The organism is Streptomyces sp. NPDC030838 (assembly GCF_055572035.1).
Map to the genome: position 1 here is coordinate 1 of NZ_JBVIED010000022.1, position 57,499 is coordinate 57,499.

Here is a 57,499-nt window from a genome sequence, read left to right on the forward strand (position 1 = left end):
CGGTTACATTCCGAACCCGGAAGCTAAGCCTCACAGCGCCGATGGTACTGCAGGGGGGACCCTGTGGGAGAGTAGGACGCCGCCGAACAATTCTTCAAAGGGTTGGATCCTGAACTTCGGTTCCGGGTCCAACCCTTTTTTGTTGTGCGTCACTTGACGTTCACATTGCGCACAGACCATCCGAAGTATGGGTACTGCTGCAATGCTCAGGGCCGCCGGCGTCGGAGTCGGTGACGAGGTCGTCGTGCCGGCCTTCGGGAACGTCGAAGTCGCCGAAGCGGTGACCCTGGCCGGTGCGCTCCCGGTGTTCGCCGACATAGATCCGGCGACGTACTGTCTCGATCCGACCGCGGTCGAGGCCGCCGTAACTGCCCGGACCGCGGCGGTCGTTGTCGTCCATCGCTTCGGGCGGCCGGCCGATGTCGTGCGGATGCGCGCGCTCGGGCAGCGGCACGGACTGCTGGTGCTGGAGCAGGGGGAGTCCGAGGCGCCGTATGACGAGATCGCTCAGCGGCGGCAGCGGGCCGGCTATCTCGACGCGCGGTTGAAGGGTGTGCGGACGCCTGAGGGTGGGGTCGGGCACACCTATCAGCAGTATGTCGTGCGGGTGCCGGGGAACGGGCGGCCGGACCGGGATGCCTTCGCACGGGCCGTACGGGCCAAGGGAGTTGACTGCCGCGTGCCGGTGAAGACGCCCGTGCACCGGCTGCCCGCGTTCCGGCAGTACGTGTCGCTGCCGGAGACCGAGCGGGCCGCCGACGAGACGCTGGCGCTGCCGGTCGACGCCTCGCTGACGAAGCGGGAGATGCAGCGGATCGTGTCCGCCTGCAATGCGCTCGGGGGACTGCTGCAGCCCGCCTTCTGATCGGTTTTGGAGCACGGGTCTGTTCGGGGTATGATCTATTCCGTTGCCGCGAGGGAAACCTCGGAAAAGCGACAGGCCCCTATAGCTCAGTCGGCAGAGCGTCTCCATGGTAAGGAGAAGGTCAACGGTTCGATTCCGTTTGGGGGCTCAAGAGAAAAGGCCTCCGCCCTTGTGGGCGGGGGCCTTTCCGCTTGTGTAGGGCGGGCCCGGCGGTCAGCCGTTGTGCAGGCCCGGGACGCGCATCGCCAGAATGGCCATGTCGTCGGAGGGGGCGTCCGAGGCGAAGCGTTCCACGGCGCGCATGATGCGGGCCGCCACCGCGCCCGCCGTGAGGCCGGTGCAGGTGGTGAGGACGTCGGCGAGGCCGTCGTCGCCCAGCATGCGGCTGCCCTCGCGGCGTTCGGTGACGCCGTCCGTGACACAGAGCAGGACGTCGCCGGGATCGAGGGTGACCGTCTGCTCGTAGAGCTCGAGGTCCTCCAGGACGCCGAGCAGCGGCTGGGGTTCCGCTGCCGCCTCGACCGTGCCGTCCTGGCGCAGACGCAGGGGGAGCGGATGGCCGGCGCAGACCACCTTCAGTTCCGCGCTGCCGTCCTCCTGGGGGCGCATCTCGCCGTACAGGAGGGTCAGGAAGCGGCTGCGGGCGCCCTCGTCGAGGATGGCCGAGTTCAGGCGCTGGAGGACGGCGGGGCCGCTGAGGCCTTCGCGGGCGAGCAGCCTGAGCGCGTGCCGGGCGAGGCCGGTGACGGCCGCCGCGTTCGGGCCCGTACCGCAGACGTCGCCGATGGCGAAGCCGTAGGCGCCGTCGCGGATGGGGAACAGGTCGTAGAAGTCGCCGCCGACCTCGTTGCCCTCGCCGGCCGCGCGGTAGATGACCTCGACCTCGACGCCGTCGATCGTGGGGAGTTCCGGCGGGAGCAGGCTGCGCTGGAGGGACTGGCTGATGGCCGTGCGCTCGGAGTAGAGGCGGGCGTTGTCCAGGGCCAGGGCGGCGCGGCGGGACAGGTCCTCGGCGAGTTCCAGGATCTCCTGGCGGAAGTGTTCGTCGGTCGGCTTGCCGAGGGTCAGCATGCCGATGACACGGTTGCGGGCGACGAGGGGCAGGACGACGGTCTCGCCGCCGACCGCGGAGGCGGTGGCGAGGGTGGGGCCGATGCCCGAGCTGACCGTCGCCGGTTCGCCGAGGCCCAGGCTGCGCATGGAACTGCGCAGGGCCGCCTGGTGGGCGGCTTCCGCGGGGGCGGACCAGACGCGGGCGCCGGGGGTGGGGACCGGGTCCGGCGGGGAGATCTTGGAGAGCAACGACTTGATGCCGTCGATGAGTTCCTCGTCCTCGTGCAGGACGTACGACAGATACGGTTCCGAGGCCTGGTCGGCGATCGTGTAGACGGCGCACCAGGTGGCCAGGGTGGGAACCGTCATCTGGGCCATCAGGGCCAGCGTCTGGTCGCGGTCGAGGGTGCCGGCGAGGAGGTCGGAGGCCTCGACGAGGAAGCTGAGCGAGCCTCGGCGCAGGCGTTCGAGTTCGCCGAGGCGGGCGGATTCGACGGCCAGGGCGATGCGGTCGGCCGCGAACTGGAGGCGGAGGGCTTCCTCGTTGCTGTACCGGCCGGGGGCCTCCGCGGCGACGCCGAGGGAGCCGGTGAGGCGGCCCTCGACCTTGAGCGGGACCGTGACGACCGAGCGCATGCCCGTGCCGTTCAGCAGCGGGACGGCGCCGGGGACGGCCGCGAGGTCGTCGTGGACGGCCGGCATCCGGGCCGAGCCGTAGCGGCCGGGGCCCGCCTCGACGGGGACGCGGGCGAAGCGCTGGCGGGCGGAGGGCAGGCCGGTGGAGGCGCGGACCTCCAGTTCCGTCTCGTCGTCGGTGGCGAGCAGGAGGAAGGCGGAGTCGCCGTCGAGCATGTCGCGGGCGCGTTCCACCGTGCGCTGGAGGAGGCCGTCGAGGTCGTCGGGGGCCGGGGAGCCGATGAAGACCTCGAAGGGGTCGGTGCTCTGGCCCTCGGCGGCGGGGGGTGCGTCGGGGGCGACGTGGCGCAGCGGCGTCTGGAGGACGGCGCGTTCGTGGTCCCGTACGAGAAGGCACACGGTCGAGGGTTCGCCGGCGGTGTCGCGGACGCGGAGGTGGGAGGCGTACACGGGGACGACCCGGCCCGAGGCGTCGCGGATGCCGTAGCTGCCCTCCCAGCGGGAGAGCTGGAGGGCCTCGGCGATGCCGGTGCTGGTGCCCGGGGTGTGCGGCCAGGCGGCGAGGTCGGTGAGGGGTTTGCCGGTGACCAGGTCGGCCTGGTAGCCGAACAGCTCCTCGGCGTCGTCGTTCCACGCGGTGATGGCGCCGGTGCGGTCGATCTGGATGACGGCGACGCGGACGCGGCCGTCGGTGAGCGGCAGCAGGTCGGCGGGGAGGGAGGGACCGGCGGTCCGGGTGCCGACCGGGCGTTCGGGCAGGGCCAGTTGGAACCAGACGTTCTTGTGCGTGGGGGTGTACTCGACGCCCCAGCGGGCCGCGAGGGCCGCGCACAGCTGGAGACCGCGTCCGCCCTCGCGGTCGGGGCTGCTCATGGAGACGGCCGCGCTCTGGAGCGGGACCTCGCGTTCCGGATAGCGGTCGGAGACCTCGATGCGGACGCCGTCCTCGGTGCGCAGGCACAGCACGTCCGCGGAGGTGCCCGCGTGAACGACGGCGTTGGTGACCAGCTCGCTGGTGAGGACCACCGCGTCGTCCACGATGTCGGCGTAGCCCCAGCCCTGGAGGGTGTCGCGGACGAAGGAGCGGGCGGACGCGACCGAACGCCCCACGGGCTCGAAGCTGGCGGCCGCGCGCGCGGTGATCACGGAACTCCTCGACCTGCTTTCCTCGTGCCGGGCCCCGTCGCCGTCCGAGTCGGGCTCGTGCCGGTTCTGGGGCGGCAGGCCGCCGTTCGGCCGGGGGTCCGGGGGCTGTCCCCCGGGGATCAGTCCGGTGGTCATGTGTGCGGCCGCCCCTCCGATGCCCGCTCGTTCTCGTGCCACCGCCCAGGCCGGACGGACCGGCATGGCTGGACAGCCGGATGCAAGGTTACTTACCTTCGCCGTCCATGCGGGTGCCGGTCTGCAGTGTTTCCGTCCGGAGGGTGTGCGGACGGTGTGCGAAGCTGCCGAACTGTTATGGCCTGGTTCGGCCGGGGTGAAACACTGGGCAGGCTTCCGGTGGAGGTTCGGGCAGGCTGAGTGGGTTCCGTGTACGCGGGCAGCAGCCCCTGGTACGGCCCGGTGCGGTCTGGCAGGACTACGCACGAGTAACCGGTACGCCGAGCAGTGACAGCAGCAGTACCCGAGCACAGCAGTAACGGTCGACCCCTGCGGGAGGGACACAGTGGAGTCTGGCGCAGCGACGCGGGGCACGAAGACGCGCGCGAAAGGCGGACCGTCCCTGGGCAAGCGGCGTACGGCGCCGAGCGGGAGCACCACCGAGGTGGACACGGCTGCCCTGAACCGGCTGCTGGCGGCCCTGGTGGCCATGCGCGACGGGAACTTCCGCAAGCGGCTCACGGTGTCCGGGGACGGCGTGATGGCCGAGATCGCGGCGGTCTTCAACGAGGTGGCCGACCGCAATCTGCATCTCACGGGTGAGCTGTCGCGGGTGCGGCGGGTGGTCGGGCGTGAGGGAAAGCTCACGGAGCGGCTGGAGACCGGGGCGTGCGAGGGCTCGTGGGCGGCCGCGATCGACGCCTCGAACGCCCTGGTCGACGATCTCGTATGGCCGGTGTCGGAAGTCGGCCGGGTGCTGTCGGCGGTGGCCGACGGTGATCTGTCGCCGCGGATGGATCTGCGGACGCAGGCGCCCGACGGGACGGGGCATCCGCTGCGTGGGGAGTTCCTGAAGGTCGGGCGGACCGTGAACAACCTGGTCGACCAGCTGTCGACGTTCACCGACGAGGTCACGCGCGTGGCCATCGAGGTGGGCACCGAGGGCAAGCTGGGCGGGCAGGCGCGGGTGCGCGGGATGTCGGGTTCGTGGAAGGGCCTGACGGAGTCCGTCAACACCATGGCGCACCGGCTGACGGCCCAGGTGCGGGATATCGCGCTGGTGACGACGGCGGTGGCGAAGGGCGATCTGTCCCGGAAGGTCACGGTCGACGTGGCCGGCGAGATGCTGGAGCTGAAGGAAACCGTCAACACGATGGTCGACCAGCTCTCGGCGTTCTCCTCCGAGGTGACGCGGGTCGCGCGCGAGGTGGGCACGGAGGGCGAGCTGGGCGGTCAGGCCCAGGTGCCCGGGGTGGCCGGGGTGTGGAAGGAACTCACCGATTCGGTGAACACCATGGCCGGGAATCTCACCGCCCAGGTGCGGGGCATCGCGGAGGTGACGACCGCGGTCGCCAACGGTGACCTGTCCCGGAAGGTGACCGTGCAGGCGCGCGGCGAGGTGGCGCAGCTCGCCGAGACGATCAACCAGATGACCGAGACGCTGCGGATCTTCGCGGACGAGGTCACGCGGGTGGCCAACGAGGTCGGCGCGGAGGGCCGGCTCGGCGGGCAGGCGAACGTGCCGGGCGCGGCGGGGACGTGGAAGGACCTGACGGACTCCGTCAACACCGTGTTCCGGAACCTGACCACACAGGTGCGGGACATCGCGGCCGTGACGACGGCGGTGGCCAACGGTGATCTGTCGCAGAAGGTCACGGTGGACGTGGCCGGCGAGATGCTGGAGCTGAAGAACACCGTCAACGGCATGGTGGACCAGCTGTCCGCCTTCGGTTCCGAGGTCACGCGGGTCGCGCGGGAGATCGGTGACGAGGGTGAGCTGGGCGGTCAGGCGCAGGTGCCGGGCGCGGCCGGGACGTGGAAGGACCTGACGGACTCCGTCAACACGGCGTTCCGGAATCTCACCGGACAGGTGAGGAACATCGCGCAGGTCACGACGGCGGTGGCCAACGGTGATCTGTCGCAGAAGGTCACGGTCGACGTCTCCGGCGAGATGCTCCAGCTGAAGAACACCGTGAACACGATGGTGGATCAGCTGTCGTCCTTCGCCGACCAGGTCACGCGGATGGCCCGGGAGGTCGGTACGGAGGGCCGGCTCGGTGGCCAGGCGCAGGTGCCGGGCGTGTCGGGTACGTGGAAGGAGCTGACCGACTCCGTCAACGGCATGGCCGGGAATCTGACCGCACAGGTGCGGCAGATCGCACAGGTGACGACGGCCGTGGCGCGCGGTGATCTGTCGCAGAAGATCACGGTCGACGCGCGCGGCGAGATCCTCGAGCTGAAGAACACCATCAACACGATGGTCGACCAGCTCTCCGCCTTCGCCGACCAGGTGACCCGGGTGGCACGCGAGGTGGGTACGGAGGGCCGGCTGGGCGGTCAGGCGCAGGTGCCCGGCGTCGCCGGTGTGTGGCGGGATCTGACCGACTCCGTGAATGGCATGGCCGGCAACCTGACGGCGCAGGTGCGGCAGATCGCGCAGGTCGCCACCGCGGTGGCGCGCGGTGATCTGTCGCAGAAGATCACCGTGGACGCGCGCGGCGAGATCCTGGAGCTGAAGAACACCCTGAACACGATGGTGGACCAGCTGTCGTCGTTCGCCGAGGAGGTCACCCGCGTCGCCCGTGAGGTGGGCACCGAGGGCAAGCTGGGCGGTCAGGCGGAGGTGCAGGGCGTCGCCGGCACCTGGAAGGACCTGACCCAGTCGGTGAACTTCATGGCGAACAACCTCACCGTGCAGGTGCGCTCCATCGCCGACGTCACCACCGCTGTCGCGAAGGGCGACCTGTCGAAGAAGATCACCGTCGACGCCAAGGGCGAGATCCTGGAGCTGGTGACCACCGTCAACACGATGGTGGACCAGCTGTCGTCGTTCGCCGAGCAGGTGACCCGGGTGGCACGCGAGGTGGGCACCGAGGGCATCCTGGGCGGCCAGGCGCATGTGCCGGGCGTCACGGGCATCTGGGAGGACCTCAGCGACAACGTCAACCTGATGGCCAAGAACCTGACCATGCAGGTGCGGAACATCTCCCAGGTCGCCGCGGCGGTGGCCAACGGTGACCTCACGCGGACGGTGACGATCGAGGCGCGCGGTGAGGTGGCGCAGCTCGCCGACACCTTCAACACCATGGTGAAGACGCTGAGTTCGTTCGCCGAGCAGGTCACCAAGGTGGCCCGTGAGGTGGGTACGGACGGCATCCTCGGCGGGCAGGCGCACGTACCGGGCGTGGCGGGTACGTGGAAGGACCTCACCGAGTCGGTGAACCAGATGGCGTCCAACCTGACCGGTCAGGTGCGCAACATCGCCATGGTGACCACCGCCATCGCCAAGGGCGACCTCACCAAGAAGATCGACATCGACGCGCGCGGCGAGATCCTGGAGCTGAAGACGACCATCAACACGATGGTCGACCAGCTGTCGTCCTTCGCCGAGGAGGTCACCCGCGTGGCCCGCGAGGTGGGTACCGAGGGCCAGCTGGGCGGACAGGCGCGGGTGCGGGACGTGGACGGCACCTGGCGGGACCTGACCGAGTCCGTGAACGAGATGGCCGGGAACCTGACCCGGCAGGTGCGGGCCATCGCGCGCGTGGCGACCGCGGTGACCCGCGGCGACCTGAACCTGAAGATCGACGTGGACGCCTCGGGCGAGATCCAGGAGCTTCAGGACTACATCAACAAGATGATCGCCAACCTGCGCGACACCACGATCGCCAACAAGGAGCAGGACTGGCTCAAGGGCAACCTGGCCCGGATCTCCGCGCTGATGCAGGGCCGCCGTGACCTCGACGACGTGGCCTCGCTGATCATGAGCGAGCTGACGCCGGTGGTGTCCGCGCAGCACGGGGCGTTCTTCCTGGCGATGCCGCTCGCCGACGACAAGGACCTGGGCGGCGACAACGACGACCAGTACGAGCTGCGGATGCTCGGTTCGTACGGCTACTCGATGGGCTCCATGCCGACGTCGTTCCGGCCGGGCGAGGCGCTGGTCGGCACCGCCGCCAAGGAGAAGCGGACGATCCTGGTCGAGAACGCGCCGAGCGGCTATCTGAAGATCTCCTCCGGGCTCGGTGAGGCGCCGCCCGCGCAGGTGATCGTGCTGCCGGTGCTGTTCGAGGGCACGGTGCTGGGCGTCATCGAGCTGGCGTCGTTCACGCCGTTCACACAGATCCAGAAGGACTTCCTCAACCAGATCGCCGAGATGATCGCGACCAGCGTCAACACCATCTCCGTCAACACCAAGACGGAGGTGCTGCTGAAGCAGTCGCAGGAGCTGACCGAGCAACTGCGCGAGCGATCCGCCGAGTTGGAGAACCGGCAGAAGGCCCTCCAGGCGTCCAACGCCGAACTGGAGGAGAAGGCCGAGCTGCTGGCCCAGCAGAACCGGGACATCGAGGTCAAGAACACCGAGATCGAGGAGGCCCGGCAGGTCCTGGAGGAGCGCGCCGAGCAGCTCGCCGTCTCGATGCGCTACAAGAGCGAGTTCCTGGCCAACATGTCGCACGAGCTGCGTACGCCGCTCAACTCGCTGCTGATTCTGGCCAAGTTGCTCGCCGACAACGCGGACGGCAACCTCACGCCGAAGCAGGTCGAGTTCGCCGAGACCATCCACGGGGCGGGGTCCGACCTGCTCCAGCTGATCAACGACATCCTGGACCTGTCGAAGGTCGAGGCGGGCAAGATGGACGTCTCGCCGACGCGGATCGCGCTCGTCCAGCTCGTCGACTACGTGGAGGCCACGTTCCGGCCGCTGACCGCGGAGAAGGGCCTGGATCTGTCCGTGCGGGTCTCGCCGGAGCTGCCGGCCACCCTGCACACCGACGAGCAGCGGCTGCTCCAGGTGCTGCGGAACCTGCTGTCGAACGCGGTGAAGTTCACCGACTCCGGCTCGGTGGAGCTGGTGATCCGGCCCGCGCGGGACGACGTTCCGCAGGCGATCCGCGAGCAGCTGCTGGAGGCGGGTTCGCTGACCGACCCGGACGCGGACCTGATCGCGTTCTCGGTGACCGACACCGGGATCGGGATCGCGGCCAGCAAGATGCGGGTGATCTTCGAGGCGTTCAAACAGGCGGACGGCACCACCAGCCGCAAGTACGGCGGTACGGGCCTCGGGCTGTCGATCTCGCGGGAGATCGCGCAGCTGCTCGGCGGGGAGATCCACGCGCAGAGCGAGCCGGGGCGCGGCTCGACGTTCACGCTGTACCTGCCGCTGCACCCGGGCGAACTGCCGCCGCACGGCTATCCGCAGGCGGTGCCCTCGGTGTCCGGCGGCGAGCCGCTCGCCCTGGAACCGGCGCCGTCCGACGTGACGATCGAGACGCCGGCCGAGGTGAGGTCGTACCACGAGACGCAGAACGGCGCGGCCGCGCTCTTCCGGCGCCGGCGCCGGCGCCGGGCGTCCGTCGCCGAGCAGCGGACGGCGTCGCCGGAGCACTGGCCGGTCGCCGAGCAGGAGGGGGCGCCGCAGACGCATCACGGGGTCCGGTTCGGCGGCGAGAAGGTGCTGATCGTCGACGACGACATCCGCAATGTGTTCGCGCTGACCAGCGTCCTGGAGCAGCACGGCCTGTCGGTGCTGTACGCCGAGAACGGCCGGGAGGGCATCGAGGTCCTGGAGCAGCACGACGACGTGGCGGTCGTCCTGATGGACATCATGATGCCCGAGATGGACGGATACGCCACGACTACGGCGATCCGCCGGATGCCGCAGTTCGCCGGGCTGCCGATCATCGCGCTCACCGCGAAGGCGATGAAGGGCGACCGGGAGAAGGCGATCGAGTCGGGTGCGTCCGACTATGTCACCAAGCCGGTCGATCCTGATCATCTGCTGTCGGTGATGGAGCAGTGGATGCGCGGGGAGTGACGGTCGCGCAGGTCGTGCGCCGGGCGTGTGTGCGGACGTGGCGGGACGTGTGAGAGTTCACGCGGAGTTGCTGACTCAGGGTGGCGGAGGGCGTGGGGAAGTACGCGATTCTGGGAACCTTCTGGTCTCCCGCCACGTTTCTGCTACGTGCACAGTGACATCGCGGTGACAGGGTGTGGCGACAGGCGGGGTGCGGCTACGATGACCGGCACGAGGACGGGCGGCGTAACGGAGTCGTCCCCTGGGGCGGCGCCCGGTGCACTGCCGGGGCGAGGAGGGCGGGCCATGGTGCAGAAGGCCAAGATCCTCCTGGTCGATGACCGGCCGGAGAATCTGCTGGCGCTGGAGGCGATCCTCTCTGCGCTCGATCAGACGCTGGTGCGGGCATCGTCCGGGGAGGAAGCGCTCAAAGCACTGCTCACGGACGATTTCGCGGTCATTCTGCTGGATGTCCAGATGCCGGGCATGGACGGGTTCGAGACAGCCGCGCACATCAAGCGGCGGGAGCGGACCCGGGACATCCCGATCATCTTCCTCACCGCGATCAACCACGGTCCGCACCACACCTTCCGCGGCTATGCGGCGGGCGCGGTGGACTACATCTCCAAGCCGTTCGACCCGTGGGTGCTGCGCGCGAAGGTCTCCGTCTTCGTCGAGCTGTACATGAAGAACTGCCAGCTGAGGGAGCAGGCGGCGCTGCTGCGGCTCCAGTTGGAGGGCGGCGGCAAGGGCGCGGTCGGCGGCGGCAAGGAGGCGGCCGGACTGCTCGCGGAGCTGTCCGCGCGGCTCGCGGCGGTCGAGGAGCAGGCCGAGGCGCTGTCCAAGCAGCTGGACGACGAGTCGGCGGACGCGGCCGCGGTCGCCACGGCGGCGCATCTGGAGCGCAAGCTGACCGGGCTGCGGCGGGCGTTGGACGCGCTGGAGCCGGGGGCCGGCGGGACATCGTCGGTGCCCCCGCAGAACTGACCTTCGGGCGGGGCCTGTTACTCGGCACGCCGCCGGTGAGCGCGCGTCAGTTTCCGTCCCGCGCAAGGGCGACACGAACGGGTGAAGCAGGAGGCACACGTGTCCCGTGTCGGCTCCCCCGGTAATCTCACACCCATGGCCTCACGTCCCTCCGCAGCCAAGAAGCAGCCCGCGAAGAAGACGGCCGCTCCCGCGAAGGCTCCGGCGAAGAAGGCCGCTGCGAAGAAAGCCCCCGCGAAGAAGGCACCGGCGAAGAAGGCGCCCGCCAAGAAGGCCGCGGCGAAGAAGGCCGCGCCGCCGAAGCCGGCGCCCAGCCCGACCGGGGGTGTCTACCGGCTCGTCCGCGCGGTCTGGCTCGGCCTCGCGCACGCCGTCGGCGCGGTCTTCCGCGGCATAGGGCAGGGCGCGAGGAACCTCGACCCGGCGCACCGCAAGGACGGCGTCGCCCTGCTCCTGCTCGCCCTCGCGCTGATCGTCGCCGCGGGCACCTGGTCGAACCTGCGCGGACCCGTCGGCGATCTCGTCGAGATCATCGTGACGGGCGCCTTCGGGCGGCTGGACCTGCTGGTGCCGATCCTGCTGGCGGTCATCGCCGTACGGTTCATCCGGCACCCCGAGAAGCCCGAGGCCAACGGCCGGATCGTGATCGGTCTGTCCGCGCTCGTCATCGGCGTGCTCGGCCAGGTCCACATCGCCTGCGGCTCGCCCGCGCGCGGCGACGGCATGCAGGCCATACGGGACTCCGGCGGCCTCATCGGCTGGGGCGCGGCGACCCCGCTGACGTACACCATGACCGAGGTGCTGGCCGTACCGCTGCTGGTCCTGCTCACCCTCTTCGGGCTGCTGGTGGTCACCGCGACGCCGGTCAACGCGATCCCGCAGCGGCTGCGGCTGCTCGGCGTGAAGCTGGGCCTGGTCCGCGACCCCGAGCCGGAGGAGTTCGGCGAGGACGACGAGCGCTACGAGGACCAGTGGCGTGACGCGCTGCCCGCGCGCCCGCGCCGACGGGGGCCCGCCCCCGAGACGTACGACCCCGACGGCGCCGAGCAGGAGGCCCTCTCGCGGCGTCGCGGCCGTCCCCGGCGCTCCGCGGTGCCGCAGCCCGAGATGGACCGGCAGATGGACGCTGTCGACGTCGCCGCGGCCGCCGCTGCCGCGCTCGACGGTGCCGTGCTGCACGGGATGCCGCCGTCGCCGGTCGTCGCCGACCTCACCCAGGGTGTGCGCGTCGAGGACCGCGAGCCGACCACCCCGACGCCGGTGCCGGCCGCGCGCCCCCAGCAGGAGCAGCTGAAGGCCGAGGTCCCCGACCTCACCAAGACGCCGCCGCACGAGCCCCGGGACCTGCCCGCGCGCGCGGAGCAGCTCCAGCTGTCCGGAGACATCACCTACGCCCTGCCGTCGCTGGACCTGCTCACGCGCGGGGGCCCGGGCAAGGCGCGCAGCGCCGCCAACGACGCGATCGTCGACGCGCTGACCAACGTCTTCACCGAGTTCAAGGTCGACGCGCGGGTCACCGGCTTCACGCGCGGGCCGACGGTCACGCGCTACGAGGTCGAGCTGGGGCCCGCCGTGAAGGTGGAGCGGATCACCGCGCTGACCAAGAACATCGCGTACGCCGTCGCCAGCCCGGACGTACGGATCATCAGCCCGATCCCCGGCAAGTCGGCGGTCGGCATCGAGATCCCGAACACCGACCGGGAGATGGTCAACCTCGGTGACGTGCTGCGGCTCGCGGAGTCCGCCGAGGACGACGACCCGATGCTGGTCGCGTTCGGCAAGGACGTCGAGGGCGGCTACGTCATGCACTCGCTGGCGAAGATGCCGCACATGCTGGTCGCCGGCGCCACCGGCTCCGGCAAGTCGTCCTGCATCAACTGCCTGATCACCTCGGTCATGATGCGGGCGACCCCCGAGGACGTCCGGATGATCCTGGTCGACCCCAAGCGTGTCGAGCTGACCGCCTACGAGGGCATCCCGCACCTGATCACGCCGATCATCACCAACCCGAAGCGGGCCGCCGAGGCGCTCCAGTGGGTCGTACGCGAGATGGACCTCAGGTACGACGACCTGGCGGCGTACGGCTACCGGCACATCGACGACTTCAACCGCGCGGTGCGCGAGGGGAAGGTCAGGCCGCCGGAGGGCAGCGAGCGCGAGCTCCAGCCGTATCCGTATCTGCTGGTGATCGTGGACGAGCTGGCGGACCTGATGATGGTGGCGCCGCGGGACGTCGAGGACGCGATCGTGCGCATCACGCAGCTCGCGCGCGCGGCGGGCATCCACCTGGTGCTCGCCACGCAGCGGCCGTCGGTCGACGTCGTCACCGGGCTGATCAAGGCGAACGTGCCGTCGCGGCTCGCCTTCGCCACCTCCTCGCTGGCGGACTCGCGGGTCATCCTCGACCAGCCGGGCGCCGAGAAGCTGATCGGCAAGGGCGACGGGCTGTTCCTGCCGATGGGCGCGAACAAGCCGACGCGTATGCAGGGCGCGTTCGTCACCGAGGCCGAGGTCGCGGCCGTCGTCCAGCACTGCAAGGACCAGATGGCGCCCGTCTTCCGGGACGACGTCGTCGTCGGGACCAAGCAGAAGAAGGAGATCGACGAGGACATCGGCGACGACCTCGACCTGCTGTGCCAGGCGGCCGAGCTGGTCGTCTCCACGCAGTTCGGGTCGACATCCATGCTCCAGCGCAAGCTGCGGGTCGGCTTCGCCAAGGCCGGGCGGCTGATGGATCTGATGGAGTCCCGGAACATCGTCGGACCGAGCGAGGGCTCCAAGGCACGGGACGTGTTGGTGAAGCCGGACGAACTGGATGGCGTGCTGGCGATGATTCGCGGGGAGTCTGAAACGTAGGGAGGCGGGCGCGTGAAGGTCCCACGGGTGGGAGCGCGATACTCCGGTTGCATGATCGTGACTCACCCGTAAGGGATGGTGAGCAACCGTTTCCCTTCGGCGTACGTCAAGTTGAGGAAAGCGAAAACCGTGTACCCCACCGTCGGGATGACCGGCCATTCCGATGGCGTACAAAGTCCTACCGCCCGGTTGCCTCACCCTTTCGCACCCCCCCTAGACTGAACCTCCAGCAGGTGGCTACACGCTCGAAAGGCGCCCCCGTGTCCATCGGCAACTCCCCTGAAAACGAGCGTCCGTTCGAAGACGTATCCGACGTTTCCGAGGAAGCCCGCCCCTCCATCGGCCGCGCACTGCAGCAGGCGCGCATCGCGGCCGGGCTGACCGTCGACGACGTCAGTGCCGCCACCCGCGTCCGGATCGCCATCGTGCACGCGATCGAATCGGACAACTTCGAGCCCTGCGGCGGAGACGTCTACGCCCGCGGCCACATCAGGACCCTGGCCAAGGCCGTCCACCTGGACCCGGCTCCGCTGCTCGCGCAGTACGGCGCCGAGCACGGCGGCGGGCCGGCGCCCACCCCGGCCGCGCCGCTGTTCGAGGCGGAACGCATCCGCCCGGAGCGGCGGGGGCCGAACTGGACCGCGGCCATGGTCGCCGCGATCGTCGCCGTGATCGGCTTCGTCGGGTTCACCGTGTTCCAGGGCGACTCCTCCGACAGCGGCTCCGAGGCGAAGGTGGCCGAGGGCGCCACCCCCACGAAGAACTCGTCGTCACCGAGCGCCGGCAGCGGCAAGACGGGCGACCCGAAGCCCGACGCGACCGAGAGCGCGATCGCGGCCGCGCCGCAGGACAAGGTCACGGTGCAGGTCAGCGCGGTCGACGGGCGCAGCTGGATCTCGGCCAAGGACCACAACGGCCGGCTGCTCTTCGACGGGCTGCTCAAGCAGGGCGACTCCAAGACCTTCCAGGACAGCTCCAAGATCAACCTGGTCCTCGGCGACGCCGGGGCGATCCAGCTGTATGTGAACGGCAAGAAGATCGAGGACGACTTCCAGCCGGGCGCCGTGGAGCGGCTGACGTACACGAAGGGTGATCCGCAGGTCGGATGAGGGGCCTCACTTAAGGGACCTCACCAGGGGAAGCCGTACGGGGTTGGTCAAGATCGGCCAACCCCGTCGACGTGGGGTGTCGGCGGGACGAAGTAGTCTTGAGCCCATGCCTGAACGCCGTACCGTCGCACTGGTCACCCTTGGCTGCGCCCGTAACGAGGTGGACTCGGAGGAGCTCGCAGGCCGTTTGGAGGCGGACGGCTGGCAGCTCGTCGAGGACGCCGCGGACGCCGATGTCGCCGTGGTCAACACCTGCGGCTTCGTCGACGCCGCCAAGAAGGACTCCGTCGACGCCCTGCTGGAGGCGAACGACCTCAAGAACCACGGCAAGACCCAGGCCGTGGTCGCGGTCGGCTGCATGGCCGAGCGGTACGGCAAGGAGCTGGCCGAGGCGCTGCCGGAGGCCGATGGCGTGCTCGGCTTCGACGACTACGCCGACATCTCCGACCGGCTCCAGACCATCCTGAGCGGCGGTGTCCACGCCGCCCACACCCCGCGCGACCGGCGCAAGCTGCTGCCGATCAGCCCGGCCGAGCGCCAGGAGTCCGCGGCCGAGGTCGCCCTTCCGGGGCACGCGCCCGCCGATCTCCCGGAGGGCCTGGCGCCCGCCTCCGGCCCGCGCGCGCCGCTGCGCCGGCGGCTGGACGGCTCCCCGGTGGCCTCGGTGAAGCTCGCCTCCGGCTGCGACCGGCGCTGCACCTTCTGCGCCATCCCGTCCTTCCGCGGCTCCTTCATCTCGCGCCGCCCGAGCGATGTGCTGAACGAGACGCGGTGGCTGGCCGAGCAGGGCGTCAAGGAGATCATGCTGGTCTCCGAGAACAACACCTCGTACGGCAAGGACCTGGGCGACATCCGCCTGCTGGAGTCCCTGCTGCCCGAGCTGGCCGAGGTGGACGGCATCGAGCGGGTCCGCGTGAGCTACCTGCAGCCGGCCGAGATGCGCCCCGGTCTCATCGACGTGCTGACCTCCACCCCCAAGGTCGCCCCCTACTTCGACCTCTCCTTCCAGCACTCCGCCCCCGCCGTGCTCCGCGCGATGCGCCGCTTCGGCGACACCGACCGCTTCCTGGAACTGCTGGACACCATCCGGAGCAAGGCCCCCGAGGCGGGTGTGCGCTCCAACTTCATCGTCGGCTTCCCCGGCGAGACCGAGGACGACCTGGCCGAGCTGGAGCGCTTCCTGAACGGCGCGCGGCTGGATGCCATCGGCGTCTTCGGTTACTCCGACGAGGAGGGCACGGAAGCCGCGACGTACGACAACAAGCTCGACGAGGACGAGGTCGCCGAGCGGCTGGCCCGGGTCTCCCGGCTGGCCGAGGAGCTGGTCTCGCAGCGCGCCGAGGAGCGCGTCGGCTCGACCGTGCGCGTCCTGGTCGAGTCGGTGGACGACGAGGAGGGCGTCTACGGCCGTGCGGCCCACCAGGCGCCGGAGACGGACGGCCAGGTGCTGCTCACGAGCGGCGCGGGCCTGAGCGTCGGTCGTATGGTCGAGGCGAAGGTGGTCGGTACGGAGGGTGTCGACCTGGTGGCCGAACCGCTGCCGGGCCATCCCGGAGGCAGTGAGGAGGCGGGCAGATGACCGGAGTGCCGGCGGCCGCGGGCGGCTCCGCCCGGGCGAACGGCGCGGCTGCGGCTTCCGCCCAGGGCAAGGGGGCGGCCGGTGCCGCCGCCCAGGGCAAGGGTGCCGCCCGGGCCCGGGGTGCCGGTGTCGCCGCCTCGGTGCCGGGTGCTTCCGGGGGTGCCTCTGGGGGTGCGTCCGGGGACGCTGCCGGGGGTGCGTCAGGGGCGGCATCAGGGGCCGGCCCTGGGGGTGCGCGGCCCGCGCGGGGCGGCAAGATCGCGGCTGCGGCGGTGAACCAGGCCAGCGTCTGGAACATCGCCAACCTGCTCACCATGCTCCGGCTGGTCCTGGTCCCGGCCTTCGTCGCGCTGATGCTGGCCGACGGCGGATACGACCCGGCGTGGCGCTCGCTCGCCTGGGCGGCCTTCGCCATCGCCATGATCACCGACCTCTTCGACGGCCATCTGGCGCGCGCCTACAACCTCGTCACCGACTTCGGGAAGATCGCCGACCCCATCGCCGACAAGGCGATCATGGGGGCGGCGCTGATCTGTCTCTCGGCGCTGGGCGACCTGCCGTGGTGGGTGACCGCGGTCATCCTCGGGCGGGAACTCGGCGTCACCCTGCTGCGTTTTCTGGTCATTCGCTACGGGGTCATCCCGGCGAGCCGGGGCGGCAAGCTCAAGACCCTCACCCAGGGTGTCGCCGTGGGCATGTACGTGCTGGCGCTGACGGGCTGGCTGGCCACGCTGCGGTTCTGGGTGATGGCGGCGGCGGTCGTTTTGACCGTGGTGACCGGTCTCGACTATGTGAGACAGGCCATTGTGCTGCGCAGGCAGGGAATCGCCGAGCGCAAGGCCGCGTTGGAGGAGACGGAAGGGTGAGTTCCACGGCCGCCGACGTGGTGCGGCTACTCACGGTGAGGGGCGAGACCGTCGCCGTCGCCGAGTCGCTGACCGGTGGACTGGTCGCCGCGGAGCTCACGGCGGTTCCGGGAGCGTCCAAGGCGTTCCGGGGTTCGGTGACGGCGTACGCCACCGAGCTGAAGCATCGGCTGCTGGGCGTCGACGCCACCCTGCTGGCGCAGCGCGGAGCGGTGAATCCGCAGGTCGCAGCCCAGATGGCGGCCGGAGTTCGGAAGGCGCTGGGCGCCGACTGGGGCATCGCCACCACCGGTGTGGCCGGCCCCGATCCCCAGGACGGAGAGCCCGTGGGGACGGTCTTCGTGGCGCTCGACGGGCCGGTCGGCCCCGGTTCCGGTTCCGCCGGTGGCGGAAAAGTGGAGGCGCTGCGGTTGAACGGCGGCCGCGAGGAAATTCGTATGGAGAGTGTACGGAGCGTACTCGCACTGCTCCTGAAGGAGCTTGCGGGCGAACAGACCGGGAATGAGCGGGCACAGGATACGGAACAGAACGGGGGGTTTTGATGTTTGCAGCCCTGAGTGAACACGACATCGCTCCCCGCACGGCCGCGGCGCGAGGCGGTACGGTGGGGCGTGAAGGATGCGGCTACGCGGTCCGAGGAGGGAGCCACCGATGATTCTGCTCCGTCGCCTGCTGGGTGACGTGCTGCGTCGGCAGCGCCAGCGCCAGGGCCGTACTCTGCGCGAAGTCTCCTCGTCCGCCCGAGTCTCGCTCGGCTATCTCTCCGAGGTGGAGCGGGGGCAGAAGGAGGCTTCCTCCGAACTGCTCGCCGCCATCTGCGACGCGCTGGACGTACGGATGTCCGAGCTGATGCGGGAAGTGAGCGACGAGCTCGCCCTCGCCGAGCTGGCCCAGTCCGCTGCGGCCACCCCCAGTGAGCCTGTGCCCACGCCGGTTCGTCCGATGCTGGGCTCCGTTTCGGTGACCGGTGTGCCACCGGAACGGGTGACCATCAAGGCGCCCGCCGAAGCGGTGGACGTGGTCGCCGCCTGAGTGTGGCGCGGCGCTGAACGAGCGTGACGTGTGAGCCCCGGCCGGGGCTTCTCCGGGAGATCCCGGGGGAGCGGTCGGGGTTTTCGCGTATCCCGGTGGTTGTCGTCCGTTGTGCGAGGTTTGCTCCGTTTGCCGGGGTTCTGGGATCCAGTCATCGTGGAGGGGCCACGATCGGGTGAGCCAACGGAGGTGCGGATGAACGTCGTGAAGAGCCCGCTGTCCGACTCGGGCCTGAAGACCGTCGCCGACGCCTTGCAGGGCGCCCTCGTCGATCTGGTGGATCTGGCACTGGTGGCGAAGCAGGTGCACTGGAACGTCGTGGGGCCGCGCTTCCGGTCGGTGCATCTCCAACTGGACGAGGTGGTGGACACCGCGCGGACGCACTCCGACACCGTGGCCGAACGGGCCTCCGCGCTGGGCGTCTCCCCGGACGGGCGGGCCGCGACGGTGGCCTCCGGCAGCGGGATCGGCGAGGTGCCCGGCGGATGGGTCAAGGATGAGGACGCGGTACGGGTGCTCGTGGCAGCCCTGGGCGCGGTGATCACTCGGATGCGGGAGCGGGTGACGGTGACCGCGGATCCCGACCCGGTCTCGCAGGACATCTTCATCCAGATCACCGCGGACCTCGAGAAGCATCACTGGATGTTCCAGGCCGAGAACGTGTGACGCGCGGTGACGCGAGTGGTGCGCCTGTGTGCCGGCGGTGCGCCCTCCCTGCGCTGAGAGTGGCCGTCTAGCGTCGGCCCGGTCGGGTGAGACGGCGTTCTGGCGTCGGGCTGGAGGTGGCGGCCATGGCGGGGCGGATAGTGCGCTGGGGGGCCGTACTGGGGCTCGGGGCGGTGTGGTGGTGGGCCGCGCTGCGGGTCGCGGTCGCGCCGGACGCGGGGGCGCTGGAAGGGACCGTCGTGGCCGGAGGGTGGGGGCTGAGTCTGCTTCCGGTGCACACCGTGGCCAAGGCGCGGGCTGTGGGGGCGCTGGGGGCCGGGCGGTGGCGGGCGGCCTGGCGGGCGGTGGATGCGGGCACGGGTGCGGACGCGGGCGCGGGTGTGGGTGCGGACGCGGGCATGGGTGCGCACGCGGGCGCGGGCGCGGCGGATGCGGGCCTGGGTGCTACCAAGGCATCGCCACACCTCCGTTCGGACGAAGAATCTGACCCGTCGTGAAGGATGACGCGTCGGAGGCCAGATACAGGACCGTGTGGGCGACGTCCTCCGGTGTGCCGACCCTGCCCAGTGGCGACATCCGGGCCATGGCCGCCTCCGTCCGGGCCTGCGCCCCGGCTTCGTGACGGGTGGTCATGGGGGTGCGGATCCAGCCCGGCGCGATCGCGTTCACCCGGATTCCGTACCGGCCCACCTCGGTCGCCAGCGTCTTCGTCAGCTGGACGACGGCCGCTTTGGCGACGCCGTAGCAGAGCAGGCCGGGGGCGCCGGTGTCGACGGCTCCGGAGGCCATGGTGATGATGCTGCCGCCGGTGTCGCGCGCCAGCATCAGCCGGGCCGCCTCCTGGCAGGCGTGGAGCACTCCCTTGAAGTTGACGTCCAGGACGCGGTCGAGGTCCGCGTCGAGGGTGTCCAGGACCGGGCTGCTGTGCATGATGCCGGCGATCGCGGCCAGTACGTCCAGACGTTCGCAGGTCGCCATCGCCTGGTGGAGCGCGCCGCGGTCGGTCACGTCGAGGGGGTGCTGGTGGGCGGTGCCGCCCCGCTCCTTGATGAGGGCCGCCGTCCCGTGCAGGCCCTGGGCGTCGAGGTCCGCGCAGTGCACGGTGGCGCCGGCGTCGGCGAGCAGGACGGCCGAGGCCCGGCCGATGCCGCCGGCGGCGCCGGTGACGAAGGCGGTGCGTCCGGTGAGGTCGTACGCGGGGACGGGCATGAGGGGACCGTACGAGCGGATCTGACGGTCCGTCAATTGGTATGACGGCGCGGGGCGGGGCCGGTTTGGCAGGTGGGGCACCAGTAGGTGGGGCGGTCGCGGGAGCCGTCGCCCTGGTCGGCGACCCGGATGGGAGTGCCGCAGCGCAGGCAGGGGCGGGGCGCACGGCCGTAGACGAACAGATCCTGGCCGCGGCGGCCCGTCGTGCTGCGGACCGGGCGGTCGCGGTTGGCCTCCAGGAGCTTCTTGGCGAGGACCGGAAGCTTGGCTGCGCGGTCGGCGGGGAGCGCGCCGACGGGCAGCCACGGGGTGGCGCCGAGCAGGAAGCAGAGCTCGCTCTTGAACACGTTGCCGATGCCGGCGAGGTTGCGCTGGTCGAGGAGGGCCTCGCCGAGGGCCCGGGCGGGGTCCGCGAGGAGGTTGGCGAGGGCGCGGTCCGGGTCCCAGTCCGGGCCGAGGAGATCGGGGCCGAGGTGGCCTACGGCGCGGTCCTCGTCGGCCGTGCGGAGGAGATCGAGGACGGGGAGGCGGTAGCCGACGGCCGTGCGGTCGGTGGTGCCGAGGATCGCGCGGATCTGGTGCGCCGGGCCGCCGGTCCAGCGCTCACCGGCCGCGTACACCTTCCAGGAGCCGTCCATCTGCAGGTGCGAGTGCAGGGTGAGGCCGCCCTCGAAGCGGGCGAGGATGTGCTTGCCGCGCGGGGTGACGTCGAGGACGGTCCGGCCGGTGAGGTCGGTGGTGGCATACCGGGGCACGCGGAGGTCGGAGCGGGTCAGCACCTTGCCCGCGAGGGCGGCGTGCAGCCGGTTCGCGGCCTGCCAGACCGTGTCTCCTTCGGGCATGGGTCAAGGGTGACACGTGGTGGTGGGGACGCGGCGAGTGTGTCATGCCCGCAGCCGCAGGCCTCTGGGTGTGGCGATGAAACCCGCTCCTTCCAGGAGGGCGCCCAGGGGCGACGTCAGGGCCTGGGCGCCGTTGATCCGTTCCACGGTGACCGTGCCGAGGGAGCCCGCGCGGGCGGCCGCGGCCAGGGCGTCCGCGGCGGCGCGCAGCCGGGGGTCGTCGGCGGGCTCGGTGTCCGGGTCGGTGGGCCAGGCCAGCAGGGTCTTGCCGCCGCGCTCCATGTAGAGCGCCAGGTCGCCCTCGACGAGGACGACGAGCGACCCCGCCTTGCGGCCCGGCTTGTGCCCGGCGTCGGTGGGCGGGTCGGGCCAGGGCAGGGCCGCACCGTAGGCGTTCGCCGGGTCCGCGGCGGCGAGGACGACGGCGCGCGGGGCGGAGGTGCCGGGGGTACGGCGCCCGGAGCCCTGAGCGTACGGCGGGCGGCCGCCGTTCCGCCAGGCGGGGGAGGGCTGGGCCAGGTCGCGCGGGGAGACGTACTCGTCCGGTGCCGGGTGGCCGGCCGGGGTGTCGAAGGGATCGCCGCCGTCATGGGTGTCGTACCAGGAGGCCGCGTGGTCCTCGAAGGGGCCCAACGGGTGGGCGCCGTCGAGGAAGTCGGCGGTGGCGCCGTCCACGCCGAGGGATGTGCCGGTGCCGGGGCCCGCGCCCGCGCCAGGGCCCGTACCGATGATGCCGGGTGCGCCGTGGGCGAAGTCGGCGTCGGGGCGGCCGGCGTCGCGTTCGCGCGCGTTCGCCACCGCGCGGAGGCGGTCCACCGCGCCGTCCATCGCGAACTGGGCGGCGCCGAGGCCCTCCACCACATAGCCGCGCCGGGCCTGGCCGCTCTCCTCGAAGGCGGACAGGATCCGGTACGTCGCCGAGAAACCGCCCTCGACGCCTTCCGCGGCCACCGCGCCCCGGGTCACCACGCCGTGCCGGTCGAGGAGGGCGCGGGCGAGGGCGTGGGCGCGCACCGTGGTGTCGGGCTCGCGGTGCGGGAGCAGGGACCAGCGGCCGGCGACGGTCGGCGGGCCGCTGCGGGACGCCGGGCGGGCGGCGGCCGTCAGGGAGCCGTAACGCCCGCGCGGGACCGCGCGCTTGGCGCGGTGGGCGGTGGAGCCTGCGGTGCGGCCGGAGCCCAGCAGGGCCCGCATCGGGGCCAGCGTGTCGTTGGTCAGCCGTCCGGACCAGGCCAGGTCCCAGAGGGCGTCGGCCAGTTGGGGATCCGTGGCGTCCGGATGCGTGGTGGCGCGGACCTGGTCGGCGATCTGGCGGAAGAACAGGCCGTAGCCGCCGGAGAGGGTGTCCAGGACGGACTGGTGCAGGGCTGTCAGTTCGAGGGGGTGCGGGGGCGGCAGGAGCAGCGGGGCCGCGTCCGCGAGGTACAGGGAGACCCAGCCGTCCTTGCCGGGGAGTGCTCCCGCGCCGGCCCACACCACTTCTCCGGCGGCGGTGAGTTCGTCGAGCATCGCCGGGGCGTAGCCGGTCACGCGGGACGGCAGGACCAGCTTCTCCAGGGCGGAGGCGGGCACCGAGGCGCCCTGCAACTGCTCGATGGCGCGCACCAGTCCGTCGATGCCGCGCAGGGCGTGGCCCTGGCCGATGTGCTGCCACTGCGGGAGGAACTGGGCGAGCGCCGCCGGTGGCACGGGCTCCAGCTCGTGCCGCAGGGCGGCGAGGGACCGGCGGCGCAGCCGGCGCAGGACGGCGGCGTCACACCATTCCTGGCCGATCCCGGCCGGATGGAACTCGCCTTGGACGACCCGCCCGGAGGCGGCCAGTCGTTGCAGGGCGCCGTCGGTGACCGCCACGCCGAGGCCGAAGCGGGCCGCCGCGGTGGCGGAGGTGAACGGGCCGTGGGTGCGGGCGTAACGGGCGAGGAGGTCGCCCAGGGGGTCCTTCACCGGTTCGGTGAAGGCCTCCGGGACGCCGACCGGCAGCGCCGTGCCGAGGGCGTCGCGCAGCCGGCCCGCGTCCTCGATCGCAGCCCAGTGGTCGGCACCGGCGATCCGGACCTTGATGGCGCGGCGGGCGCCGGCCAGTTCCTGGGCCCACTGCGGCTCGGCGCCCCGCTCGGCCAGTTCGGCGTCCGTGAGCGGGCCGAGGAGCCGCAGCAGCTCGGCGACGCCCTCGACGTCCTTGACGCGCCGGTCCTCGGTGAGCCACTGGAGCTCCTGCTCCAGCTCGGTCAGCACCTCCGCGTCGAGCAGTTCGCGCAGCTCCGCCTGGCCCAGCAGCTCGGCCAGCAGCCGCGAGTCCAGCGACAGGGCGGCCGCGCGGCGCTCGGCGAGCGGTGAGTCTCCCTCGTAGAGGAACTGGGCGACGTAGCCGAAGAGGAGGGAGCGGGCGAACGGGGACGGCTCGGGGGTGGTGACCTCGACCAGGCGGACCTTGCGGGACTCCAGGTCGCCCATCAGCTCGACGAGCCCCGGGACGTCGAAGACGTCCTGGAGGCATTCGCGGACCGCTTCCAAGACGATCGGGAACGAGCCGAACTCGCTCGCCACCTGGAGCAGCTGGGAGGCGCGCTGGCGCTGCTGCCACAGCGGGGTGCGCTTGCCGGGGTTGCGGCGCGGCAGCAGCAGCGCGCGGGCGGCGCACTCGCGGAAGCGGGCCGCGAACAGGGCCGAACCGCCGACCTGGTCGGTGACGATCTGGTCGACCTCGCCCTTGTCGAAGACGACGTCCGCCGCGCCGACCGGCGCCTGCTCGGCGTCGTACTCCGCCCCGGCCTTCATGGGCTCCTGGTCGAGCAGGTCCATGCCGAGCAGGTCGGCGTCGGGCAGGCGCAGCACGATGCCGTCGTCGGCGTGCATGACCTGGGCGTCCATGCCGTACCGCTCGGAGAGCTTGGCGCCGAGGGCGAGTGCCCAGGGGGCGTGGACCTGGGCGCCGAAGGGGGAGTGCACGACGACCCGCCAGTCGCCGAGTTCGTCACGGAAGCGCTCCACCACGATCGTGCGGTCGTCCGGGACGTGGCCGCAGGCCTCGCGCTGTTCGTCCAGGTAGGAGAGCACGTTGTCGGCGGCCCAGGCGTCCAGGCCCGCCGCGAGCAGGCGCAGCCGCGCGTCGTCCTTGGGCAGCGAGCCGACCTCGCGCAGGAACGCGCCCACCGCGCGGCCCAGCTCCAGCGGGCGGCCCAACTGGTCGCCCTTCCAGAAGGGCAGCCGGCCCGGAACGCCGGGAGCCGGGGAGACCAGGACGCGGTCGCGCGTGATGTCCTCGATGCGCCAGGAGCTGGTGCCGAGCGTGAAGACGTCCCCCACGCGGGACTCGTAGACCATCTCCTCGTCCAGCTCGCCCACCCGGCCGCCGCCCTTCTTGGGGTCGGCGCCGGCCAGGAAGACGCCGAACAGGCCCCGGTCGGGGATCGTGCCGCCGGAGGTGACGGCGAGGCGCTGGGCGCCGGGGCGGCCCGTGACGGTACCGGTGACGCGATCCCACACCACGCGCGGGCGCAGCTCGGCGAAGGCGTCGGACGGGTAGCGGCCGGCGAGCATGTCGAGGACCGCGGTGAACGCCGACTCCGGGAGCGAGGCGAAGGGAGCGGCCCGGCGGACGGTGGCGAGCAGGTCGTCGACCTGCCAGGTGTCCAGCGCCGTCATCGCCACGAGCTGCTGGGCCAGCACGTCCAGGGGGTTGGCGGGGATCTTCAGGGACTCGATCGCGCCGGTGCGCATGCGCTCGGTGACCACGGCGGCCTGAACCAGGTCGCCGCGGTACTTCGGGAAGACGACGCCGGTGGAGACCGCGCCCACCTGGTGTCCCGCGCGGCCGACGCGCTGCAGGCCGGAGGCCACGGAGGGCGGGGACTCCACCTGGACGACCAGGTCGACCGCGCCCATGTCGATGCCGAGTTCGAGGCTGGAGGTGGCGACCACGGCGGGGAGACGGCCGGCCTTGAGGTCCTCCTCGACGAGGGCGCGCTGCTCCTTGGAGACCGAGCCGTGGTGGGCGCGCGCGATGACGGGCGGGGCGCCGTGGGCGGCGCCCGAGCCGCCCATCAGCTCGGCGGGGGAGTGGTGCTCGTCCAGGGACTCGCCGGTGGCCCGTTCGTACGCGATCTCGTTGAGGCGGTTGCACAGGCGCTCGGCGAGGCGGCGGGAGTTGGCGAAGACGATGGTGGAGCGGTGCGACTGGACGAGGTCGGTGATGCGCTCCTCGACATGCGGCCAGATCGAGGGACGCTCGCCCTCGCCGCTGTCGGTGGCCGGGGAGCCGCCCAGTTCGCCGAGATCCTCGACCGGGACGACCACGGACAGGTCGAACTCCTTGGCCGACTTCGGCTGGACGATCTCCACCTTGCCGCGCGGGGAGAGGAAACGGGCGACCTCGTCGACCGGGCGGACGGTCGCCGACAGGCCGATGCGGCGGGCCGGCCTGGGCAGCAGCTCGTCCAGGCGCTCCAGGGACAGGGCCAGATGGGCGCCGCGCTTGGTGCCGGCCACGGCGTGCACCTCGTCCAGGATCACCGTCTCGATGCCGGTGAGCGCGTCGCGCGTGGCCGAGGTCAGCATCAGGAACAGGGACTCGGGAGTGGTGATCAGGATGTCCGGCGGGCGCGTGGACAGGGCGCGGCGCTCGGCGGCGGGGGTGTCGCCGGAGCGGATGCCGACCTTGACCTCCGGTTCGGGCAGGCCGAGGCGGACGGCCTCCTGGCGGATGCCGGTGAGCGGGCTGCGGAGGTTGCGCTCCACGTCGACGGCCAGGGCCTTCAGGGGGGAGACGTACAGGACGCGGCAGCGCTTCTTGGGGTCGGCCGGTGGGGGCGAGGAGGCGAGCTGGTCCAGGGCGGCGAGGAAGGCGGCCAGTGTCTTGCCGGAGCCGGTGGGGGCGACCACCAGGACGTCGGAACCCGCCCGGATGGCCTTCCAGGCGCCGGCCTGGGCGGCGGTGGGCGCGGAGAAGGCACCCGTGAACCAACCGCGGGTCGCGGGGGAGAAGCCGTCCAGGGCTTGGTGTCGGGAGCTGGCCATGCGTCCATCCTGCACCTCGGCACTGACAATGGGCCTGAGCTGGGGTTTTACTGTGCCCGGACGTTCACCGGCCGGCTGGCCGACAATGGGGCCATGGGTTCGGGTGAGCGGGCGCGGCACTGGCAGTACGCCGAGTTGCCCGGGGTCGATCTGCTGCGGGCCCGGTACGTCCGGAAGACGTTCGTGCGGCACACCCATGAGCACTTCGTGATCGCCGCCATCGCGGACGGGGCCGAGGTCTTTCATCACCGCGGGGCCGACGAGTACGCAGGGGCGGGGGCGCTCGCGCTGGTCAATCCGGAGACTCCGCACACGGGGCGGGCCGGGGTGCCCGAGGGGTGGCGGTACGGGGCCGTGTATCCGTCGCCCGAGGTCGTGGCGGAGATCGCGGCCGAGACGACCGTCATCCGCGGCACCCCGGGGTTCGTCCGGCCGGTGCTGGACGATCCGTACTCCGTGGGGCTGGTGCATCAGGTGCTGCGGGCCGCGGACGAGGGGAACGCGCTGGCCGCCGACACACTGCTGCGGGTGGCGGTGACGCGGCTGCTCCGGCTCAACGGAGGGACGCTGCCGCAGCGGGAGGTGCGGACGGCCGGGGCGCGGATCGCGGCACGCGCGCGTGCCGTGCTGGAGGAGCGGATGGCCGAGCCGCCGACCCTGGAGAAGCTGGCGGGAGATCTGGGAACCAGCCCCTTCGCGCTGCTCCGGGCTTTTCGGGCGGCGTACGGCATGCCGCCGCACGCCTGGCTGACCGACGCGCGGGTCAGACGGGCCCGGCGGCTGCTGGACACGGGAAGCTCGCCCGCGCAGGCCGCCGTCGCCGTGGGGTTCAGCGACCAGCCGCATCTGAACCGGCACTTCAGCCGGATCGTGGGGGTGCCTCCGGGGGCGTACCAGCGGGAGCGCAAGAACGTACAAGACGCGTCGCGGTAGCTGCTCGTAGCGTCCGACGCGTGGCAGAAGAAGCAGCTCTCGCGGACATACGGGCGGACGACGGGAAGCCCGGCGACGGACAGCCCGAAGGTGGCGGACGGCCGGTCGACGGACAGCCTGACGGCAGCGGAAAGGCCGACGGCCGGCCTGATGGCAGCGGAAAGCCGGACGCCGCCGTCGTCCGGGACGCCCTCGGGGTCGGAGTCGCCGTAGGCCTCTCCGGGTTCGCCTTCGGGGTGACCTCGGCGGGCAGCGGGCTGACCTTGGCGCAGACCTGCGTGCTCAGCCTGCTGGTCTTCACCGGTGCGTCCCAGTTCGCGCTGGTGGGCGCGCTCGCCGGCGGCGGGAATCCGGTGACGGCCGCGGCCGGTGCGCTCTTCCTGGGCGTGCGCAACGCGTTCTACGGGCTGCGCCTGTCGCAGGTGCTGGCCCTCCCGCGCGCGGTGCGGCCGTTCGCCGCCCAGTGGGTGATCGACGAGACGACCGCCGTCGCGCTGGCGCAGCCGTCGCGGCGCGCGGCCCGGATCGGGTTCGCCGTCACCGGGCTCAGCCTCTATGTGCTGTGGAACCTCTCCACGCTGGTCGGTGCGCTCGGTGCCGAGGCCATCGGTGACACCGACGCCTGGGGGCTCGACGCGGCCGGGCCCGCGGTCTTCCTGGCGCTGCTGGCGCCGATGCTGAGGACGGGCACCGAGCGGGCCGTCGCCGGGCTCGCCGTCGTCCTGGGACTGGGGCTGCTGCCGGTGCTGCCCGCGGGCGTGCCGGTCCTAGTGGCCGCTCTCGCGGCGCCGGTCGTGCTGTGGGCACGGGGACGCCGAGGTGCGGGGGAGGACGACCGGTGAACACCTGGATCGCCATCGCAGCGACGGTCGTGGGCTGCTACGCCGTCAAGCTGGCCGGACTGCTCGTTCCCGCCGGTGTGCTGGATCGGCCGCTCGTCAGGCGGCTCGCCGCGCTGCTGCCCGTCGCTCTGCTCGCCGCCCTCACGGCCCAGCAGACCTTCGCCGACGGGCAGGCGCTGGTGCTGGACGCGAGGGCCGCGGGGGTCGCCGCGGCCGGGGTGGCGCTGGTGCTGCGCGCGCCCTTCCTGCTTGTCGTCGCGGCGGCCGTGGTGGTGACGGCGGGAGTGCGGGCCCTGGGCGGGTGAGGTCAGCCGATGGGGCGGCCGTGTGCCCTGAGGGTGCGCAGGGCCTCGACCGTCACCATGGGGCGTGCCTCCAGGACCGCGCCGGGCGCCCACTGACGCCAGCGGATCGGCCAGCCGCCGTCCTCCTGCTGCTCGCTCGCCAGGTGGTCCAGGGAGCGCGCCATCTCGTCGTCGGTGAACCACGCGCGCGCGAGGGACTGCGGTGTCGGCGCGTAGTCGTGCGGGAAATGGTGCTCGCCCGGGGCGTAGCCGGGGGCGACGGGGAAGGCGTCGAGGTGGTCGGGGTCGAGGGCCGCGAGCCGGTGTTCGCGGACCAGCCGGCCCAGGCGGTCGGCGGCCGACTCCGCGCGGGCACGGTCGGGAGCGGCGTCCAGGAAGGCGACGGCGGCCTCGATCTCGTACGGATGGGACCGCTCCAGGGACTCCACCGCCTCCCAGCAGAAGTCCGTGGCGCGGAACAGCCAGGCGTGCCACACCTCGTTGCGGTGCAGCAGACCGACCACCGGACCGGTGGCGAGAAGTTCACTGGGCGGATCGTCCACGATCGGCACGAAGGGGGCCGCCGGATAGCCGCGCTGGCTGGGGTGGACGGCCGGCAGTGCTCCGTCGGCCGTGGACACGGAGGTCAGATAGCGGCACACCCGCTCCACCCGCTGTCCGCCGCAGCGCCCGATCGAGTCCAGCACCCGCAGGGCCCGCGCGGTGTGCAGCGGCTGGCTGACGGGGCCGCGCAGATCGGGTTCCAGGGCGTGGCCGTAGCCGCCGTCCTGGTTGCGGTAGGCGTCCAGTGCGGTCTCCACGGGGTCCGCGCCGCCGTTGAGGAAGTGGTGGGCGAAGAGACGCTGTTCCAGCACCCGCGCGGTGAGCCAGACGAAGTGTTCGGCGCGGAAGAGCGGGGAATGCGCCGGGGGCGTTGAGGGGAGTGGGGATGCTCCTGTTTCGGCCATGGCTCAGACCGTAGGGCGAAAAGCGGGCTCGGCAAGCGGTCCCGGCCAGGGCCCACTCTCAGGGGCGGGATACTGGTGTCATGCGGTTGACGGTCTTCTGGGAGCGGATGGCGGAGCACTTCGGGGCGGGGTACGCCGACACCTTCGCACGCGATCACGTGATGTCGGAGCTCGGTGGACGTACCGTGCACCAGGCGCTGGCCGCCGGCTGGGAGGCCAGGGACGTGTGGCGCGTGGTGTGCGACGTGATGAACGTGCCACAGGACAGGCGCTGAGAGGTCACGAAGATCGCCAGACGGCGTCCGGCTGTCGGTGGCGTGGGCGAGACTTGCACTGTGGCATCCACAGATGAGACGGGGCAGGAAGCCCAGCACGCATCCTCGAAGGGTACGACGCCGCCCGACCGGCCCCCGGCCGACGGTGCCGCCGCGCCGGGGGCGCGCATGCCGCGCTGGCTGCCGCGCGCCATGGTGCTGGCGCTCGCTCTCATCGCCGTCTTCCAGCTGGGCAGTTGGGTCTTCCACCAGCTCATCGGCCTGCTGATCAACATCCTGATCGCGTTCTTCCTGGCCCTCGCCGTGGAGCCTGCGGTGAGCTGGATGGCCTCGCGCGGGATGCGCCGGGGGCTGGGCACCTTCCTGGTCTTCCTCGCCGTGCTGATCGTGGCCGCCGGCTTCGTCACCCTGCTCGGCTCCATGCTGGCGGGCCAGATCATCACCATGGTCGAGAACTTCCCGAACTATCTCGACTCCGTGATCAACTGGATCAACACCCACTTCAACACCGACCTGAAGCGGGTGGACATCCAGGAGGGCCTGCTCCGTTCCGACTGGCTGCGCGACTACGTGCAGAACAGCGCCACCGGCGTCCTCGACGTGTCCGCGCAGGTCCTCGGTGGGCTCTTCCAGCTGCTGACGATCGCCCTGTTCTCGTTCTACTTCGCCGCCGACGGGCCGCGGCTGCGCCGGGCGCTCTGCTCCGTGCTGCCGCCCGCCCGGCAGGCCGAGGTGCTGCGCGCCTGGGAGATCGCCGTCGACAAGACCGGCGGCTACATCTACTCGCGCGGCCTGATGGCGCTCATCTCCGGAGTGGCGCACTACATATTGCTGGAGATCCTGGGCGTGCCCTACGCGCCCGTGCTGGCCGTCTGGGTGGGCCTGGTGTCGCAGTTCATCCCGACCATCGGCACCTATCTCGCGGGCGCGCTGCCCATGCTGATCGCCTTCACGGTGGACCCCTGGTACGCGCTGTGGGTGCTGGGCTTCGTCGTGATCTACCAGCAGTTCGAGAACTACGTCCTGCAGCCCAAGCTGACCTCGAAGACCGTCAACATCCACCCGGCGGTCGCCTTCGGCTCGGTCGTCGCGGGCACCGCGCTGCTCGGCGCCGTCGGCGCGCTGATCGCCATCCCGGCGGTCGCCACGCTCCAGGCGTTCCTCGGGGCGTATGTGAAGCGGTACGCCGTCACGGACGACCCCCGGGTGCACGGCCACCGCGGGCGCGGCGCCAGGCCCGGACCGGTCGTACGGCTGCGGCGGCTGTGGGGGAGGGCGCGGGCGGCGCGGCCGCGCCCGTAGCGGGCGGACCACCGGCCGCGTGCCTCGCTTGACACGAAAATCGAACATCCATTCATATGGAAGCTCCGGCGATGCTCTCGGTGGGCGTTTCGACCTGCTTTGGGGAGAGAAATGCCCGAGTTATCCACAGGCCGGACCAGCGTCGGGGCGCATTGTCAGTGGCAGGCGTTAGCGTCTTTGACGTGAAGCGATCGACTCAAGCAAACCGGGTGGAACCCATGGCAGGAACCGACCGCGAGAAGGCCCTCGACGCCGCCCTCGCGCAGATTGAACGGCAATTCGGCAAGGGCGCGGTCATGCGCATGGGCGAGCGGTCGAAGGAGCCCATCGAGGTCATCCCGACCGGGTCGACCGCGCTCGACGTGGCCCTCGGCGTGGGCGGTCTGCCCCGCGGCCGTGTGGTGGAGATCTACGGACCGGAGTCCTCCGGTAAGACCACGCTGACCCTGCACGCCGTGGCCAACGCGCAGAAGGCCGGCGGCCAGGTCGCCTTCGTGGACGCGGAGCACGCCCTCGACCCCGAGTACGCGCGCAAGCTCGGCGTCGACATCGACAACCTGATCCTCTCCCAGCCCGACAACGGCGAGCAGGCCCTGGAGATCGTGGACATGCTGGTCCGCTCCGGCGCTCTCGACCTGATCGTCATCGACTCCGTCGCCGCGCTCGTCCCGCGCGCGGAGATCGAGGGCGAGATGGGCGACAGCCACGTCGGTCTCCAGGCCCGCCTGATGAGCCAGGCCCTGCGGAAGATCACCAGCGCGCTCAACCAGTCCAAGACCACCGCGATCTTCATCAACCAGCTTCGCGAGAAGATCGGTGTGATGTTCGGTTCCCCGGAGACCACGACCGGTGGCCGGGCGCTGAAGTTCTACGCCTCGGTGCGTATCGACATCCGCCGTATCGAGACCCTGAAGGACGGCACGGAGGCGGTCGGCAACCGCACCCGCTGCAAGGTCGTCAAGAACAAGGTCGCGCCGCCCTTCAAGCAGGCCGAGTTCGACATCCTCTACGGCCAGGGCATCAGCCGCGAGGGCGGCCTGATCGACATGGGCGTGGAGCACGGCTTCGTCCGCAAGGCCGGCGCCTGGTACACGTACGAGGGCGACCAGCTCGGCCAGGGCAAGGAGAACGCGCGCAACTTCCTCAAGGACAACCCCGACCTGGCCAACGAGATCGAGAAGAAGATCAAGGAGAAGCTGGGCGTCGGCGTGCGGCCCGAGGAGCCGGCGGCGGAACCGGGCGCGGACGCCGCGGTCGCCACCGCCGCGGACGACGCCGCGAAGTCGGTGCCCGCTCCGGCGGCGAAGACGGCCAAGACCAAGGCCGCGGCCGCCAAGAGCTGAGCCCGTGACACGGCGAACCGACTGGGCCGAGTACGCCCACCCCGGCACTCCGTGGGAGCCGGAGCCGGGGAGTGAGGGCGAAAGGCGCTATGCCGGACACGGCGACGGCCGACCGGACGGCGACCCGTATCCCGGTGAGGGGACGCGCGGCGGCGCCCGGCGCGGCGCGGGCGGCTCACGCGGAGGGCGCCGGCGGCGCGGCTTCGGTGATCTGTCCGCCGAGGACGGGGGCTCCTCTTCCTTGTCGAGGGCCGAGAAGGGGGAGTCCTCAGGGGACCCGGCTGAGCGGGCACGGGCGATCTGCCTGCGCCTGCTCACCGGGACCCCGCGCACCCGCAAGCAGCTCGCCGACGCCCTGCGCAAGCGGGAGATCCCGGACGACGTCGCCGACGAGGTGCTGTCGCGCTTCGAAGAGGTCGGACTGATCGACGACAGCGCCTTCGCGGACGCCTGGGTGGAGTCCCGGCATCACGGCCGCGGGCTGGCCCGACGGGCGCTCGCGCAGGAGCTGCGGACCAAGGGCGTCGACTCCACGCTGATCGACGCGGCCGTCGGCCGGCTCGACTCGGAGCAGGAGGAGGCGACCGCGCGTGAGCTGGTCGCTCGCAAGCTGCGCGCCACCCGCGGCCTCGACCGCGACAAGCGACTCCGCCGCCTCGCGGGCATGCTCGCCCGCAAGGGCTACTCCGAGGGCCTGGCTCTGCGGATCGTCCGGCAGGCGCTGGAGGAGGAGGGGGAGGACACGGAGTTCCTCGGAGACGAGGCGTTCTGACGAGGGGCTCTGACGAGGGGCTCTGACGAGGGGTTGCGACGAGGCGGCATGCCGCCACGGGCTCTGGGCACGGTGGACGCGCGGGGGCGCCGATCGCGTTCAGGGCCGACGGGGCACCAGTCCGCTCCGTGTCATGCCGCGGAGGACTGCTGAGTCATGCCGCGGGGGACTGCTGACGGAGCGTCCTACTCGACGACCGGCAGCCCAGCCGCCCGCCACGCCTGGAATCCGCCCACCAGATCCGTGGCCCGGTGCAGTCCGAGCCGGTGCAGCGACTCGGCGGCGAGACTCGACGCGTATCCCTCGTTGCACAGCACCACGACCCGCAGCTCATGGCCGGTGGCCTCGGGCAGGCGGTGGCTGCCCCAGGGGTCGAGCCGCCACTCCAGCTCGTTGCGCTCGACGACCAGGGCGCCGGGGATCCGGCCGTCCCGCTCGCGCAGCGCGGCGTACCGGATGTCCACCAGCAGGGCCTCACCGGCCTGCTGGGCGTCGTACGCCTCCCGCGGTCCGATCCGCCGGTAGCGCGCCCGTACCCGCTCCAGCAACTCGTCGATACCGACCGGCACTTCGCGCTCGCCGCTCAACTCCAGTCCTCCGGACGCTCGACGTGCTCCAGCCGCAGTACCTGGCCGGTGCGGCTGTAGCGGCGGATCCGCGGCAGCGGCGGATAGTAGGCGTGGACCGAGATCGCGTGCTGCTCGGTGGACTCGTTGAGCACCTCGTGGACGTGGTGGCGGCCGAAGGAGCGGCCCCGGCCGGCGGGCAGCAGCCGCTGCCTGTCCACGTCCTCGGTGAGTTCGAGGGTCTTCCAGCCGTCGGTGGGCAGCCGCGCGGCAAGCGCGTTCTCCTTCAGCTCGCCGCGCGCGGTGAGGAAGGCGCCCACCGAGTCGGCGTGGTCGTGCCAGCCGGTGCCGGTGCCGGGCGGCCAGCCGATCAGCCAGGCCTCACTGCCGCCGGGACCCTGGAGCCGTACCCAGGTGCGGCCTTCCGGATCGAGCGGCAGCGAGTCGATCAGTTCGGTGTCCGCGGCCGTACGCCGGACGAAGTCGAGCAGATCGGCCTGGGTGGGAGCGGCGGCGCGCCCCCGGACGGGGGCGGAGACGGAACGGGGGGAGGAAAGGGCAGACACGTGGACCGTCCTGTGAGTTCGCGTGACCGCGCGCGACGACGCGTCGAGCGGCGCGCGGCAGGGAGGGGAGGCGAGTTCAGCAGGACGGTCGACACACGCAGCCCGCATAGCGGACGAGGTCCATGTGGACCCTCCGCCACAGGCGCACGCAGGTGTCGATCACAAGGCGGAGTACACCACGCCGGTCCGGGTGGGTCAACTCGCTGTCACCATGTGGACACAGGGTGACAGCGAACCGGTGGTGTCAGCGCGAGCCCGCCCCGGCCTCCGCCTCGACTCCCGCCTTCGCCGGGCCGCCGAGCGTCGCCTCGGCCGCCGTGTAGAGGTCGGCGGGGCGCACCCCGTTCAGCGCCGTGACCAGATGGCCGTCGGGCCGGACCAGGAGCACGGTGTGGGCGGCGGCGCCCGGATAGCTCTCGGCGACCAGCAGCTCGGCGGGGTGCGGCAGGGCGGTCACCGCGGCCGCGAGCCGGGGCATGATCCCGGCGGTCACCCAGTGCTTGCGCTCCCAGACGCCCGTGCCCGGCGCGATCAGCACGACGAGCAGCGCGCCCCGGCCCAGCCGGTCCCGCAGCCGTACGAACGAGCCGTCCTCCGCGGTGACCACCACATCGGTGACCGGCGCCCCCGGCGGGGTGTCGACGGGGACCGCCGCCTCGATGTGCCGGGGCGTGAGCGGGGAGTCGGCGTAGCCGGCCGGCGCGCCGAGCGGCCCGCTCCCCAGGTGCCCGTCGGTGAGCAGCGCGTCATGGCCGCGGGCGGCGCCGGGGACGTACGAGCGCAGGCCCTTGCCGCCGCGCAGCATCGGCAACGCCTGGTCGGCGGCGCGCAGCCGGGCGGCCACGGCCGCGCGCCGCTCCGCCTGATAGCTGTCCAGCAGCGCTTCGTGCGCCCCGTGGTGCCAGGCCAGCGCCAGCTTCCACGCCAGGTTGTCGGCGTCCCGCAGCCCCTCGTCCAACCCCTGGGTGCCGAGCGCGCCGAGCAGATGCGCCGCGTCCCCCGCGAGGAAGACCCGGCCCGCCCGCCAGCGGCGGGCCAGCCGGTGGTGGACGATATGGACTCCGGTGTCCAGCAGTTCGTACGACGGTGACGCGTCGCCCGTCCAGCCGGTCAGGGTCTCCTGGACGCGGGCCATCAGAAGCTCGGGCGTGACCAGGTCCTTGCCGGGCGGCAGCAGCCAGTCCAGCCGCCAGACGCCGTCCGGGAGCGGACGCCCGGTCACCTCCCCGGCCGAGGGTCCCGACGACCGCCACGGCGGCATCCGATGGAGCAACGCCTGATCCGGCCACGGAAGTTCCGCCCGCAGCGCGGCCACGGCGTGTCGCTCCACCGCCGTACGGCCGGGGAAGCGGATGTCCTGGAGTTTGCGCACCGTCGAGCGAGGGCCGTCGCAGCCGACCAGGTAACTGCCGCGCCACCAGGTGCCCTTGGGGCCGCGCGTGTGCGCGGTGACGCCCGAGGTCTCCTGCTCGACGGTGTCCAGCCGGCTGTCCACGGCGACCTCGACCAGCCGTTCCCGGGCGAGCGCGGCGCGCAGGGCGCCGGTGAGGACGTGCTGGGCGATGTGCAGCGGGGAGGCGAGCGGTACGGGCTCCTCCGCGTCCTCTGCGGCGTCGCCGAACGTGATCTCGCGCATGACCTGTTTGCGCCGCATGGACCGCCATCCGGCCCAGTGCGCACCCGCCTCGGCGAGCGGCACCCCGATCAGTCGTTCCATCAGCGCGGTGGTGTCCTCGCGCAGCACGACGGTGCGCGCGAGCCGTGGTTCGTCCTTGCCCGGTCCCTCGTCCAGGACGACGGACGGCACCTCCTGACGCGCCAGCGCCAGGGCGAGCGTGAGCCCGACGGGCCCCGCTCCGACGATGATCACCGGGTCCACGGCGCGGCGCCCCCTGCCCGTGGCGGTGTCCTGAGGGACGTATGTGAACAGGAAGTTGGAGCAGGGTGCACGATCACAGAACGTATGCAACCCATTGCCGGTGCTTGCGTCAAGTGACGAGGGGCAGTGGCGATCATGCCACTGCCCCTCGTATCACGGACGCTTACTGACCGACCATCAGACGGTCTTGTCGACGGCCGCCCCGGGTGTACCACCGACCTCGGCGGCGTTGAGGTCGTCGACGTCCTCAGCGCCCAGGACCGCGCCCGTCGACCTCTTGCTGCGCCGCAGCCTGCCCTCGAGCCAGCTGGCGAAGCTGGTGAGGATGAAGTTGAGGACGATGTAGATGATCGCCACGACGATGAAGCTTGGGATGACGTTCGCGTAGTTCGCCGCGAGCGTGCCACGCGTGTTCAGCAGCTCCGTGAAGCCGATCATCACGCCGCCCAGCGCGGTGTCCTTCACGATGACGACCAGCTGGGTGACGATGGCCGGGAGCATCGCCGTGACCGCCTGGGGCAGCAGGATGCTGGTCATCGTCTGGCCCTTGCGCAGACCGATCGCCTGGGCCGCCTCCGTCTGCCCCTTGGGCAGGGCGAGGATGCCCGCGCGGACGATCTCGGCGAGGACCGAGGCGTTGTAGAGCACCAGACCGGTGACGACCGCGTACAGGGGCCGGTCGTCGCTGCTGACGTCCGTGGAGCGGGCGTAGAACTCGTTGGCGAACAGCATCAGCAGCAGCACCGGGATGGCCCGGAAGAACTCCACCACCGCGCCGGCCGGGACGCGCACCCAGGCATGGTCGGACATGCGGGCGATGCCGAAGAAGGCACCCAGCGGGAGGGCGATGATCATGGCCAGCGCCGCGGCCTTGAGGGTGTCGCCGAGGCCGGGCAGCAGATACGTCGTCCAGGCCTGGGACTCGGTGAACGGCTTCCACAGGGCCCACTCCAACTGGCCCTTGTCGTCCATCACCGTGTAGACCCACCACAGCAGGAGGGCCAGCAGGGCGAGGAAGACGACCGAGAAGATGATGTTGCGCCGCTTGGCCCGGGGGCCGGGGGCGTCGTAGAGAACCGAGGTCACCGCTTCACCGCCAGTCGCTTGCTCAGCCAGCCGAGGAACAGGCCGGTGGGCAGGGTCAGTACTACGAAACCGAAGGCGAAGATCGCGCCGATGAGCACCGTCTGTGCCTCGTTCTCGATCATTTCCTTCATCAGCAGGGCGGCCTCCGCCACACCGATGGTCGCCGCCACCGTGGTGTTCTTCGTCAGCGCGATCAGCACATTCGCCAGCGGGCCGATGACCGCGCGGAACGCCTGCGGCAGCACGATCACGCGCAGCACCTGACTGAAGGACAGACCGAGGGCGCGGGCCGCCTCCGCCTGCCCCACCGGCACCGTGTTGATGCCGGAGCGCAGCGCCTCGCAGACGAACGCCGCGGTGTAGGCGACGAGGCCGAGCACCGCGAGGCGGAAGCCCTGGACCTCCAGGTCGTCGGGGGCGCCCATGGTCATGCCGAAGATGTCGGCGAGACCGAGCGACGTGAAGACGATGATGACGGTGAGCGGGATGTTCCGGACGATGTTCACATAGGCGGTGCCGAACCACCGCATCAGCGGCACCGGGCTGACCCGCATCGCCGCCAGCAGGGTGCCCCAGACCAGGGAGCCGACGGCCGAGAACACGGTGAGCTGCACCGTCACCCAGAAGGCACCCAACAAGGTTGGATCGTCATAGTCAGAAATAAAGTCGAACACGATCTCCCGCGCTTCCGGGTGTGTGGCGTATGTGGCGGACGCGGCGCGCCGCCGCCCTGATCGCGGCGGACGGCGGCACGCCTGAGAAATCCCGCGTTACTGGACTGTCCTGGCCTTACTTGACGATGTTGCCGATCTTCGGGGCCGGCTCGTTCTCGTAGTTGGCCGGGCCGAAGTTCTTGTCGACCGCCTTCTCCCAGGACTTGTCGGCGACCATCTTCTCCAGCGCGTCGTTGATCTTGTTCAGGGTCTCGGTGTCGCCCTTCTTGACGCCGATGCCGTAGTTCTCGTTGCTGAGCTTCAGGCCGACGAGCTTGAACTGGCCCTGGTACTGCTTCTGAGCGGCGAAGCCGGCGAGAATCGAGTCGTCCGTCGTCAGCGCGTCCATGGCGCCGCTCTGCACGGCGGCGACGCACTCCGAGTAGGTGCCGACCTGCTTCAGCTGGGCCTTGGGGGCGAAGTCGTCCTTGACGTTCTGCGCGGAGGTGGAGCCGGCCACCGAGCAGAGCTTCTTGTCGTTCAGGTCCGTGGCCTCGGTGATGTCCGAGTCCTTCTTGACCAGCAGGTCCTGGTGGGCCAGCAGGTACGGACCGGCGAAGTCGACCTTCTCCTTGCGCTCGTCGGTGATGGAGTAGGTCGCCGCGATGAACTTCACATCGCCGCGGGCGAGCGCGTTCTCACGGTCGGCGCTCTTGGTCTCGACCCACTCGATCTGGTTCGGCTCGTAGCCGAGCTCCTTGGCCACGTACGTCGCCACGTCGACGTCGAAGCCGGAGAAGGAACCGTCGGGCTCCTTCAGACCGAGACCGGGCTGGTCGTACTTGATGCCGATCTTGATCTTGTCGCCGCCGCCGGAACCCGAGCCGCCGTTGTCCTTGTCCTCGCCGCCGCACGCGGTCGCGGTGATCGACAGGACGAGCGCGGCCGCGGCCGCGGCAGTGACCTTGCGGAGCTTCATGGTGAACATCCTTTGGGTGGTGAAGGGGACGAGGGCCGTCCGGTGCGGGTGGTGCGGGCCGTCCGGTGCGGTGGTGCCGGTGGTGCGGGCCGTCTGGTGGTGCCGGTGGTGCCGGTGGTGCGGGCCATCCGGTGCGGGTGACGCTGTCGTCGCGCGCGGGCGACGAGGCTCGGTCAGTGGTGCAGGATCTTCGACAGGAAGTCCTTCGCACGGTCGCTGCGCGGGTTGCTGAAGAACTGGTCGGGCGCAGCCTCCTCGACGATTCGGCCGTCCGCCATGAACACCACGCGGTTTGCCGCCGATCGTGCGAAGCCCATCTCGTGGGTGACCACGATCATGGTCATGCCCTCACGGGCGAGCTGCTGCATGACCTCGAGCACCTCATTGATCATCTCCGGGTCGAGAGCCGACGTCGGCTCGTCGAAGAGCATGACCTTGGGGCCCATGGCGAGGGCCCGCGCGATGGCGACACGCTGCTGCTGGCCGCCGGAGAGCTGCGCGGGGTACTTGTCCGCCTGCGTGGCGACGCCGACCCGGTCCAGCAGGGCGCGCGCCTTTTCCTCGGCCTTCTTCTTGTCCGCCTTGCGGACCTTGATCTGGCCGAGCATCACGTTCTCGAGCACGGTCTTGTGCGCGAAGAGATTGAAGGACTGGAACACCATCCCGACGTCGGCCCGCAGGCGGGCCAGCTCCTTGCCCTCCTGGGGCAGCGGCTTTCCGTCGATCGTGATGGTGCCGGAGTCGATCGTTTCGAGGCGGTTGATGGTGCGGCACAGGGTGGACTTCCCGGACCCGGAGGGCCCGATGACCACGACGACCTCGCCGCGGGCGATCGTGAGATCGATGTCCTGGAGTACGTGCAACGCGCCGAAGTGCTTGTTGACGCTCTTCAGGACGACCAGTTCGCCGGTCGCGGCCACATCTTCCTTGGCCACCGATACTTCGGTCATCGCTAGCTGGCTCCGTCCTCCTCGGGTTTCGGAGGACACTAATAACCCTACGCGACCTGCGTCATTACATCTGAGGGGAATCTGAGCATCACGATCCGATAGCAATCGGACACCTGTCGTAGCACTTGTGACCTGCGAGCGTATCGGCCGGATAACTTCGAGGGCCGCGCAACCGGAACCCTCTTGACGTCGTCGTCATCCATCAGCGTGACTGCCATGGTGCACACGCGCGCGTACACGCGTTTGTAGCCGCCGGATCCGTACAGCCGATGAACCGAAGGGGGCCGGGATGAGACTGCTGCTCGTCGAGGACGACAACCATGTCGCCACCGCTCTGTCCGCGGTCCTGGCGCGGCACGGCTTCGACGTCACGCACGCGCGCAGCGGCGAGGAGGCTCTGCAGGCCCTCGTGCCCGAGGGCGCCGGCTTCGGTGTCGTCCTGCTCGACCTCGGCCTGCCCGACCAGGACGGTTACGAGGTGTGCAGCAAGATCCGCAAGCGCACCGCGACCCCGGTGATCATGGTCACCGCGCGGTCCGACGTCCGCTCCCGCATCCACGGCCTCAACCTCGGGGCCGACGACTACGTGGTCAAGCCGTACGACACGGGGGAGCTGCTCGCGCGGATCCACGCGGTCAGCCGGCGCTCCGTCCCGGAGGACGCCACCGGCCCGATCGAGACCGCCCTGCACCTGGGACCGGTCCGTATCGAGCTGCCCACCCGCCAGGTCAGCGTCGACGGTTCGGTTGTCCAACTCACCCGCAAGGAGTTCGACCTGCTCGCCCTGCTGGCTCAGCGCCCAGGCGTGGTCTTCCGGCGGGAGCAGATCATCAGCGAGGTCTGGCGGACCAGCTGGGAGGGGACCGGGCGCACCCTGGAGGTGCACGTCGCGTCCCTGCGGGCCAAGCTGCGCATGCCGGCGCTCATCGAGACCGTACGCGGCGTCGGCTACCGGCTCGTCGCCCCGGGCGCGTAGCGGGGCAGGGTGCGCACACGTCTCCTGCCGCTGCTCATCGTCCTGATGGCGGCCGTGCTGCTGGCGCTGGGCGTCCCGCTCGCCGTCAGCCTGGCCGCCGCCCAGCAGCAGAAGGTGGTCGTCGACCGGATCGACGACACCGCGCGGTTCGCGGCCCTCGCCCAGTTCGTCACCGCCGCGCCCCCGGTCCGGGACGAACGCCGCGAGACGCTGAAGCGCGAACTGATCAGCTACTACAAGGTCTACGGCATTCGTGCCGGTGTCTTCTACCGCGACGACATCCCCATGGCTCATGCGCCCGACGACTGGCTGCTCCCCCGATCGGGTGAGGTGCGGGCGGCCTTCGACGAGGCGTGGCTCAGCCGCCGCAGCCACGACCCGAAGCAGGTGTGGCCCTGGGAACGCCACCGCCTGGTCGTCGCCTCGCCGGTGATCCGGGACGGCGACGTGGTCGCGGTCGTGGTCACCGACTCGCCCACCGGGCAGATGCGGTCACGGATCCTGCGGGGCTGGCTGGTCATCGCCGCCGGGGAGACCGCCGCGATGCTGCTGGCCGTCGGCGCCGCGCTGCGGCTGACCGGCTGGGTGCTGCGGCCCGTACGCGTCCTGGACGCCACCACCCACGACATCGCCACCGGACGGCTGAAGTCCAGGGTGGCGGTGGCGAGCGGGCCGCCGGAGCTGCGCCGGCTGGCCCGGTCGTTCAACGAGATGGCGGACAACGTCGAGGACGTCCTGGAGCAGCAGCGCGCCTTCGTCGCCGACGCCTCGCACCAGCTGCGCAACCCGCTCGCGGCGCTGCTGCTGCGGATCGAGCTGCTGGCCCTGGAGCTGCCCGAGGGCAATCAGGAGATCGCCTCCGTCCAGACCGAGGGCAAACGCCTGGCCCAGGTCCTCGACGATCTGCTCGACCTGGCGCTCGCCGAGCACGCCGAGGCGGACCTCAAGACAACCGACATCGGCGCGCTGACCGCCGAGCGGGTCGCGGCCTGGTCTCCCACCGCCGAGGCCAAGGGCGTACGGCTGGAGGCCGACTGCCCGCCCACCACCGCCTGGGCCGACGCGGTCACCCTGTCCAGCGCACTCGACGCCGTCATCGACAACGCACTGAAGTTCACCCCTGCGGGTGAGTGTGTGGAGGTGAGGGTGACGTCCAACGGTGACACCTCCACCGTCGTCGTCGCCGACCGTGGCCCGGGGCTGACCGACGAGGAACTGTCCCGCGTGGGCGACCGTTTCTGGCGCAGCAACCGCCACCAGAACGTCAAGGGCTCGGGCCTCGGCCTGTCCATCTCCCGCGCGCTGCTCGCCTCGGCGGGCGGTTCCATCACCTACGACCATCACGAGCCGCACGGGCTGAAGGTGACGCTTCGGGTGCCTCGGAGCGGGCCGGCGGCCTGAAACAGGCCACCGCGCGGGGGCCTTGTTCACGGCTTCACGGTTTACGGCTTCGCTGGGGCTCCACCGTTTACGGCTTCGCCGGGTGGTCGTTGCTTACGGCTTCACCGAGCGGTAGTAGCGCCGCGCGCCCTCGTGCAGGGTGAGCGGGTCGGTGTAGATCGCGGTGCGAAGATCGACCAGCTGAGCGGAGTGGACGTGCGCGCCGATGCGGTCGCGGCTCCTGATGACGGTCCGGGTCAGCCACTCGGTCAGCTCGGGATCCATGTCCTTGCGGGTGATCAGCAGGTTGGACACCGCGATCGTCGGCACCGCCTCGCCGTTCTGGATGGTCGGGTAGGCCGACTCGGGCATGTTGGTGGCGCGGTAGTACCGGGTGGCGGCCCGCTGCTTGTGCAGCTTGGCGACCAGCTCGGCGTCGATCGGGATGAACCTGAAGGAGTCGGTCCTGGTGAGCTTCCGCAGACCGTCCGTCGGCAGTCCGCCCGACCAGAAGAACGCGTCGAGCTTCTTCCCCAGCTGCTTGGGCCCGGTGTCGATGCCGTCCGAGTGCGGCTCGATGTCCTTCTCCGGGTCGATGCCGGCCGCCCTGAGCACCCGGGTGGCGATCAGCCGCACCCCCGAGTGCGGCAGCCCTATGGCCACGCGCTTGCCCCGCAGGTCCTCGACCGACCGGATGTCCGAGTTCGGCGGGACGACGAGCTGCACATAGTCGTCGTACAGGCGGGCGACCCCGCGCAGTCGGCCGGCGCCCTCCCCGTCGAGCTTGTACGTCTCCACCGCGTCGGCGGCCGCGATGGTGAAGTCGGCCTTCCCGGTGGCCACGCGCGCGACGTTCTCCTGCGAGCCCGCGCTGGTGAGCAGCTCCACCTTGAGGCCCGGCATGTCCTTGGCCAGCTCCTTGCGCAGCCGGTCCCCGTACTCGTAGTAGACCCCCGCGCGGGTGCCCGTGCTGAACGTGATCGTCCCGCCCGGCGGCTCCTCCTCCAAGGGCAGCAGCCACCACAGCAGCAGCCCCAGAGCCACGACACCGACGGCCGCGCTCTGCAGGGCCCGGCGCCGGGCGAGGCGGGGGAGCAGCTTGGACATGCGCGCGATCCTGCCAGCCCGCATGCCCACCTGACCAGGGCCGGAATCACAGCGGGACTGTCAGAGGCGGCCGATACAGTCGACGCATGAGTTCTTCGCCCGCCGACCTGGTCCGTGAATTCCACCTCGCCTTCGGTCTCGACGCCCGCAGCACGCCGACCGAGGTCACGCCGGAGCTGGCCGCGCAGAGAGGAGCGCTGCTGGCCGAGGAGGCCGCGGAGGTCGCCGAGGTCTCCGTCGACGGCCCGCTGGACCGGCTCGCGCACGAACTCGCCGACGTCGTCTACGTGGCGTACGGCACCGCTCTCGTCCACGGCATCGACCTGGACCAGGTGATCGCCGAGATCCACCGCTCCAACATGACCAAGCTGGGCCCCGACGGCACCGTCGCCCGCAGAGCCGACGGCAAGGTCCTCAAGGGGGAGCACTATCAGGCACCGGACGTGTCGGCGGTGCTGCGGCGCCAGGGGTGGCGGGCGGGGGAGCCCGAGGTGCGCGCCGCCGCAGGCTCCGCTCCTCAGTCGCCCACCGGCGCCTGAGCCCGCCGTTCCTCATCCAGGCGCACCGACCCCGCGCGGGCGGCGCCGCGACGGATCCACCGCATCGCCAGAGGTTCGGTGTACCGCGCGGTGAGCGGGCCGAGGACGACCAGCAGGAGGACGTAGGCGGTGGCCAGCGGGCCCAGGGCCGGTTCGATGCCCGCGGTGACCGCCAGCCCGGCGATGACGATCGAGAACTCGCCGCGGGCCACCAGCGCACCGCCCGTCCGCCAGCGGCCCTTGACGGAGATCCCGGCCCGGCGCGCCGCCCAGTAGCCGGTGGCGATCTTCGTCGCGGCGGTGACCACGGCCAGCGCGAGGGCCGGCAGCAGCACCGGAGGAATGCTCGCCGGGTCGGTGTGCAGTCCGAAGAAGACGAAGAACACCGCGGCGAACAGATCCCTGAGGGGGCTCAGCAGGGTGTGCGCGCCCTCCGCGACCTCCCCGGACAGCGCGATGCCCACCAGGAACGCGCCCACCGCCGCGGACACCTGGAGCTGCTGGGCGACGCCGGCGACCAGGATCGTCAGGCCGAGCACGACGAGCAGCAGCTTCTCCGGGTCGTCGCTGGAGACGAACCGCGAGATGACCCGGCCGTAGCGCACGGCCGCGAAGAGCACCAGCCCCGCGACGCTCAGCGCGATCGCCAGCGTCACGCTCCCGGCCGCCAGCCCGGCCCCGGCCACCAGCGCGGTGACGATCGGCAGGTAGACGGCCATCGCCAGGTCCTCCAGGACCAGCACGCTGAGGATGACCGGGGTTTCCCGGTTGCCGATCCGCCCCAGTTCGCCGAGCACCTTGGCGATGACCCCGGAGGAGGAGATCCAGGTGACGCCGGCCAGCACGACGGCGGCGACGGGGCCCCAGCCGAGCAGCAGCGCGGCCGCGGCGCCCGGCAGGGCGTTGAGCGCGCAGTCGACCAGGCCGGCCGGGTAGTGCGCCTTGAGGTTGGAGACGAGATCGCTCGCCGTGTACTCCAGGCCGAGCATCAGCAGCAGCAGGATCACACCGATCTCGGCGCCCGTGGCGATGAACTCCTCGCTTGCGCCGAGTGGCACCAGGCCGCCCTCGCCGAAGGCCAGACCGGCCAGCAGATACAGCGGTATGGGAGAGAACCGGAACCGCGCGGCGACCCGGCCGAGCAGGCCGAGACCCAGAATGATGGAACCGAACTCGATCAGCAGGACCGCGGAGTGCACCCCTTCACTCCCGTCCGAGTATCGCGGCGGCCGCGTCGACGCCCTCCCGGGTGCCGATCACGATCAGGATGTCGCCGCCGGCGAGCCGGAAGTCCGGCGCCGGGGACGGGATCGCCTCCGCCCGCCGCAGCACCGCGACGACGGACGCGCCGGTCTCGGTCCGCATCCGGGTGTCGCCGAGCAGCCGCCCGTTCCAGTGCGCGGTCGCGGCCACCTCGATCCGCTCGGCCACCAGGCCCAGGTCGGTGGTGTACAGCAGGCTCGTGCTGTGGTGCGACGGTTTCAGGGCGTCGATCAGCGCGCCCGCCTCGGCGCTGGTCAGCCGCAGGGACTGGGCACAGGAGTCGGGGTCGTCCGCGCGGTACACGCCGACCGTCCGGGCGCCGTCGCGGTGGGCGACCACGGACAGATGGCGCTGCTCGCGCGTGACGAGGTCGTACTGGACCCCGATACCCGGCAGCGGCGTCGCCTTCAGGCGTGGAGCAGACACGTTTCTTCCCTTTGCTTGCCTTGCTCGTCGACATGACTCGGAGTCCCCCGCCCATGGCGGGGGACTCCCGGACGGTCATGCTGTCACTCGCCCGTACGGTGACGACATGGGTGTTGTCACGGATATACGCGGGCGGCGGGCGGCGGCGAAGCTGGACCGGGCGCGGCCGTGCCCGAGGGCCGCAGGAAGCGGAGTGGGGAGCGTGTCGCTGTTCTGGCGGATCTTCTCCCTCAACTCCGTCGGCCTGGTCGTGGCCGCCGCGCTGCTCCTGGGCCCGGTCACCGTGTCCACTCCCGTACTGCCCGGCGAGGCACTGGTCGTCCTCGCCGGCCTCGCGGCGCTGCTGGCCGGGAACGCGGTCGTGCTGCGCATAGGACTCGCCCCCTTGCAGCGGCTGGGCCGGGCCATGGCCGCGGCGGACCTGCTCCGGCCGGGGACCCGCGCGGTCGTCGCCGGTCCCGCGGAGACCGCCGAGCTGATCACCACGTACAACGCGATGCTCGACCGCCTGGAGACCGAGCGTGCCACCAGCGCGGCCCGCGCGCTCTCCGCACAGGAGCGCGAACGCCACCGCATCGCGCGGGAGCTGCACGACGAGGTCGGCCAGACCCTCACCGCCGTACTCCTCCAGCTCAGGCGGGTCGCCGACCGGGCGCCCCGAGAACTGCGCGAGGAGGTGGGCCAGGCTCAGGAGGCCACCCGCGCGGGCCTGGACGAGATACGCCGGATAGCGCGTCGGCTGCGGCCCGGCGTGCTGGAGGAGCTGGGCCTCGTCAGCGCCCTGCGCTCGCTCGCCGGCGAGTTCACCGCCCATGGGCTGACGGTGCGGCACGAGCTGCGCGGCGAACTGCCCCCGCTCACCGAGGAGACCGAACTCGTGATCTACCGGGTGGCGCAGGAAGGGCTCACCAACACCGCGCGGCACTCCGGCGCCGACCGCGCGGAAGTCCGTCTGGGGCCCGTGCCCGGCGGTGTCGAACTGCTCGTCCGCGACAACGGCAAGGGCCTGGGCGCCGGAGTGCCGGAGGGCGCGGGCATCGGCGGCATGCGGGAGCGGGCGCTGCTGATCGGGGCCGAGCTGAACCTCGGACCGGGCCCCGAGCGGGGCACGGAGGTGCGGATGCGGATCCCTTGCCCGCCGGAGGAGGGCCGGTGGGAGCAGAGCCGACGGGAGGAGGACCTGTGGGAGGTGGGCCGATGGGAGGAGAACCGGTGAGAGGAGGACCGATGGGCGGTGGGCCGATGACTGCCCCGGTCCGCGTCCTGCTCGCCGACGACCACACACTCGTCCGCCGAGGCGTGCGCCTGATCCTGGACGGCGAGCGGGACCTGACGGTGGTGGCCGAGGCCGGGGACGGCGCGGAGGCGGTCACGCGCGCGCGTGCGGGCGACGTCGACCTGGCCGTCCTGGACGTCGCCATGCCCCGCATGACCGGTCTCCAGGCGGCGCGCGAACTGTCCCGCCGGCTGCCCGGACTGCGCATCCTCATCCTCACGATGTACGACAACGAGCAGTACTTCTTCGAGGCCCTGAAGGCCGGGGCCTGCGGCTACGTCCTGAAATCCGTCGCCGACCGCGACCTGGTCGAGGCCTGCCGCGCGGCCATGCGCGACGAGCCCTTCGTCTACCCGGGCGCCGAGCGCGCGCTGGTCCGCGCCTACCTGGACCGCCTGCACCGCGGCGACGGCCGCCTTCCGGAGCGGGCGGTCACCGAGCGGGAGGAGGAGATCCTGAAGCTGGTCGCCGAGGGCCACACCTCCAAGGAGATCGCCGAGCTGCTGTTCATCAGCGCCAAGACGGTCGAACGCCACCGCGCCAACCTGCTGCACAAGCTCGGCCTGCGCGACCGCCTGGAACTGACCCGGTACGCGATACGCGTCGGCCTGATCGAGCCGTGAGCCGACCGGGTGACGCAGGTCGCGAGCCGGTTGTCCACAGGCGGCCCGAGCCACTTCCGCCGACCGCCTACCCTTGTCCCATGAGCAGCATCGACCAGAGCCAGGCCGTGGGCGTCCGCACATACGAAGTACGCACCTACGGGTGCCAGATGAACGTCCATGATTCCGAGCGACTGGCCGGTCTGCTGGAGGACGCGGGCTACGTGCGCGCGCCCGAGGGGTCGGACGGCGACGCGGACGTCGTCGTCTTCAACACCTGCGCCGTCCGTGAGAACGCCGACAACCGGCTGTACGGCAACCTGGGCCACCTCGCCCCGAAGAAGGCCAAGCGCCCCGGCATGCAGATCGCGGTCGGCGGCTGTCTCGCCCAGAAGGACCGCGACACCATCGTGAAGAAGGCGCCCTGGGTGGACGTCGTCTTCGGCACCCACAACATCGGCAAGCTGCCGGTCCTGCTGGAACGCGCGCGTGTGCAGGAAGAGGCGCAGGTCGAGATCGCCGAGTCGCTGGAGGCGTTCCCCTCCACGCTGCCGACCCGGCGCGAGAGCGCGTACGCCGCCTGGGTGTCGATCTCCGTGGGCTGCAACAACACCTGCACCTTCTGCATCGTCCCGGCGCTGCGCGGCAAGGAGAAGGACCGCCGTCCCGGCGACATCCTCGCCGAGGTCGAGGCCCTGGTCGCCGAGGGCGTCTCCGAAATCACGCTGCTCGGCCAGAACGTCAACGCGTACGGCTCCGACATCGGCGACCGCGAGGCGTTCAGCAAGCTGCTGCGGGCCTGCGGCAAGATCGAGGGCCTGGAGCGGGTGCGCTTCACCTCCCCGCACCCGCGCGACTTCACCGACGACGTCATCGCCGCCATGGCCGAGACGCCGAACGTGATGCCCCAGCTCCACATGCCGCTCCAGTCCGGCTCGGACAGCGTCCTCAAGGCGATGCGCCGCTCCTACCGCCAGGAGCGCTACCTGGGGATCATCGAGAAGGTCCGCGCCGCCATCCCGCACGCGGCGATCACCACCGACATCATCGTGGGCTTCCCCGGCGAGACCGAGGAGGACTTCGAGCAGACCCTGCACGTGGTGCGCGAGGCCCGCTTCGCCCAGGCGTTCACCTTCCAGTACTCCAAGCGCCCGGGCACCCCGGCCGCCGAGATGGACAACCAGATCCCCAAGGAGGTCGTCCAGGCGCGGTACGAGCGGCTGGTGGCCCTCCAGGAGGAGATCTCCTGGGAGGAGAACAAGAAGCAGGTCGGCCGCACCCTGGAGCTGATGGTCGCCGAGGGCGAGGGCCGCAAGGACGGCGCCACGCACCGGCTGTCCGGCCGCGCCCCCGACAACCGCCTGGTCCATTTCACCAAGCCGGACGACGAGGTTCGCCCCGGCGACGTGGTCACCGTCGAGGTCACCTACGCCGCCCCGCACCACCTCCTCGCCGAGGGCCCGGTCCTCGCCGTGCGCCGCACCCGCGCGGGTGACGCCTGGGAGAAGCGCAACGCCGCCGAGGCCGCCAAGCCGGCGGGCGTGATGCTGGGCCTGCCGAAGATCGGGGTGCCGGCGCCGCTGCCGGTCGCCACGGGAAGCGGCTGCGGCTGCGACTGAGGGCGGGTCTGCCGGGAGGCGGACGGCCCCGTGCGCGGCGACGAGACGCTGATCGAGGACTGAACTCCGGGCACCGCGCGGGGGGCCTCCAGCGGGCTCGGGTGCAGAGCGTCTCCAGCGCGTCCGCGGGCGGAGCGCGTGCCCAGGCCGTCGCGAGGGCGGAGTGAGCTGCGGCGGCCTGCCGGGGGCGGAGTGAGCTGCGGCGGCCCACCGGGGGCGCAGTGACCTGTGGGGGCCCGCCGGGGGTTACGCTGCCGATCATGCTTGTCGCCGCCGCTGTCTGCCCCTGCCCGCCCGTCCTGGTGCCCGCGGTCGCCGCGGGCGCCGCACCCGAACTGGACGCCGCGCGTGCCGCCTGCACGGACGCGCTCGGGGTGCTCGCCGCCGCCCGGCCGGACCGACTGGTGGTCGTCGGGCCCGCCGGCGACGACGGACCCGGGCCGTACCCGGAGGGCACGCCGGGCTCCTTCCGCGGCTTCGGGGTCGATCTCGGCGTACGTCTGGGCCGGGAGCGGGCCGCCGAGGTGGACCGCGAACTGCCGGCGTCGCTGGCGGTCGCCGCCTGGCTGCTGGAGCGCACCGGGTGGTCCGATGCCCCGATCGAGGGACTGGGCGTGGCGGAACCGCTCGACGCCGAGCGGTGTATCCAACTCGGAAGGGACATCGCCGGGCAGGCCGGGCGGGTGGCCCTGCTGGTGATGGGCGACGCCAGCGCGTGCCGGACGGTCAAGGCGCCGGGCTATCTGGACGAGCGGGCGGAGCCCTTCGACACGGCGGTCGGGCGTGCGCTGGAGGCGGCGGACGTCGCGGCCCTCAAGGCGCTCGACATCGGGCTGGCCCGGGAGCTGAAGGTCGCGGGGCGCGGGCCGTGGCAGGTGCTCGCGGGCGCCGCCGAGGACGCGGAGCTCAAGGGCGCGCTGCTGTACGAGGACGCGCCGTACGGGGTGGGGTATGTGGTGGCGGCCTGGTCGTAGAGCCGCCTGATCGAGCGAATCCGGGCGCCGGTCCGGGCTCCGGAAACGGCGGACGGCCGGGAGCCTGCTGCTCCGCGGCCGTCCGCCGTATGCGTTGTCCTGCTGTGTCGACTGCCCCTCAGGAAGTCGGCGGCGGGGTGCTCGGCGGGGTGCCGGTGGTGCCTCCCGGTCCGGTGTCGTCCTTGTGGGCGAGTCGTTCCATGGCGTCCTTGGCCTTGCCAGAGCCCGACTGGATCTTGTCGCTGTACTTGCCCTTGGTGCGCTCGTCGACGACCTTGGCGGCGCGGTCGATACCGTGCTGAATCTTGTCCCCGTGCTGCTGTGCGAGGCCGGAGACCTTGTCCTTGGCCGGGGCGAGCTTGGCCTTCAAATTGTCGAAAAGACCCATGGGTCCACCTTCCCTCACGGGCAGTCTACGTGCGGGCGCCCTTGTCGGCCTCGCTGTCGGCCGCCTCCCCGGCGGACTGCTGCTTGGGAATCCCGACGGCGTCGGACGAATCGGTCTCGGCGGACTCCGCCGTGGGCGCGCTCGCGTCCTTGTCCGTCGTCGTCTCCGTCGCGGCGTCGGATCCGGCATCGGTTCCGGCGTCGGCCGATCCCTTCGCTTCCGCAGCCTCAGTCGCCTCGGAGTCGGCCGACGACGTGTCGGCCTGTGCCTCGGCGGTCGCCGCTTCCTCGGTAGCCTTCGACCGCCGAAGAAGTCGCGCAAAAACGCCCATATCCACTCCATACGTTACTCGTGCGGGCGAAATCCCGCGTTGCCCGGTGCGTCCGTTTGCGTCGCCCGGGTCACCGCCCCTGTGAACCGGCGGCGAAAACCTCGCAACGGGCAACGAACCCGGTTGCGGGGCGTCACGTAACTCGTTCGAGGTCACGGTGGGAGGTTTGCGAGACTGGTGCGGTGAGCAGTGCAGCCCCCACTCCCCGAGTCATCGCCGTCGTCGGACCCACCGCGGCCGGAAAGTCCGATCTGGGTGTTTTTCTCGCCCGGCAGCTCGGTGGGGAGGTCGTCAACGCCGACTCCATGCAGCTCTACCGGGGGATGGATATCGGCACCGCCAAGCTGACGCCCGAGGAGCGCGGCGGTGTCCCGCACCACCTCCTGGACATCTGGGACGTCACCGTCACGGCCTCCGTCGCCGAGTACCAGCGGCTCGCCCGGGAGCGGATCGACGCACTGCTCGCCGAGGGGCGCTGGCCGATCCTGGTCGGCGGCTCCGGCCTCTACGTCCGCGGGGCCGTCGACAACCTGGAGTTCCCCGGCACCGACCCGGAGGTCCGGGCCCGCCTGGAGGACGAGCTCGCGCTGCGCGGCTCCGGCGCGCTGCACGCCCGCCTCGCCGCCGCCGATCCCGAGGCCGCGCGGGCGATCCTGCCCAGCAACGGCCGCCGTATCGTCCGGGCCCTGGAAGTGATCGAGATCACCGGCCGGCCGTTCACCGCCAATCTCCCCGGCCACGACTCGGTCTACGACACCGTGCAGATCGGCGTCGACGTGGCCCGGCCCGAGCTCGACGAGCGCATCGCGCGCCGGGTCGACCGGATGTGGGAGGCGGGGCTCGTCGAGGAAGTGCGCGCACTGGAGGCGCAGGGGTTGCGCGAGGGGCGTACGGCATCGCGCGCACTCGGCTACCAGCAGGTGCTCGCGGCGCTCGCCGGCGAGTGCACGCTCGACGAGGCGCGGGCCGAGACCATCCGTGCCACCAAGCGCTTCGCGCGCCGTCAGGATTCATGGTTCAGGCGCGATCCGCGGGTGCATTGGCTCAGTGGGGCCGCGGCGGATCTCACGGAACTTCCGCAGCTCGCCCTGGCGTTGGTCGAACGACCGGTTACAGCCTGATCACGTCATGGCATCGGGACGCTCCGGCCGTCATCGGGGCCTCCGGCGCCGTGCCATCATCGAGCTTCGATCGACCAAGTGGAGTCCAAGTTGGGAGGGCGCGTGGCGATGGAGGCCGGCCCTCGCGACACCGCACAAGGCGCCGAGCACGCCACCACCGAAGGTGGCGCAGCGGAGCGGAACGACGACCGCCTGAGCCCCGACGGGCCGGACGAGACCCAGGGCGGGGTGACCGCCGACGGTCCCGAGCCCGACGAGATGTTCGTGGGCGGGCCCGAGGTCGAGGTCGAACTGCGCCCCCAGCGGCGGCTGCGCCTGTGGCAGTTGGCGCCGATCGTGGGCCTGGGCGCGATCGGTTCGCTGATGTTCGCCTTCCCGCTGGCCTTCGACTTCGGCGACAGCGGGGCCATGATCGCCATGCTCGGGCTGCTCATCTGCTCCTGCGCGGCCGGCTGGGGCATGATGGCCGCCCGCAAGGTGGGCTACACCTGGCCCGGGCTGCCGCAGCGCGGCTCGGGGCGGCGGCCGGACTGGCGGGTCGTGATCGCGTACGTGGTCGTGGTCGCCGCGGTGGTCGTGCTCGCGGTGTGGCGCGTGGCGCGGCTGCGCTGAGTCACGGCGCGAAGCGCGCGGGCGTCCCGCGCGGGCGCGCTGCGGACCCGGTCGGCGACCCGGTCGGCGACCCGTTGTCGTACCCACCCCGTACGATCGAGGAATGAGCACGCGGATCGCCTTCCTCAAGGGCCACGGCACCGAGAACGACTTCGTGATCGTCCCGGACCCCGAGAACGCCATCGACCTGCCCCCGGCCGCCGTCGTCGCGCTGTGCGACCGCCGCGCGGGCATCGGCGGTGACGGACTGCTGCACGTGGTGCGGTCCGCCGCCCATCCCGAGGCCAAGGAGATGGCGGCCGAGGCGGAGTGGTTCATGGACTACCGCAACAGCGACGGCTCCGTCGCGGAGATGTGCGGCAACGGCGTACGCGTGTTCGCGCGCTACCTCCAGCACGCCGGGCATGTGGCCGAGGGCGACCTCGCCGTCGCCACGCGCGGTGGCGTGAAGACCGTGCACATCGCGAAGGACGGGGACGTCACCGTCGGCATGGGCAAGGCACGGCTGCCCGAAGGGGACGTCACCGTGAGTGTCGGCGAGAGGAGCTGGCCCGCGCGGAACGTGAACATGGGCAACCCTCACGCGGTCGCCTTCGTCGACGACCTGGCGGACGCCGGGAACCTGCTCAGCCCGCCGCCGTTCAGCCCGGACACCGCCTACCCGGACGGCGTGAACGTGGAGTTCGTGGTCGACCGCGGCCCCCGCCACGTCGCGATGCGCGTGCACGAGCGCGGCTCCGGCGAGACCCGCTCGTGCGGCACGGGCGCGTGCGCCGTCGCCGTCGCCACCGCCCGCCGGGACGGCGCCGACCCGGCCGTCACCGGGGCGCCCGTCACCTACACCGTGGACGTCCTCGGCGGGCGCCTGGTGATCACCGAGCGACCCGACGGCGAGATCGAGATGACCGGCCCCGCGGTGATCGTCGCCGAGGGCGAGATCGACGGGGAGTGGCTGACGGACGCGATGCGTTGACGGTTGCGCTGCGCTGACGGTGCGCTGCGCTGACGGGCCGATGCGCTGATGGGCCGGTGCCCGATCGGACCGCGCGGTCCCTTCCTTGCGGTGCGGCGCGGTTGCTCCCGGGCGGTGCGGCGCGGTCGCTCCCGGGTCACCGCGCGCGGGTCGGCTCGTCCCGGGTCACCCCACGCGCCCGGGCCCACCCCGCGCGGTCCGGCACATCCCGGGCACCCCGCGTGTCCGGCTCCTCCGGGCTCACCCGCGGGTCCGGCTCGTCCCGGTCCCCGCGCGCGGTTCGACTCATCCCGGGGCACCGCGCGCGGCGGTTCCTTCGGACTCACCCCACGCGACCCGGCTCCTCCGGACGCACCCCACGCCACCCGGCTCCTCCGGACGCACCCCGCGCGACCCGGCTCCTCCCACGTCACCGCGCGCGGTCCGGCCCGGCTCACCCTCGTCCAACCCTCACCGTCCCCACCTTCGCTCGAATGGGTGATCCGTTTCACGCTCGGCGAGAGGCGGTCAGCCGCGCGTGATGGGCTCGGTAGCATCAAGCACCGGCCCGGACGGGGGAGACGTCGCCGCCCTCAGAGCCGTGTCCGCCCTGGGGCACCCCGTCCGCCGGTCCACGCAGCCGGAGGTGCCCATGAGTGCGGAGGCCACGAACCCTGCGAGCCCAGGCGCTGTGACGGACCCCGTGACCAGCGCCATGGCGCCCACGGCGCCCGCGGCCCCGCGCAGGAGAAGCCGGCCCAGGATCGACCTGCGCCGCCTGGGCCGCGCCGCACTGCTCGGCCCCGCAGCCCGGGACCGGCTGCCCGACGCCATCGGCCATGTCGTCGACGCCCACCGCGCCCACCACCCCGACGCCGACCTCGAACCGCTGCGCCGCGCCTATGTGTTGGCCGAGTCCTCGCACCGCGGCCAGATGCGCAAGAGCGGCGAGCCGTACATCACGCACCCTCTCGCGGTGACTCTGATCCTGGCCGAACTCGGCGCGGAGACCACGACGTTGACCGCCTCCCTACTCCACGACACGGTCGAGGACACGGACGTGACTCTGGATCAGGTAGGGGAGCAGTTCGGCGAGGAGGTGCGCTATCTCGTCGACGGCGTCACCAAGTTGGAGAAGGTCGACTACGGCGCGGCCGCCGAACCCGAGACCTTCCGCAAGATGCTCGTCGCGACCGGCAACGACGTCCGGGTGATGTCGATCAAGCTCGCCGACCGGCTGCACAACATGCGCACCCTCGGCGTGATGCGCCCCGAGAAACAGGCCCGGATCGCCAAGGTCACCCGGGACGTCCTCATCCCCCTCGCCGAACGGCTCGGCGTCCAGGCGCTCAAGACCGAGCTGGAGGACCTCGTCTTCGCCATCCTGCACCCTGAGGAGTACGAGCACACCCGGGAGTTGATCGTCGAGAACGCGGCCCGCACCGACGACCCGCTCGCCGAGATCGCCGACGAGATGCGGGCCGTGCTGCGCGAGGCCGACATCCCGGCCGAAGTCCTCATCCGGCCCCGGCACTTCGTCTCCGTGCACCGGGTCTCCCGCAAGCGCGGCCGGCTGCGGGGGGCCGACTTCGGGCGGATCCTGGTGCTGGTGAACGAGGACGCCGACTGCTATGCCGTCCTGGGCGAACTGCACACCTGTATGACGCCGGTGGTTTCCGAGTTCAAGGACTTCATCGCCGTACCGAAGTTCAACCTGTACCAGTCGCTGCACACCGCCGTCGCCCGCCCCGACGGCCAGATCGCCGAAGTCCTCATCCGCACCCACCGGATGCACAAGGTCGCCGAGGCGGGTGTGGTCGCGCTCGGCAACCCCTATGCGGCGCCCTCCGAAGAGCAGGCCGCGGCGGACGGCGAGCGCGTCGACCCCACCCGGCCCGGCTGGCTCTCCCGTCTCCTCGACTGGCAGCGGGCCGCGCCCGACCCCGACACGTTCTGGTCCACCCTGCGCGAGGACCTGGCGCAGGACCGCGAGATCACCGTCTTCCGGCCCGACGGCGGCGCCCTCGGCCTGCCCGAGGGCGCCACCTGTGTGGACGCCGCGTACGCCCAGTACGGCGAGGACGCGCACGCGTGCATCGGCGCTCGCGTCAACGGGCGGCTGGCGACGCTGAGCACAGTGCTGCGGGACGGCGACACCGTCCAGCTGCTGATGGGGCAGGACCCGGCCTCCGAGCCCTCCCGCGAGTGGCTGGAGCACGCCCATACACCGGCCGCGCGGATCGCCATCCAGCGGTGGCTGGCGGCGCATCCGGTGACTGAGGAGAGTGAGGAGACCGGGGAGGCCTCAGAGGCTTCTGCCGGGGTCGACGCGGTGGCGCCCCGGGCCACTCCGGCACCTGCCCCGGCGGTCTCCGTCACCGCCGTCGCCGACCGCCCCGGCGCGACCGTACGGCTCGCCGGCTGCTGTACGCCCGTACCGCCCGACGAGGTCACCGGGTTCGCGGTGCGCGGGGGAGTGGTGACCGTTCACCGCGTCCAGTGCGCGGCCGTGACGCGTATGAAGGGCACGGGCCGGGCGGAGATCGGGGTGCGCTGGGGCGAGGCCAGCGGGACCGAGACGACGGGCTGCCGTGTCACGCTGGTCGCTGAATCGTTCGGCCGCCCTCATCTGCTGGCGGACCTCACCGAGGCCATCGCCCTGGAAGGCGCCGAGATCGTCTCCGCCACCGTCGAACCTCCCAGCCAGCAGCGGGTGCGCCACACGTACACCCTCCAGCTCCCCGACGCGGCCCGGCTGCCCGCCCTCATGCGCGCCATGCGCAACGTCCCGGGCGTGTACGACGTGCGCCGGGCGCAGCACCCCGCTTCGGCGCACTGACGAGGGACGACAGCGCCCGAGGGGCCCACGCGGGCCCCTGCCGGGAGCCCGTTCGAGTGGGCCCGGCGCGCGTCGGCGCCGCGCGCGGGGCGCGCGCTGGTAGCCGTGGGGCATGCCGCTCACCCCCCGCACCCGTGCCCCCCGACGGCTGAAGACCGCGCTGCTCGCCTCCGCCGTCACCGTCTGCCTCGTCGCCGCCGCCGGCCCGCCGGACCCGCTGGGCGTCGGTGACCGCCTCTTCCCGCACCTGGGGAACCCTGGCTACGACGTGGCCTCGTACGACCTGTCTTTCGCCTACTCCGGCGCCAACGACAAGCCGCTGACGGCGGTCACCACGATCGTGGCCTGGACGACCGACGACCTCGACCGCGTCAATCTCGACTTCGCGCGCGGGAAGGTCGAGTCGGTCGAGATCGACGGCGAGTCCGCCGCGTACGCCACGGCCGCCGAGGACCTGGTGATCACGCCCGAGGAGCCGCTGCCCGCGGGGCAGTCGATGCGGATCACCGTCCGGCACACCAGCGAGCCCGTGGCCGGGACGGGCCGGGAGGGCGGCTGGGTGCGGACCGCGGACGGCCTCGCCATGGCGAACCAGGCCGATGCCGCCCACCTGGTGTTCCCCTGCAACGACCACCCCTCGGACAAGGCCATGTTCACCTTCCGGGTGACCGCGCCCCAGGGCTACACGGCCGTCACCAACGGCCTGCCGGCCGACGTCGAGCGGGCCGGCGCGGCCACCACCTGGACGTACCGCACCCACCACCCCATGGCCACCGAACTCGCCCAGGTGTCCATCGGCCGCTCCACGGTGCTGCACCGCACCGGCCCGCGCGGGCTGCCCGTACGGGACGTCGTCCCCACCGAGCACCGCAAGCAGCTCGAACCGTGGCTGGCGAAGACCCCCGACCAGATCGCCTGGATGGAGCGCAAGGTCGGGCCGTACCCCTTCGAGACGTACGGCGTGCTCATGGCGGACGCGTCCACCGGGTTCGCACTGGAGACGCAGACGCTCTCTCTCTTCGAGAGAGAGCTGTTCACCGATCCCGGCTTCCCCGCGTGGTACGTCGAGTCGGTCATGGTGCACGAGCTGGCCCACCAGTGGTTCGGCGACAGCGTCGCCCCGCGCAGCTGGTCCGACCTGTGGCTCAACGAGGGGCACGCGACCTGGTACGAGGCGCTGTACGCGGAGGAACACGCCGACCGGCCCCTCGAAGCCCGGATGAAGGCCGCGTACCGCGCCTCCGATCGCTGGCGCGCGGCCGGCGGGCCGCCCGCCGCGCCCAAGGCGCCCGCTGCCGGCAGCCGCCTCGGCATCTTCCGCCCCAACGTCTACGACGGCGCCGCCCTGATCCTCTACGCCCTGCGCCAGGAGATCGGCCGTACCGCCTTCGATCGGATGGAGCGGCTGTGGGTGAGCCGCCACCGGGACGCCACGGCCGGCACGGCCGACTTCGTGCGGCTCGCCTCGGAGATCTCCGGCCGCGACCTCGCCGGTTTCTTCCAGGGCTGGCTCTACGGCGAGAAGACCCCGCCGATGCCGGGCCACCCGGACTGGAAGTCGGACGCTCCCGCGAAGACGGCCGAGAAATAGCCGGGGGACAATGGCAGGGGCGGCCCGGCGATAACACGGTGACGAGACGGGGCGTGCCGTGCGACCATCTTCAGGCAGGCACGGCACGGGCACGGGAATCTCCCGGGGCACTCGTGCGTTGTGAGCAGTGACGGAACAGCTCCGCCCGCACAGACGGAATCCCCAACGACGTAAGGACCCAATGACCTCCTCTTCTTCCCCTTCCCAGGACACCCAGCGCAAGCGCCTTGCGCACGACTACCCCGAGGGTCTTCGGGCCGATGCCCTGATGG

Annotated in this window: 48 protein-coding genes, 1 tRNA gene and 1 rRNA gene (1 of these 50 cut by a window edge); 32 read left to right on the top strand and 18 right to left on the bottom strand. The window is 71.6% G+C overall.

What is annotated here, in order from left to right:
- From rrf to ACZ42A_RS37800, 3 genes are all read left to right on the top strand, one after another.
- Nucleotides 1-88: ribosomal RNA gene (gene rrf / locus ACZ42A_RS37790) — 5S ribosomal RNA — on the top strand; the annotation flags it as partial.
- Between the two features lie 114 nt (nt 89-202).
- Nucleotides 203-865: a DegT/DnrJ/EryC1/StrS family aminotransferase gene (locus ACZ42A_RS37795; protein ID WP_468531957.1), complete on the top strand. Its 663-nt coding sequence runs from the start codon at nt 203-205 to the stop codon at nt 863-865.
- A 75-nt stretch (nt 866-940) separates the two neighbouring features.
- Nucleotides 941-1,013: transfer RNA gene (locus tag ACZ42A_RS37800), tRNA-Thr, on the top strand.
- Between the two features lie 65 nt (nt 1,014-1,078).
- Here ACZ42A_RS37800 and ACZ42A_RS37805 read toward each other — a convergent pair.
- The gene (locus ACZ42A_RS37805; RefSeq protein ID WP_468531903.1) at nt 1,079-3,835 is read right to left on the bottom strand and encodes a SpoIIE family protein phosphatase; all 2,757 of its coding nucleotides are present in this window, start codon (nt 3,833-3,835) and stop codon (nt 1,079-1,081) included.
- Nucleotides 3,836-4,220: 385 nt separating this feature from the next.
- Here ACZ42A_RS37805 and ACZ42A_RS37810 point away from each other — a divergent pair, with 385 nt between their 5' ends.
- The 9 genes from ACZ42A_RS37810 (at nt 4,221) to ACZ42A_RS37850 (ending at nt 18,766) form a co-directional block, all read left to right on the top strand.
- On the top strand, nt 4,221-9,692 hold the full coding sequence (locus ACZ42A_RS37810; protein WP_468531904.1) for a HAMP domain-containing protein: 5,472 nt from the start codon (nt 4,221-4,223) through the stop codon (nt 9,690-9,692).
- 285 nt (nt 9,693-9,977) lie between these two features.
- A complete protein-coding gene (locus tag ACZ42A_RS37815; RefSeq protein WP_468531905.1) occupies nt 9,978-10,658 on the top strand; it encodes a response regulator in 681 nt (226 codons plus the stop codon).
- Nucleotides 10,659-10,793: 135 nt separating this feature from the next.
- The gene (locus ACZ42A_RS37820) at nt 10,794-13,514 is read left to right on the top strand and encodes a DNA translocase FtsK (protein WP_468531906.1); all 2,721 of its coding nucleotides are present in this window, start codon (nt 10,794-10,796) and stop codon (nt 13,512-13,514) included.
- 260 nt (nt 13,515-13,774) lie between these two features.
- Complete coding sequence (locus tag ACZ42A_RS37825) at nt 13,775-14,623, top strand: helix-turn-helix domain-containing protein (protein ID WP_468531907.1); 849 nt, start codon at nt 13,775-13,777, stop codon at nt 14,621-14,623.
- A gap of 106 nt (nt 14,624-14,729) precedes the next feature.
- Entirely contained in the window at nt 14,730-16,202 is a 1,473-nt protein-coding gene (rimO, locus tag ACZ42A_RS37830) for a 30S ribosomal protein S12 methylthiotransferase RimO (protein WP_468531908.1), read from the top strand.
- Nucleotides 16,199-17,068, top strand: a complete 870-nt coding sequence (gene pgsA / locus ACZ42A_RS37835) for a CDP-diacylglycerol--glycerol-3-phosphate 3-phosphatidyltransferase (RefSeq protein WP_468531909.1) — start codon at nt 16,199-16,201, stop codon at nt 17,066-17,068. Before rimO ends, pgsA begins: the two co-directional genes overlap by 4 nt.
- Nucleotides 17,065-17,610, top strand: coding sequence for a CinA family protein (locus ACZ42A_RS37840; RefSeq protein ID WP_468531910.1), 546 nt, complete (start codon nt 17,065-17,067; stop codon nt 17,608-17,610). Before pgsA ends, ACZ42A_RS37840 begins: the two co-directional genes overlap by 4 nt.
- Before the next feature lie 109 nt (nt 17,611-17,719).
- Nucleotides 17,720-18,100, top strand: coding sequence for a helix-turn-helix domain-containing protein (locus ACZ42A_RS37845; RefSeq protein WP_167997591.1), 381 nt, complete (start codon nt 17,720-17,722; stop codon nt 18,098-18,100).
- Nucleotides 18,101-18,295: 195 nt separating this feature from the next.
- The gene (locus ACZ42A_RS37850; RefSeq protein WP_468531911.1) at nt 18,296-18,766 is read left to right on the top strand and encodes a Dps family protein; all 471 of its coding nucleotides are present in this window, start codon (nt 18,296-18,298) and stop codon (nt 18,764-18,766) included.
- A gap of 444 nt (nt 18,767-19,210) precedes the next feature.
- Here ACZ42A_RS37850 and ACZ42A_RS37855 read toward each other — a convergent pair whose 3' ends face one another.
- The 3 genes from ACZ42A_RS37855 to ACZ42A_RS37865 are packed head-to-tail and all read right to left on the bottom strand — an operon-like array spanning nt 19,211 to nt 25,833.
- Nucleotides 19,211-19,975, bottom strand: coding sequence for an SDR family NAD(P)-dependent oxidoreductase (locus tag ACZ42A_RS37855; protein ID WP_468531912.1), 765 nt, complete (start codon nt 19,973-19,975; stop codon nt 19,211-19,213).
- A gap of 32 nt (nt 19,976-20,007) precedes the next feature.
- Nucleotides 20,008-20,817, bottom strand: a complete 810-nt coding sequence (locus ACZ42A_RS37860) for an Fpg/Nei family DNA glycosylase (RefSeq protein WP_468531913.1) — start codon at nt 20,815-20,817, stop codon at nt 20,008-20,010.
- A 42-nt stretch (nt 20,818-20,859) separates the two neighbouring features.
- Nucleotides 20,860-25,833 (bottom strand): ATP-dependent helicase, encoded by a 4,974-nt coding sequence (locus tag ACZ42A_RS37865; protein ID WP_468531914.1) that lies wholly within the window; start codon nt 25,831-25,833, stop codon nt 20,860-20,862.
- A 93-nt stretch (nt 25,834-25,926) separates the two neighbouring features.
- Between ACZ42A_RS37865 and ACZ42A_RS37870 the strand changes: the two genes are divergently transcribed.
- Genes ACZ42A_RS37870 through ACZ42A_RS37880 form a run of 3 tightly spaced genes read left to right on the top strand, consistent with a single transcriptional unit; the run spans nt 25,927 to nt 27,913 of the window.
- Nucleotides 25,927-26,766, top strand: a complete 840-nt coding sequence (locus ACZ42A_RS37870) for an AraC family transcriptional regulator (protein ID WP_468531915.1) — start codon at nt 25,927-25,929, stop codon at nt 26,764-26,766.
- Nucleotides 26,767-26,786: 20 nt separating this feature from the next.
- Complete coding sequence (locus tag ACZ42A_RS37875; RefSeq protein ID WP_468531916.1) at nt 26,787-27,608, top strand: AzlC family ABC transporter permease; 822 nt, start codon at nt 26,787-26,789, stop codon at nt 27,606-27,608.
- On the top strand, nt 27,605-27,913 hold the full coding sequence (locus ACZ42A_RS37880; RefSeq protein WP_468531917.1) for an AzlD domain-containing protein: 309 nt from the start codon (nt 27,605-27,607) through the stop codon (nt 27,911-27,913). The genes ACZ42A_RS37875 and ACZ42A_RS37880 overlap by 4 nt, the downstream gene beginning before the upstream one ends.
- 2 nt (nt 27,914-27,915) lie before the next feature.
- Here the strand turns inward: ACZ42A_RS37880 and ACZ42A_RS37885 are convergent, their stop codons facing one another.
- Nucleotides 27,916-28,860 (bottom strand): hypothetical protein, encoded by a 945-nt coding sequence (locus ACZ42A_RS37885; RefSeq protein ID WP_468531918.1) that lies wholly within the window; start codon nt 28,858-28,860, stop codon nt 27,916-27,918.
- 80 nt (nt 28,861-28,940) lie between these two features.
- Here ACZ42A_RS37885 and ACZ42A_RS37890 point away from each other — a divergent pair, with 80 nt between their 5' ends.
- The 4 genes from ACZ42A_RS37890 (at nt 28,941) to recX (ending at nt 32,552) form a co-directional block, all read left to right on the top strand.
- Nucleotides 28,941-29,135: a DUF3046 domain-containing protein gene (locus tag ACZ42A_RS37890; RefSeq protein ID WP_468531919.1), complete on the top strand. Its 195-nt coding sequence runs from the start codon at nt 28,941-28,943 to the stop codon at nt 29,133-29,135.
- 60 nt (nt 29,136-29,195) lie between these two features.
- Nucleotides 29,196-30,437: an AI-2E family transporter gene (locus tag ACZ42A_RS37895; protein WP_468531920.1), complete on the top strand. Its 1,242-nt coding sequence runs from the start codon at nt 29,196-29,198 to the stop codon at nt 30,435-30,437.
- Between the two features lie 218 nt (nt 30,438-30,655).
- Nucleotides 30,656-31,780, top strand: coding sequence for a recombinase RecA (gene recA / locus ACZ42A_RS37900; RefSeq protein ID WP_468531921.1), 1,125 nt, complete (start codon nt 30,656-30,658; stop codon nt 31,778-31,780).
- A gap of 4 nt (nt 31,781-31,784) precedes the next feature.
- Nucleotides 31,785-32,552 carry a recombination regulator RecX gene (gene recX / locus ACZ42A_RS37905; RefSeq protein ID WP_468531922.1) on the top strand — a complete coding sequence of 256 codons (768 nt, stop codon included), beginning with the start codon at nt 31,785-31,787 and terminating at the stop codon, nt 32,550-32,552.
- A gap of 185 nt (nt 32,553-32,737) precedes the next feature.
- Here recX and ACZ42A_RS37910 read toward each other — a convergent pair whose 3' ends face one another.
- From ACZ42A_RS37910 to ACZ42A_RS37945, 8 genes are all read right to left on the bottom strand, one after another.
- Nucleotides 32,738-33,139: a rhodanese-like domain-containing protein gene (locus tag ACZ42A_RS37910; RefSeq protein WP_468531923.1), complete on the bottom strand. Its 402-nt coding sequence runs from the start codon at nt 33,137-33,139 to the stop codon at nt 32,738-32,740.
- The gene (locus ACZ42A_RS37915; protein ID WP_468531924.1) at nt 33,136-33,684 is read right to left on the bottom strand and encodes a cupin domain-containing protein; all 549 of its coding nucleotides are present in this window, start codon (nt 33,682-33,684) and stop codon (nt 33,136-33,138) included. The genes ACZ42A_RS37910 and ACZ42A_RS37915 overlap by 4 nt, the downstream gene beginning before the upstream one ends.
- A gap of 76 nt (nt 33,685-33,760) precedes the next feature.
- Nucleotides 33,761-33,808, bottom strand: coding sequence for a hypothetical protein (locus tag ACZ42A_RS37920; protein ID WP_309506048.1), 48 nt, complete (start codon nt 33,806-33,808; stop codon nt 33,761-33,763).
- A 120-nt stretch (nt 33,809-33,928) separates the two neighbouring features.
- Nucleotides 33,929-35,563: an FAD-dependent monooxygenase gene (locus ACZ42A_RS37925; protein WP_468531925.1), complete on the bottom strand. Its 1,635-nt coding sequence runs from the start codon at nt 35,561-35,563 to the stop codon at nt 33,929-33,931.
- 177 nt (nt 35,564-35,740) lie between these two features.
- Nucleotides 35,741-36,649, bottom strand: coding sequence for an amino acid ABC transporter permease (locus ACZ42A_RS37930; RefSeq protein WP_468531926.1), 909 nt, complete (start codon nt 36,647-36,649; stop codon nt 35,741-35,743).
- On the bottom strand, nt 36,646-37,323 hold the full coding sequence (locus ACZ42A_RS37935) for an amino acid ABC transporter permease (protein ID WP_468531927.1): 678 nt from the start codon (nt 37,321-37,323) through the stop codon (nt 36,646-36,648). Before ACZ42A_RS37935 ends, ACZ42A_RS37930 begins: the two co-directional genes overlap by 4 nt.
- Before the next feature lie 115 nt (nt 37,324-37,438).
- The gene (locus tag ACZ42A_RS37940; RefSeq protein ID WP_468531928.1) at nt 37,439-38,281 is read right to left on the bottom strand and encodes a glutamate ABC transporter substrate-binding protein; all 843 of its coding nucleotides are present in this window, start codon (nt 38,279-38,281) and stop codon (nt 37,439-37,441) included.
- Between the two features lie 173 nt (nt 38,282-38,454).
- Nucleotides 38,455-39,231, bottom strand: a complete 777-nt coding sequence (locus ACZ42A_RS37945) for an amino acid ABC transporter ATP-binding protein (protein ID WP_468531929.1) — start codon at nt 39,229-39,231, stop codon at nt 38,455-38,457.
- Between the two features lie 289 nt (nt 39,232-39,520).
- Between ACZ42A_RS37945 and ACZ42A_RS37950 the strand changes: the two genes are divergently transcribed.
- Together ACZ42A_RS37950 and ACZ42A_RS37955 are read left to right on the top strand one after the other, a co-directional pair.
- Nucleotides 39,521-40,207 (top strand): response regulator transcription factor, encoded by a 687-nt coding sequence (locus tag ACZ42A_RS37950; protein ID WP_468531930.1) that lies wholly within the window; start codon nt 39,521-39,523, stop codon nt 40,205-40,207.
- 9 nt (nt 40,208-40,216) lie between these two features.
- Nucleotides 40,217-41,608 (top strand): sensor histidine kinase, encoded by a 1,392-nt coding sequence (locus ACZ42A_RS37955; RefSeq protein ID WP_468531931.1) that lies wholly within the window; start codon nt 40,217-40,219, stop codon nt 41,606-41,608.
- Between the two features lie 93 nt (nt 41,609-41,701).
- On the opposite strand, the gene ACZ42A_RS37960 is transcribed toward ACZ42A_RS37955, so the two are convergent.
- Nucleotides 41,702-42,694: a TAXI family TRAP transporter solute-binding subunit gene (locus tag ACZ42A_RS37960; RefSeq protein ID WP_468531932.1), complete on the bottom strand. Its 993-nt coding sequence runs from the start codon at nt 42,692-42,694 to the stop codon at nt 41,702-41,704.
- An 86-nt stretch (nt 42,695-42,780) separates the two neighbouring features.
- Between ACZ42A_RS37960 and ACZ42A_RS37965 the strand changes: the two genes are divergently transcribed.
- Nucleotides 42,781-43,233: a pyrophosphohydrolase domain-containing protein gene (locus ACZ42A_RS37965; RefSeq protein WP_468531933.1), complete on the top strand. Its 453-nt coding sequence runs from the start codon at nt 42,781-42,783 to the stop codon at nt 43,231-43,233.
- Here the strand turns inward: ACZ42A_RS37965 and ACZ42A_RS37970 are convergent.
- Both ACZ42A_RS37970 and ACZ42A_RS37975 read right to left on the bottom strand, forming a co-directional pair.
- Nucleotides 43,212-44,432 carry a cation:proton antiporter gene (locus tag ACZ42A_RS37970; RefSeq protein WP_468531934.1) on the bottom strand — a complete coding sequence of 407 codons (1,221 nt, stop codon included), beginning with the start codon at nt 44,430-44,432 and terminating at the stop codon, nt 43,212-43,214. The genes ACZ42A_RS37965 and ACZ42A_RS37970 overlap by 22 nt on opposite strands.
- A 4-nt stretch (nt 44,433-44,436) precedes the next feature.
- The gene (locus ACZ42A_RS37975) at nt 44,437-44,922 is read right to left on the bottom strand and encodes a cation:proton antiporter regulatory subunit (protein ID WP_468531935.1); all 486 of its coding nucleotides are present in this window, start codon (nt 44,920-44,922) and stop codon (nt 44,437-44,439) included.
- A gap of 106 nt (nt 44,923-45,028) precedes the next feature.
- Here ACZ42A_RS37975 and ACZ42A_RS37980 point away from each other — a divergent pair, with 106 nt between their 5' ends.
- The 4 genes from ACZ42A_RS37980 (at nt 45,029) to ACZ42A_RS37995 (ending at nt 49,393) form a co-directional block, all read left to right on the top strand.
- A complete protein-coding gene (locus ACZ42A_RS37980; protein ID WP_468531936.1) occupies nt 45,029-46,138 on the top strand; it encodes a sensor histidine kinase in 1,110 nt (369 codons plus the stop codon).
- Between the two features lie 26 nt (nt 46,139-46,164).
- A complete protein-coding gene (locus ACZ42A_RS37985; protein ID WP_468531937.1) occupies nt 46,165-46,821 on the top strand; it encodes a response regulator in 657 nt (218 codons plus the stop codon).
- A gap of 80 nt (nt 46,822-46,901) precedes the next feature.
- Nucleotides 46,902-48,419, top strand: coding sequence for a tRNA (N6-isopentenyl adenosine(37)-C2)-methylthiotransferase MiaB (gene miaB, locus ACZ42A_RS37990; protein WP_468531938.1), 1,518 nt, complete (start codon nt 46,902-46,904; stop codon nt 48,417-48,419).
- 260 nt (nt 48,420-48,679) lie between these two features.
- Complete coding sequence (locus ACZ42A_RS37995; protein ID WP_468531939.1) at nt 48,680-49,393, top strand: class III extradiol dioxygenase subunit B-like domain-containing protein; 714 nt, start codon at nt 48,680-48,682, stop codon at nt 49,391-49,393.
- A gap of 118 nt (nt 49,394-49,511) precedes the next feature.
- On the opposite strand, the gene ACZ42A_RS38000 is transcribed toward ACZ42A_RS37995, so the two are convergent.
- Together ACZ42A_RS38000 and ACZ42A_RS38005 are read right to left on the bottom strand one after the other, a co-directional pair.
- Nucleotides 49,512-49,781, bottom strand: coding sequence for an antitoxin (locus ACZ42A_RS38000; RefSeq protein WP_468531940.1), 270 nt, complete (start codon nt 49,779-49,781; stop codon nt 49,512-49,514).
- A gap of 25 nt (nt 49,782-49,806) precedes the next feature.
- On the bottom strand, nt 49,807-50,112 hold the full coding sequence (locus tag ACZ42A_RS38005; RefSeq protein ID WP_468531941.1) for a hypothetical protein: 306 nt from the start codon (nt 50,110-50,112) through the stop codon (nt 49,807-49,809).
- A 182-nt stretch (nt 50,113-50,294) separates the two neighbouring features.
- Here ACZ42A_RS38005 and miaA point away from each other — a divergent pair, with 182 nt between their 5' ends.
- The 6 genes from miaA to hflX all read left to right on the top strand — a co-directional run.
- Nucleotides 50,295-51,233, top strand: coding sequence for a tRNA (adenosine(37)-N6)-dimethylallyltransferase MiaA (gene miaA, locus ACZ42A_RS38010; RefSeq protein WP_468531942.1), 939 nt, complete (start codon nt 50,295-50,297; stop codon nt 51,231-51,233).
- A gap of 108 nt (nt 51,234-51,341) precedes the next feature.
- Nucleotides 51,342-51,845 carry a hypothetical protein gene (locus ACZ42A_RS38015; RefSeq protein WP_468531958.1) on the top strand — a complete coding sequence of 168 codons (504 nt, stop codon included), beginning with the start codon at nt 51,342-51,344 and terminating at the stop codon, nt 51,843-51,845.
- Nucleotides 51,846-51,948: 103 nt separating this feature from the next.
- Entirely contained in the window at nt 51,949-52,818 is an 870-nt protein-coding gene (gene dapF, locus ACZ42A_RS38020) for a diaminopimelate epimerase (RefSeq protein ID WP_468531943.1), read from the top strand.
- A gap of 631 nt (nt 52,819-53,449) precedes the next feature.
- On the top strand, nt 53,450-55,636 hold the full coding sequence (locus ACZ42A_RS38025) for a RelA/SpoT family protein (protein ID WP_468531944.1): 2,187 nt from the start codon (nt 53,450-53,452) through the stop codon (nt 55,634-55,636).
- 112 nt (nt 55,637-55,748) lie between these two features.
- Nucleotides 55,749-57,227: a M1 family metallopeptidase gene (locus ACZ42A_RS38030; RefSeq protein ID WP_468531945.1), complete on the top strand. Its 1,479-nt coding sequence runs from the start codon at nt 55,749-55,751 to the stop codon at nt 57,225-57,227.
- Between the two features lie 181 nt (nt 57,228-57,408).
- A protein-coding gene (gene hflX / locus ACZ42A_RS38035) for a GTPase HflX (protein WP_468531946.1) crosses the window boundary here: on the top strand, nt 57,409-57,499 show its 5' portion. Its footprint extends 1,409 nt past the window's final position; 91 of the gene's 1,500 nt are visible here — the first part of the coding sequence; its start codon is at nt 57,409-57,411; its stop codon lies beyond the right edge, outside the window.

Coding starts and splice junctions, on each gene's coding strand:
- ACZ42A_RS37795 (WP_468531957.1), top strand. CDS start 203: ATGCTCAGGGCCGCCGGCGTCGGAGTCGGTGACGAGGTCGTCGTGCCG.
- ACZ42A_RS37805 (WP_468531903.1), bottom strand. CDS start 3,835: ATGACCACCGGACTGATCCCCGGGGGACAGCCCCCGGACCCCCGGCCG.
- ACZ42A_RS37815 (WP_468531905.1), top strand. CDS start 9,978: ATGGTGCAGAAGGCCAAGATCCTCCTGGTCGATGACCGGCCGGAGAAT.
- ACZ42A_RS37820 (WP_468531906.1), top strand. CDS start 10,794: ATGGCCTCACGTCCCTCCGCAGCCAAGAAGCAGCCCGCGAAGAAGACG.
- rimO (WP_468531908.1), top strand. CDS start 14,730: ATGCCTGAACGCCGTACCGTCGCACTGGTCACCCTTGGCTGCGCCCGT.
- pgsA (WP_468531909.1), top strand. CDS start 16,199: ATGACCGGAGTGCCGGCGGCCGCGGGCGGCTCCGCCCGGGCGAACGGC.
- ACZ42A_RS37845 (WP_167997591.1), top strand. CDS start 17,720: ATGATTCTGCTCCGTCGCCTGCTGGGTGACGTGCTGCGTCGGCAGCGC.
- ACZ42A_RS37850 (WP_468531911.1), top strand. CDS start 18,296: ATGAACGTCGTGAAGAGCCCGCTGTCCGACTCGGGCCTGAAGACCGTC.
- ACZ42A_RS37855 (WP_468531912.1), bottom strand. CDS start 19,975: ATGCCCGTCCCCGCGTACGACCTCACCGGACGCACCGCCTTCGTCACC.
- ACZ42A_RS37860 (WP_468531913.1), bottom strand. CDS start 20,817: ATGCCCGAAGGAGACACGGTCTGGCAGGCCGCGAACCGGCTGCACGCC.
- ACZ42A_RS37865 (WP_468531914.1), bottom strand. CDS start 25,833: ATGGCCAGCTCCCGACACCAAGCCCTGGACGGCTTCTCCCCCGCGACC.
- ACZ42A_RS37870 (WP_468531915.1), top strand. CDS start 25,927: ATGGGTTCGGGTGAGCGGGCGCGGCACTGGCAGTACGCCGAGTTGCCC.
- ACZ42A_RS37885 (WP_468531918.1), bottom strand. CDS start 28,860: ATGGCCGAAACAGGAGCATCCCCACTCCCCTCAACGCCCCCGGCGCAT.
- ACZ42A_RS37890 (WP_468531919.1), top strand. CDS start 28,941: ATGCGGTTGACGGTCTTCTGGGAGCGGATGGCGGAGCACTTCGGGGCG.
- recA (WP_468531921.1), top strand. CDS start 30,656: ATGGCAGGAACCGACCGCGAGAAGGCCCTCGACGCCGCCCTCGCGCAG.
- ACZ42A_RS37940 (WP_468531928.1), bottom strand. CDS start 38,281: ATGAAGCTCCGCAAGGTCACTGCCGCGGCCGCGGCCGCGCTCGTCCTG.
- ACZ42A_RS37945 (WP_468531929.1), bottom strand. CDS start 39,231: ATGACCGAAGTATCGGTGGCCAAGGAAGATGTGGCCGCGACCGGCGAA.
- ACZ42A_RS37950 (WP_468531930.1), top strand. CDS start 39,521: ATGAGACTGCTGCTCGTCGAGGACGACAACCATGTCGCCACCGCTCTG.
- ACZ42A_RS37960 (WP_468531932.1), bottom strand. CDS start 42,694: ATGTCCAAGCTGCTCCCCCGCCTCGCCCGGCGCCGGGCCCTGCAGAGC.
- ACZ42A_RS37965 (WP_468531933.1), top strand. CDS start 42,781: ATGAGTTCTTCGCCCGCCGACCTGGTCCGTGAATTCCACCTCGCCTTC.
- ACZ42A_RS37980 (WP_468531936.1), top strand. CDS start 45,029: ATGGGTGTTGTCACGGATATACGCGGGCGGCGGGCGGCGGCGAAGCTG.
- ACZ42A_RS37985 (WP_468531937.1), top strand. CDS start 46,165: ATGACTGCCCCGGTCCGCGTCCTGCTCGCCGACGACCACACACTCGTC.
- miaB (WP_468531938.1), top strand. CDS start 46,902: ATGAGCAGCATCGACCAGAGCCAGGCCGTGGGCGTCCGCACATACGAA.
- ACZ42A_RS37995 (WP_468531939.1), top strand. CDS start 48,680: ATGCTTGTCGCCGCCGCTGTCTGCCCCTGCCCGCCCGTCCTGGTGCCC.
- ACZ42A_RS38000 (WP_468531940.1), bottom strand. CDS start 49,781: ATGGGTCTTTTCGACAATTTGAAGGCCAAGCTCGCCCCGGCCAAGGAC.
- ACZ42A_RS38005 (WP_468531941.1), bottom strand. CDS start 50,112: ATGGGCGTTTTTGCGCGACTTCTTCGGCGGTCGAAGGCTACCGAGGAA.
- ACZ42A_RS38015 (WP_468531958.1), top strand. CDS start 51,342: ATGGAGGCCGGCCCTCGCGACACCGCACAAGGCGCCGAGCACGCCACC.
- dapF (WP_468531943.1), top strand. CDS start 51,949: ATGAGCACGCGGATCGCCTTCCTCAAGGGCCACGGCACCGAGAACGAC.
- ACZ42A_RS38025 (WP_468531944.1), top strand. CDS start 53,450: ATGAGTGCGGAGGCCACGAACCCTGCGAGCCCAGGCGCTGTGACGGAC.
- ACZ42A_RS38030 (WP_468531945.1), top strand. CDS start 55,749: ATGCCGCTCACCCCCCGCACCCGTGCCCCCCGACGGCTGAAGACCGCG.